Source organism: Micromonospora sp. NPDC050686, from assembly GCF_040654475.1.
In the GTDB taxonomy this organism is placed as follows: Bacteria; Actinomycetota; Actinomycetes; order Mycobacteriales; family Micromonosporaceae; genus Micromonospora.
On record NZ_JBFAID010000001.1, the window covers coordinates 114,513 to 171,291 of the forward strand.

The 56,779-nt window shown below is 74.3% G+C and carries 53 protein-coding genes (2 of these 53 only partly in view); 32 read left to right on the forward strand and 21 right to left on the reverse strand.

All coding sequences use genetic code 11. The annotated features are described in order from the left end of the window. Both AB0H57_RS00545 and AB0H57_RS00550 read left to right on the forward strand, forming a co-directional pair. Positions 1 to 461: the 3' portion of a GNAT family N-acetyltransferase gene (locus AB0H57_RS00545; protein WP_357501335.1), read on the forward strand. Its footprint begins 379 nt before the window's first position; 461 of the gene's 840 nt are visible here — the last part of the coding sequence; its start codon lies beyond the left edge, outside the window; it ends in the stop codon at positions 459 to 461. A gap of 233 nt (positions 462 to 694) precedes the next feature. Continuing rightward, a complete protein-coding gene (locus tag AB0H57_RS00550) occupies positions 695 to 4,222 on the forward strand; it encodes an ABC transporter ATP-binding protein (RefSeq protein WP_357501336.1) in 3,528 nt (1,175 codons plus the stop codon). Positions 4,223 to 4,316: 94 nt separating this feature from the next. Here the strand turns inward: AB0H57_RS00550 and AB0H57_RS00555 are convergent, their stop codons facing one another. The 8 genes from AB0H57_RS00555 to AB0H57_RS00590 all read right to left on the reverse strand — a co-directional run bounded on the left by AB0H57_RS00555 (position 4,317) and on the right by AB0H57_RS00590 (position 14,168). After that, entirely contained in the window at positions 4,317 to 5,384 is a 1,068-nt protein-coding gene (locus AB0H57_RS00555; RefSeq protein WP_357501337.1) for an NADH:flavin oxidoreductase/NADH oxidase, read from the reverse strand. A gap of 88 nt (positions 5,385 to 5,472) precedes the next feature. Then, a complete protein-coding gene (locus AB0H57_RS00560; protein ID WP_357501678.1) occupies positions 5,473 to 6,768 on the reverse strand; it encodes a dicarboxylate/amino acid:cation symporter in 1,296 nt (431 codons plus the stop codon). 287 nt (positions 6,769 to 7,055) lie between these two features. After that, the gene (locus AB0H57_RS00565; protein WP_357501338.1) at positions 7,056 to 7,982 is read right to left on the reverse strand and encodes an AEC family transporter; all 927 of its coding nucleotides are present in this window, start codon (positions 7,980 to 7,982) and stop codon (positions 7,056 to 7,058) included. Positions 7,983 to 8,117: 135 nt separating this feature from the next. Continuing rightward, positions 8,118 to 9,632: an aldehyde dehydrogenase (NADP(+)) gene (locus AB0H57_RS00570; protein WP_357501339.1), complete on the reverse strand. Its 1,515-nt coding sequence runs from the start codon at positions 9,630 to 9,632 to the stop codon at positions 8,118 to 8,120. Between the two features lie 29 nt (positions 9,633 to 9,661). After that, a complete protein-coding gene (locus AB0H57_RS00575; RefSeq protein WP_357501340.1) occupies positions 9,662 to 10,813 on the reverse strand; it encodes a mandelate racemase/muconate lactonizing enzyme family protein in 1,152 nt (383 codons plus the stop codon). Between the two features lie 32 nt (positions 10,814 to 10,845). Further along, a complete protein-coding gene (locus tag AB0H57_RS00580) occupies positions 10,846 to 12,177 on the reverse strand; it encodes an enolase C-terminal domain-like protein (protein WP_357501341.1) in 1,332 nt (443 codons plus the stop codon). 47 nt (positions 12,178 to 12,224) lie between these two features. Then, positions 12,225 to 13,139: a 5-dehydro-4-deoxyglucarate dehydratase gene (gene kdgD, locus AB0H57_RS00585; RefSeq protein WP_357501342.1), complete on the reverse strand. Its 915-nt coding sequence runs from the start codon at positions 13,137 to 13,139 to the stop codon at positions 12,225 to 12,227. 135 nt (positions 13,140 to 13,274) lie between these two features. Beyond that, positions 13,275 to 14,168 carry a LysR family transcriptional regulator gene (locus AB0H57_RS00590; RefSeq protein WP_357501343.1) on the reverse strand — a complete coding sequence of 298 codons (894 nt, stop codon included), beginning with the start codon at positions 14,166 to 14,168 and terminating at the stop codon, positions 13,275 to 13,277. A 140-nt stretch (positions 14,169 to 14,308) separates the two neighbouring features. Between AB0H57_RS00590 and AB0H57_RS00595 the strand changes: the two genes are divergently transcribed. From AB0H57_RS00595 to AB0H57_RS00610, 4 genes are read left to right on the forward strand one after another with little or no spacing between them, the layout of a single operon-like run. Then, positions 14,309 to 15,316 carry a tripartite tricarboxylate transporter substrate binding protein gene (locus AB0H57_RS00595; protein WP_357501344.1) on the forward strand — a complete coding sequence of 336 codons (1,008 nt, stop codon included), beginning with the start codon at positions 14,309 to 14,311 and terminating at the stop codon, positions 15,314 to 15,316. Beyond that, positions 15,313 to 15,936 carry a tripartite tricarboxylate transporter TctB family protein gene (locus AB0H57_RS00600; RefSeq protein WP_357501345.1) on the forward strand — a complete coding sequence of 208 codons (624 nt, stop codon included), beginning with the start codon at positions 15,313 to 15,315 and terminating at the stop codon, positions 15,934 to 15,936. Before AB0H57_RS00595 ends, AB0H57_RS00600 begins: the two co-directional genes overlap by 4 nt. Before the next feature lie 9 nt (positions 15,937 to 15,945). Next, complete coding sequence (locus AB0H57_RS00605; RefSeq protein ID WP_357501346.1) at positions 15,946 to 17,475, forward strand: tripartite tricarboxylate transporter permease; 1,530 nt, start codon at positions 15,946 to 15,948, stop codon at positions 17,473 to 17,475. Continuing rightward, a complete protein-coding gene (locus AB0H57_RS00610) occupies positions 17,472 to 17,861 on the forward strand; it encodes a universal stress protein (protein ID WP_357501347.1) in 390 nt (129 codons plus the stop codon). Before AB0H57_RS00605 ends, AB0H57_RS00610 begins: the two co-directional genes overlap by 4 nt. Before the next feature lie 24 nt (positions 17,862 to 17,885). Here AB0H57_RS00610 and AB0H57_RS00615 read toward each other — a convergent pair whose 3' ends face one another. Both AB0H57_RS00615 and AB0H57_RS00620 read right to left on the reverse strand, forming a co-directional pair. Then, complete coding sequence (locus AB0H57_RS00615) at positions 17,886 to 18,503, reverse strand: DUF998 domain-containing protein (RefSeq protein ID WP_357501348.1); 618 nt, start codon at positions 18,501 to 18,503, stop codon at positions 17,886 to 17,888. Continuing rightward, positions 18,496 to 19,461, reverse strand: a complete 966-nt coding sequence (locus AB0H57_RS00620; protein WP_357501349.1) for a glutathione S-transferase C-terminal domain-containing protein — start codon at positions 19,459 to 19,461, stop codon at positions 18,496 to 18,498. Before AB0H57_RS00620 ends, AB0H57_RS00615 begins: the two co-directional genes overlap by 8 nt. Positions 19,462 to 19,570: 109 nt before the next feature. On the opposite strand from AB0H57_RS00620, the gene pcaF reads away from it, so the two are divergent. From pcaF to AB0H57_RS00655, 7 genes are all read left to right on the forward strand, one after another. Beyond that, positions 19,571 to 20,773, forward strand: coding sequence for a 3-oxoadipyl-CoA thiolase (gene pcaF / locus AB0H57_RS00625; RefSeq protein ID WP_357501350.1), 1,203 nt, complete (start codon positions 19,571 to 19,573; stop codon positions 20,771 to 20,773). A 218-nt stretch (positions 20,774 to 20,991) separates the two neighbouring features. Continuing rightward, the gene (locus tag AB0H57_RS00630; RefSeq protein WP_357501351.1) at positions 20,992 to 21,810 is read left to right on the forward strand and encodes an SAM-dependent methyltransferase; all 819 of its coding nucleotides are present in this window, start codon (positions 20,992 to 20,994) and stop codon (positions 21,808 to 21,810) included. A 7-nt stretch (positions 21,811 to 21,817) separates the two neighbouring features. After that, positions 21,818 to 23,977, forward strand: coding sequence for an EAL domain-containing protein (locus AB0H57_RS00635; RefSeq protein WP_357501352.1), 2,160 nt, complete (start codon positions 21,818 to 21,820; stop codon positions 23,975 to 23,977). A 16-nt stretch (positions 23,978 to 23,993) separates the two neighbouring features. Then, the gene (locus AB0H57_RS00640; protein ID WP_357501353.1) at positions 23,994 to 24,494 is read left to right on the forward strand and encodes a DUF456 domain-containing protein; all 501 of its coding nucleotides are present in this window, start codon (positions 23,994 to 23,996) and stop codon (positions 24,492 to 24,494) included. 50 nt (positions 24,495 to 24,544) lie between these two features. Next, positions 24,545 to 25,291 (forward strand): MBL fold metallo-hydrolase, encoded by a 747-nt coding sequence (locus tag AB0H57_RS00645; protein WP_357501354.1) that lies wholly within the window; start codon positions 24,545 to 24,547, stop codon positions 25,289 to 25,291. A gap of 115 nt (positions 25,292 to 25,406) precedes the next feature. Then, positions 25,407 to 26,321 carry a UbiA family prenyltransferase gene (locus tag AB0H57_RS00650; RefSeq protein WP_357501355.1) on the forward strand — a complete coding sequence of 305 codons (915 nt, stop codon included), beginning with the start codon at positions 25,407 to 25,409 and terminating at the stop codon, positions 26,319 to 26,321. A gap of 283 nt (positions 26,322 to 26,604) precedes the next feature. Beyond that, the gene (locus AB0H57_RS00655; RefSeq protein WP_357501356.1) at positions 26,605 to 28,179 is read left to right on the forward strand and encodes an amino acid permease; all 1,575 of its coding nucleotides are present in this window, start codon (positions 26,605 to 26,607) and stop codon (positions 28,177 to 28,179) included. Here AB0H57_RS00655 and AB0H57_RS00660 read toward each other — a convergent pair. Further along, positions 28,145 to 28,642, reverse strand: a complete 498-nt coding sequence (locus tag AB0H57_RS00660; RefSeq protein ID WP_357501357.1) for a YcxB family protein — start codon at positions 28,640 to 28,642, stop codon at positions 28,145 to 28,147. The genes AB0H57_RS00655 and AB0H57_RS00660 overlap by 35 nt on opposite strands. 48 nt (positions 28,643 to 28,690) lie before the next feature. On the opposite strand from AB0H57_RS00660, the gene AB0H57_RS00665 reads away from it, so the two are divergent. Then, positions 28,691 to 29,278, forward strand: coding sequence for a DinB family protein (locus AB0H57_RS00665; RefSeq protein WP_357501358.1), 588 nt, complete (start codon positions 28,691 to 28,693; stop codon positions 29,276 to 29,278). A gap of 88 nt (positions 29,279 to 29,366) precedes the next feature. Here the strand turns inward: AB0H57_RS00665 and AB0H57_RS00670 are convergent, their stop codons facing one another. Continuing rightward, entirely contained in the window at positions 29,367 to 29,567 is a 201-nt protein-coding gene (locus tag AB0H57_RS00670; RefSeq protein WP_357501359.1) for a DUF397 domain-containing protein, read from the reverse strand. Between the two features lie 205 nt (positions 29,568 to 29,772). Here AB0H57_RS00670 and AB0H57_RS00675 point away from each other — a divergent pair, with 205 nt between their 5' ends. From AB0H57_RS00675 to AB0H57_RS00695, 5 genes are all read left to right on the forward strand, one after another. After that, on the forward strand, positions 29,773 to 31,137 hold the full coding sequence (locus tag AB0H57_RS00675; protein WP_357501360.1) for a glutamine synthetase family protein: 1,365 nt from the start codon (positions 29,773 to 29,775) through the stop codon (positions 31,135 to 31,137). A gap of 113 nt (positions 31,138 to 31,250) precedes the next feature. Beyond that, positions 31,251 to 32,606 (forward strand): aldehyde dehydrogenase family protein, encoded by a 1,356-nt coding sequence (locus AB0H57_RS00680; protein WP_357501361.1) that lies wholly within the window; start codon positions 31,251 to 31,253, stop codon positions 32,604 to 32,606. A gap of 5 nt (positions 32,607 to 32,611) precedes the next feature. Continuing rightward, complete coding sequence (locus tag AB0H57_RS00685; protein WP_357501362.1) at positions 32,612 to 33,379, forward strand: 3-oxoacyl-ACP reductase; 768 nt, start codon at positions 32,612 to 32,614, stop codon at positions 33,377 to 33,379. Continuing rightward, positions 33,379 to 34,149, forward strand: coding sequence for a gamma-glutamyl-gamma-aminobutyrate hydrolase family protein (locus AB0H57_RS00690; RefSeq protein ID WP_357501363.1), 771 nt, complete (start codon positions 33,379 to 33,381; stop codon positions 34,147 to 34,149). The genes AB0H57_RS00685 and AB0H57_RS00690 overlap by 1 nt, the downstream gene beginning before the upstream one ends. A 114-nt stretch (positions 34,150 to 34,263) precedes the next feature. Further along, positions 34,264 to 36,585, forward strand: coding sequence for a SpoIIE family protein phosphatase (locus AB0H57_RS00695; RefSeq protein ID WP_357501364.1), 2,322 nt, complete (start codon positions 34,264 to 34,266; stop codon positions 36,583 to 36,585). Between the two features lie 12 nt (positions 36,586 to 36,597). On the opposite strand, the gene AB0H57_RS00700 is transcribed toward AB0H57_RS00695, so the two are convergent. Next, complete coding sequence (locus AB0H57_RS00700; protein WP_357501680.1) at positions 36,598 to 36,948, reverse strand: STAS domain-containing protein; 351 nt, start codon at positions 36,946 to 36,948, stop codon at positions 36,598 to 36,600. A gap of 60 nt (positions 36,949 to 37,008) precedes the next feature. Here AB0H57_RS00700 and map point away from each other — a divergent pair, with 60 nt between their 5' ends. After that, entirely contained in the window at positions 37,009 to 37,866 is an 858-nt protein-coding gene (gene map, locus AB0H57_RS00705; RefSeq protein ID WP_357501365.1) for a type I methionyl aminopeptidase, read from the forward strand. Further along, positions 37,863 to 38,579 (forward strand): VIT1/CCC1 transporter family protein, encoded by a 717-nt coding sequence (locus tag AB0H57_RS00710; RefSeq protein ID WP_357501366.1) that lies wholly within the window; start codon positions 37,863 to 37,865, stop codon positions 38,577 to 38,579. Before map ends, AB0H57_RS00710 begins: the two co-directional genes overlap by 4 nt. A 16-nt stretch (positions 38,580 to 38,595) precedes the next feature. Here the strand turns inward: AB0H57_RS00710 and AB0H57_RS00715 are convergent, their stop codons facing one another. From AB0H57_RS00715 to AB0H57_RS00745, 7 genes are all read right to left on the reverse strand, one after another. Next, positions 38,596 to 39,333 (reverse strand): nucleotidyltransferase domain-containing protein, encoded by a 738-nt coding sequence (locus AB0H57_RS00715; RefSeq protein ID WP_357501367.1) that lies wholly within the window; start codon positions 39,331 to 39,333, stop codon positions 38,596 to 38,598. A 110-nt stretch (positions 39,334 to 39,443) separates the two neighbouring features. Beyond that, positions 39,444 to 39,926, reverse strand: a complete 483-nt coding sequence (locus tag AB0H57_RS00720) for a nitroreductase family deazaflavin-dependent oxidoreductase (protein WP_357501368.1) — start codon at positions 39,924 to 39,926, stop codon at positions 39,444 to 39,446. Positions 39,927 to 39,995: 69 nt separating this feature from the next. Further along, positions 39,996 to 42,704, reverse strand: coding sequence for an FtsX-like permease family protein (locus tag AB0H57_RS00725; protein ID WP_357501369.1), 2,709 nt, complete (start codon positions 42,702 to 42,704; stop codon positions 39,996 to 39,998). Beyond that, positions 42,701 to 43,435: an ABC transporter ATP-binding protein gene (locus AB0H57_RS00730; RefSeq protein WP_357501370.1), complete on the reverse strand. Its 735-nt coding sequence runs from the start codon at positions 43,433 to 43,435 to the stop codon at positions 42,701 to 42,703. The genes AB0H57_RS00725 and AB0H57_RS00730 overlap by 4 nt, the downstream gene beginning before the upstream one ends. After that, a complete protein-coding gene (locus AB0H57_RS00735; RefSeq protein WP_357501371.1) occupies positions 43,432 to 44,016 on the reverse strand; it encodes a PadR family transcriptional regulator in 585 nt (194 codons plus the stop codon). Before AB0H57_RS00735 ends, AB0H57_RS00730 begins: the two co-directional genes overlap by 4 nt. A gap of 79 nt (positions 44,017 to 44,095) precedes the next feature. Next, a complete protein-coding gene (locus AB0H57_RS00740; protein ID WP_357501372.1) occupies positions 44,096 to 44,539 on the reverse strand; it encodes a ferritin-like domain-containing protein in 444 nt (147 codons plus the stop codon). Continuing rightward, a complete protein-coding gene (locus AB0H57_RS00745; RefSeq protein ID WP_357501682.1) occupies positions 44,536 to 44,961 on the reverse strand; it encodes a hypothetical protein in 426 nt (141 codons plus the stop codon). The genes AB0H57_RS00740 and AB0H57_RS00745 overlap by 4 nt, the downstream gene beginning before the upstream one ends. A 245-nt stretch (positions 44,962 to 45,206) precedes the next feature. Between AB0H57_RS00745 and rimP the strand changes: the two genes are divergently transcribed. From rimP to AB0H57_RS00795, 10 genes are all read left to right on the forward strand, one after another. Continuing rightward, the gene (gene rimP, locus AB0H57_RS00750; RefSeq protein WP_357501373.1) at positions 45,207 to 45,881 is read left to right on the forward strand and encodes a ribosome maturation factor RimP; all 675 of its coding nucleotides are present in this window, start codon (positions 45,207 to 45,209) and stop codon (positions 45,879 to 45,881) included. Next, entirely contained in the window at positions 45,878 to 46,921 is a 1,044-nt protein-coding gene (nusA, locus tag AB0H57_RS00755; protein ID WP_357501374.1) for a transcription termination factor NusA, read from the forward strand. The genes rimP and nusA overlap by 4 nt, the downstream gene beginning before the upstream one ends. A 16-nt stretch (positions 46,922 to 46,937) precedes the next feature. Then, the gene (locus AB0H57_RS00760; protein ID WP_357501375.1) at positions 46,938 to 47,273 is read left to right on the forward strand and encodes a YlxR family protein; all 336 of its coding nucleotides are present in this window, start codon (positions 46,938 to 46,940) and stop codon (positions 47,271 to 47,273) included. A gap of 93 nt (positions 47,274 to 47,366) precedes the next feature. Continuing rightward, positions 47,367 to 50,369: a translation initiation factor IF-2 gene (gene infB / locus AB0H57_RS00765; protein WP_357501376.1), complete on the forward strand. Its 3,003-nt coding sequence runs from the start codon at positions 47,367 to 47,369 to the stop codon at positions 50,367 to 50,369. Between the two features lie 82 nt (positions 50,370 to 50,451). Continuing rightward, positions 50,452 to 51,501 (forward strand): SAM-dependent methyltransferase, encoded by a 1,050-nt coding sequence (locus AB0H57_RS00770; protein WP_357501377.1) that lies wholly within the window; start codon positions 50,452 to 50,454, stop codon positions 51,499 to 51,501. Positions 51,502 to 51,591: 90 nt separating this feature from the next. Next, the gene (locus tag AB0H57_RS00775; RefSeq protein WP_357501378.1) at positions 51,592 to 51,885 is read left to right on the forward strand and encodes a DUF503 domain-containing protein; all 294 of its coding nucleotides are present in this window, start codon (positions 51,592 to 51,594) and stop codon (positions 51,883 to 51,885) included. A gap of 164 nt (positions 51,886 to 52,049) precedes the next feature. Next, entirely contained in the window at positions 52,050 to 52,532 is a 483-nt protein-coding gene (rbfA, locus tag AB0H57_RS00780) for a 30S ribosome-binding factor RbfA (RefSeq protein ID WP_357501379.1), read from the forward strand. Between the two features lie 29 nt (positions 52,533 to 52,561). Next, complete coding sequence (locus tag AB0H57_RS00785) at positions 52,562 to 53,593, forward strand: bifunctional oligoribonuclease/PAP phosphatase NrnA (protein WP_357501683.1); 1,032 nt, start codon at positions 52,562 to 52,564, stop codon at positions 53,591 to 53,593. Between the two features lie 84 nt (positions 53,594 to 53,677). After that, entirely contained in the window at positions 53,678 to 54,085 is a 408-nt protein-coding gene (locus AB0H57_RS00790; protein ID WP_357501380.1) for a hypothetical protein, read from the forward strand. Continuing rightward, a complete protein-coding gene (locus tag AB0H57_RS00795; RefSeq protein ID WP_357501685.1) occupies positions 54,085 to 54,294 on the forward strand; it encodes a DUF6186 family protein in 210 nt (69 codons plus the stop codon). The genes AB0H57_RS00790 and AB0H57_RS00795 overlap by 1 nt, the downstream gene beginning before the upstream one ends. 531 nt (positions 54,295 to 54,825) lie before the next feature. On the opposite strand, the gene AB0H57_RS00800 is transcribed toward AB0H57_RS00795, so the two are convergent. After that, positions 54,826 to 55,572 (reverse strand): aquaporin, encoded by a 747-nt coding sequence (locus tag AB0H57_RS00800; RefSeq protein ID WP_357501381.1) that lies wholly within the window; start codon positions 55,570 to 55,572, stop codon positions 54,826 to 54,828. Between the two features lie 136 nt (positions 55,573 to 55,708). Here AB0H57_RS00800 and AB0H57_RS00805 point away from each other — a divergent pair, with 136 nt between their 5' ends. Beyond that, positions 55,709 to 56,779 carry the 5' portion of an MATE family efflux transporter gene (locus tag AB0H57_RS00805; protein ID WP_357501382.1) on the forward strand. Its footprint extends 258 nt past the window's final position, so 1,071 of the gene's 1,329 nt are visible here — the first part of the coding sequence; it begins with the start codon at positions 55,709 to 55,711; its stop codon lies beyond the right edge, outside the window.

Sequence of the window (56,779 nt, forward strand, 5' to 3'; positions counted from 1 at the left end):
CCGCCGACGCGCTGCCCGACGTGCCGCCCGATTCGCAGGTACGGCGGGTCCGCCCCGGCGAGGTGGACCTCCTCTTCCCGGCCGCGGTCGCCATGTACACCGAGGAGGTCGGCGTCTCGCCGCTGGCCGAGGACGGCGGGCGCGGCTACCGGCGGCGGGTCACCGACCTGGTCCGGGCCGGCCGGGCGTACGCCCGGTTCGTCGACGGCCGGGTGGTCTTCAAGGCGGAGCTGGCGGTGGTGACCCGGCGTACCGCCCAGATCCAGGGGGTCTGGGTGGCGCCCGAGTGGCGTGGGCGGGGCATCGCCACGGCGGCGATGGCCGCGGTGGTGCGGGACGCGCTGGTCCGGGTCGCCCCGACGGTCAGCCTCTACGTCAACGACTTCAACCTGCCGGCCCGCCGGGTCTACGCCCGGTGCGGCTTCCGCCCCGTCGGCACCCTCGCCACCGTCCTCTTCTGAGGTGTTAGGAAGGGGCTCCGGTTAACGCTTTCGATATAGGCGGGGCCCCCGGCTAACACCTGCCCCGAACGCGCGCCGGGCGAGGCGATCGAGGTGATCGCAGAGATCGTGCGAGCGCCGGGTGGCGCAGACGTGCGGCGTATGCCGGCGGCGTAAATGCGTTGATCGGTCGTGGCCGGACGGGCCAGGCTGGGGTCACCGCCCCCACCGACCCGAGTCCGGGAGGACCGCTCATGCGCCTGTTCCGCGATCTCTGGGCCACCGCGCCACGCCGGATGGCGGTGGTCGGGCTGCTGGTCGTCCTCGGCGCCGCCGGCCAGGCCGCCGCCTCCGCGCTGGCCGGGCCGGTGCTGGTGCACCGCTCCGCCGGCTGGTTCGCCGGGCTGGCCGTGGCGCTGGTCGCCGCGGTCGTCACCGACCTGCTGATCGGCCTGCTGATGGCCGGCCTCACCGCCGACTGGTCCGCCGACGTGCGCCGCCGGCTCTGCCGGGTGGCGCTCGGGCAGGACCTGCCCACCCTGGAGACCACCCCGGTCGGCGAGCTGCTCGACCGGATCGACAACGACGTCTACCAGGTCGCCGCGGAGCTGCGGAACACCGGCGTCCGGCTGATCCAGGGCCTGGCGCTCTGCCTGCTCGCCACGGCCAGCGCGCTGGTGGTCTGGTGGCCGGCGGGCGTCGGCATGATCGTGCTGACCGTGCTGCTGGGCGTGGTGCTGCGCCGCCCCACCGCCCGGATCGCCCCGGCCCGGATGGCCGAGGAGGAGGCCTGGTCGGACCTCGCCGCGGTGATGGAGGAGGCGGTGCACGGCCAGGACGACGTACGGACCAGTCTCGCCCGGCCGTACGTGCTGCGCCTCTACGCCCGGCGGGCCGCCGAGGTGATCAGCCGGGGTGGCCGGGTGTTCCGGATGTCCGCCCAGGTCACCGCGTTCTCCACCGGCGCGATCCGGGTCGGCATCGCCGCGGTGGTCATCGCCGGCGCGTGGGCGCTGTCCACCGGCCGGATCGACGGCGCCCGGCTGACCGCCGTCTGGCTGCTCGCCATCGCGTTCGGCGCGACCGTCGAACACATCGCCCGTTGGGTGCCGCACCTGCAGTACGCCCTCGGCGCCTGGGCCCGGGTGCAGCTGCTCCAGGACTCCCGGCAGGAACCGGCTGGCGGGGCCACCCCGGTCGACGGCGACCTGACCGTGCGCGGGCTCACCTTCCGCTACCCCGCCACCGGCGAGGAGCGGGAGCCGGCGCTGCGCGACATCCACCTGACCTTCGCCCGTGGCCGCTCGTACGCCCTGCTCGGGCGGACCGGTTCCGGCAAGTCCACCCTGACCAAGGTGCTCACCCGGGCGGTGGACGTGCCCCACGGCACCGTCTTCCTCGGCGACACCGACCTGGTGGACCTGGACGTCGAGGCGCTGCGCCGGTGGATCGCCGTGGTGCCGCAGCGCACCGAGATCCTGGCCGGCACGCTGGCCGAGAACGTCGCCCTGTTCGACCCCGAGCTGCTCGACGACGCCACCCGTGCGCTGGCGGAGCTGGGGCTCGCCGGCTGGATCGCGGAGCTGCCAGACGGCGTAGGCACCCGGCTCGGCGAGGGCGGGCACGTCCTCTCCGCCGGGCAGGAGCAACTGGTGGCGTTCGCCCGGATTCTGGTGCGCGACCCGCGCGTGGTGATCCTCGACGAGGCCACCGCCCGGCTGGACCCGGTCACCGAGACCCGGGTACGCCAGGCCACCGAACGGCTGCTCGCCGACCGGATCGGCATCGTCATCGCGCACCGGCTCAGCTCGGTGCGCCAGTGCGACGAGGTGGTGATGATGGCCGACGGCGCGGTGCTGGAGGCCGGCCCGCTGCGCGAGTCGGCGCGCTTCGCCGAGCTGCTGGCCACCAGCCACGCCGCCGCGTACGTCGGGGCGGGCGCCGGCAGCGGCGGTGGGGTGGACCTGCTGCCCGGACCCCGCGCGCACTGGCCGGAGGCGATGCCCGCCGCCACCGGCGGCCCCGACCCGGAACCGGCCCCGCCGGAGCCGGCCAGGCCGGCCCCGGCGGCCGTACCCAGGGCCGACCCGCCACCGCTGCCCGCCGCGCCGCCCGCGCGGACCCTGCGGGAGATCCTGCGGCTGGGCACCAACGACCCACGGTACGGCCTGGTGTCGGTCGCCCTGTTCGTGGTGATGACGCTGCTCGGCCTGGACGGCGCGGTGCTGCCGTGGCTCTGGGCCGGGCTGGTCGACGGGGGCAGCCCGTGGCTGCCCGCGCTCGGCATCGTGGCCGCGCTGCTGGTCGTCCTGCCGCTGCCCTACCTGACCAACCTGTGGTTCCCGCAGTGGTGGATCCGGCAGATGCTGCGGATCAGCCTGCGCCTGGTGCACGGGCAGACCGGTCCGCGCCGGGTCAGCGGCCACACCCCGGCCGAGGTGGTCGCCCAGGGCGGCGACACCGAGCGGGTGGTGCAGCTCGCCGACAACCTGATGGACCAGTTCATCTCGCTGGCCATCGTGGCCACCATGACCGCGGTCACCGGCAGCGTCGTACCGGGGCTGTTCTTCCTCGGCACGATGCTGGTCTCCGGCCTGGCGGCGACCCTGTTCGGGCCGCGGCTGGAGCGCACCGCCGGCGGCACCGTCAAGGCCCGGGCGGCCTTCGCCACCGCGCTGGTCTCGTCGCTCTCCGCCGCCCGCACGGTCAAGCTGGCCGGTGCCACCCGCCCGGTGCTCGACCATCTGGCCAGGCTGGACACCGTGCGCAGCGACCGGCAGCGCCGGGAAATCGCCATGCAGGTCTGGGCGCGGTCGACCCCGTCGGTGGTCAGCGGGCTGCTGCCGGTCGGCGCGTGGGCGCTCTACCTGGCCGGCAGTCTCTCCGCCGGCGCCACCCTGGTGGCCGTGTCCACCCTCGGCGCGGCCCGCTGGTTCGCCTGGACCACCGCCGCGCTGGTGTCGCACTACCCGTCGGCGCGGGTGTGGACCCGCCGGACCGTGGCGATGGCCGGGGTGGGCCGGTACTCCGCGTCGGTGCCGGGCGTGGACCTGGCCGCCGGGACGGCGCCCGCGCCGCAGCCACCGCCCCGGCGCCCGCTGCACCGGCTGGAACTGGTCGGCTTCGGCGCGCTGCACACCGACGGGACGCTCGCCGTCCGGGACGTCGACCTGACCGTCGAGCGGGGACAACTGGTGCTGATGGTCGGGCCGGTCGGCTCCGGCAAGTCGTCGCTGCTGCGGGCCCTGGCCGGGATCGTGCACCACACCGGCACCCTGCGCTGGAACGGCGAGCCGGTCACCGAGCCGGAGCTGTTCCTCCGCCCCAGCCAGGTCGGGTACGTGGGACAGCTGCCCCGGGTGCTCTCCGGGACCGTCGCCGACAACATCGCCCTCGGGCACGAGGTGGACGCCGCCCGTGCGGTGTCGACCGCCCAACTGGAGCACGACCTGGCCGCCGCCGGTGGCGGGCTGGGGCTGCTGATCGGGCACAAGGGCACCCGGCTCTCCGGCGGGCAGCTCCAGCGGCTGGCGCTGGCCCGGGCGCTCGCGCCGCGTACCGAGCTGCTGGTCGCCGACGACGTGTCGTCCGCGCTGGACGTCACCACCGAGCTGGCGCTCTGGGCGGCGCTGCGCGAGCACGGGGTGACGGTGGTCGGGTCGACCGCCAAGCGGGCGGCGCTGGTCCGGGCCGACCACGTCGTGGTGCTGGTGGACGGCGCGGTGGTGGCCCAGGGCCCCTGGCGGGAGCTGGAGGGCCGCTGGTCCCACCTGGCCGGCTGACGCCCATCGCCGGCACTGGCGCCCATTGGGCGGCGCGGGGCCCGAGACTTCGGCCCCCGCGCCGCCGCCGGGCGGCGGGATGGGTGCGGGTGGGTCAGGTGGCGCGGGTGTACTGGGCGGGCCAGGCGGGCGTGGCGCCGAGTTTGGCGGCGGCGCGGCGCGGCCAGTACGGGTCACGCAACAGCTCGCGGCCGAGCAGCACCAGGTCGGCCTCGCCGGCGGCGACGATCTGCTCGGCCTGCTCCGGCTCGACGATCAGCCCGACCGCCCCGGTGCGCACGCCCGCGTCGCGGCGGATCCGGGCGGCCAGCGGGACCTGGTAGCCGGGGCCGACCGGGATGCTGGCCCCGACCGCCGCGCCGCCGGAGGAGGTGTCGACCAGGTCGACGCCGGCCGCGGCGAGCTCGCCGGCCAGCACCACGCTGTCCTCGACGGTCCAGCCGCCGGCCACCCAGTCGGTGGCGGAGATCCGGGTCAGCACCGGTACGTCCTCGCCGACGGTCGCGCGGACCGCGCGGGCCACCTCCAGGGTGAGCCGCATCCGCCCGACCCGGTCGCCGCCGTAGCCGTCGGCCCGGTGGTTGGTCAGCGGGGAGAGGAACTCATGCAGCAGGTAGCCGTGCGCGGCGTGGATCTCCACGGCGGCGAACCCGGCGTCCAGCGCCCGGCCGGCGGCGGCGGCGAACGCGGCCACCACCTCGGCGATCCCCTGCTCGTCCAGCGCGGTCGGGCGCCGGTACTCCGGCACGAAGGGCTCGGGGCCCGGGCCCACCGGGGTCCAGCCGCCCGCGGCGTCCGGCACCCCGCCCCGGTGCTCCGCCCACGGCCGGTACGTGGACGCCTTGAACCCGGCGTGGGCCAGTTGCACGGCGGGCACCGCCCCCTGCGCGGCGAGGAACCCGGTGATGGGGCGCCAGGCGTCGACGTGCGCGCCGGACCAGAGCCCGGTGTCCTGCGGGCTGATCCGGCCCTCGGGCAGTACGGCGGTGGCCTCGGTGACGATCAGGCCCGCGCCGCCGACGGCCCGGGCGCCGAGGTGAACGTGGTGCCAGTCGGTGGGCAGGCCGTCGGGGCCGGCACTGTACTGGCACATGGGGGCCATGGCGACCCGGTTGGGCAGGGTGACCGCGCGCAGGGCCAGCGGCGTGAACAGGGCACTCATGGGGGTGATCCTCCACAGCGGCGAGCGGACGGTTGGTTCGGGTGCGTCTGTCGTCGCGGGACCGACCACAGACGCACCCGAACCGAGGTCAGGCGGGCACCGGGGCGAGCCGGTCCGTGGTGGGCTGCTCGGCCTCGTCGGCGTCGGTCAGGTCCCGCCGGCCGGCGCTTTCGTACGCGGTGCGGTCCAGGGTGCCCTCGCGGGCGGCGACGATGGTCGGCACGAGCGCCTGCCCGGCCACGTTGGTGGCGGTACGGATCATGTCGAGGATCGGGTCGATCGCCAGCAGCAGGCCGGCGCCGGCCAGCGGCAGGCCGAGCGTGCTCAGGGTCAGGGTGAGCATCACGATCGCGCCGGTCAGGCCGGCGGTCGCGGCCGAGCCGACCACGGAGACGAAGGCGATCAGCAGGTAGTCGGTGACGCCGAGCTGGACGCCGAAGACCTGCGCCACGAAGATCGCGGCCAGCGCCGGGTAGATCGCCGCGCAGCCGTCCATCTTGGTGGTGGCACCGAACGGCACGGCGAACGAGGCGTACTCGCGGGGGACGCCGAGACGCTCGACGGAACGCTGGGTCACCGGCATGGTGCCCACCGAGGAGCGGGAGACGAAGGCCAGCTCGATCGCCGGCCAGGCGCCGGCGAAGAAGCGCAGCGGGTTGAGCCGGCCGGCGGCCACCAGCAGCACCGGATAGACCACGAACAGCACGATGGCGCAGCCGACGTAGACGGCCGTGGTGAACTTGGCGAGCGGCGCGAGCAGGTCCCAGCCGTACGAGGCGATGGCGTTGCCGATCAGGCCGAGCGTGCCGATCGGGGCGAGCCGGATGACCCACCACAGCGCCTTCTGCACGATGGCCAGCACCGAGCGGTTGAGGCTCACGAACGGCTCGGCGGCCTCGCCGATCAGCAGCGCGGCGGCGCCGACCACCAGGGCGAGGAAGACGATCTGGAGCACGTTGTTGTCGACGAACGCGCCGACCGGGTTGGTCGGGACGATGCCGGTGAGGAAGTCGGTCCAGGAGCCGGTCCTACTCGGCGCCTCGGCGCCGGTGACGTCCAGCGTCACCCCCCGTCCGGGGTCGGTGAGCAGGCCGAGGCCGATGCCGATGGTCACCGCGATCAGCGCGGTGACGCCGAACCAGAGCAGGGTCTTGAGCGCCAGCCGGGCGGCGTTGGCGACGCCCCGCAGGCTGACCACGCTGACCACGATGGCGGTGAAGACCAGCGGCGGGACGGCCAGCTTGAGCAGCTGGACGAAGAGGCCGCCGACGGTGTCGAGGGTGGTCGCCAGCCAGCTCAGGTCGGCGGCGCGGGCGAGGAAGCCGAGCGCCACGCCGAGCACCAGGCCGGCCAGGATCTGTACGGAGAAGGGAATCTTGCGCAGGGCGGAAGCCATGGGACGTCCAAGGGTCTGGTGGAGGTGAACGGGGCAGCGTCAGGAGAGCGGCTGCGCCGGACAGATGCCGCTGGCCTGCCGTCGGAGGTCGACGTACAGGCGCACGGTCAGGTGCCAGACATTGGTCATCGCCCGCCGAGGATACTCCCAGCCGATCCACAGCTGGAAGGAGCGATGGTGGTGACGCTCCTTACAGCTGCGGCTCACTCCGGCAGCACCTTCCCGGGATTCATCAGCCCGCGCGGATCGAACAGCCGCATGAGGTTCCCTTCCAGTCAGCCGAGCAGTACGGCGATCCCGATCAGCACCGGCCCGGACAGGACGGTGGTGAGCAGCACGACGTCCCGCGCCAGCAGCGTGCCCCGGTCGTAGGACGACGCGTAGACGAACACGTTCTGCGCGGTCGGCAGGGCCGAGGTGACGGTGACCGCCAGCAACGCCACCCCGGACAGGCCGGCGGCCCAGCGGCCGAGGGCGTAGGCGAGGGCCGGCTGGACGACGATCTTGAGCCCCACGGCCAGCCACACCGGGGCGGCGCCGTCGCCGGACGCGGGCCGGGGTGCGCCGTGCAGGCTCATGCCGTACGCCAGCAGCGCCGCCGGAACCGCGAGCGCGGCGGTGAGCTCGACCGGCTTCAGCACCAGCGCGGGCAGATCCACGCCGGTGGCCGCGACGAGCACCCCCAGGCCACAGCCCACCACCACCGGCGTGCGCAGGGGCTGGATGAGCAGCCGCCACCGGGCCGGGGCGTCGCCCGCCGGGTGGGAGCCGGCCAGCACGGCCAGCCCGACCGGCGCCATGACCAGCACCTGGAACAGCAGCACCGGGGCCACGAACGACGCGTCGTCGAGGACGTACACCGCGATGGGGATGCCCAGGTTGCCCGCGTTGACGTAGGACGAGGCGAGCCCGCCGACGGCCAGCTGGGCCGGCGGCGACCGCCAGCGCCACCGGGCCAGCGCCGCGTACGCCAGCCCGCTGAGCACCGCGCTGCCGGCGGTCGCCACCAGGGCGGCCGACAGCAGCGCCGCGGGATCGGCCCCGGCGAGGGTGAGCAGCAGCAGGGCGGGCGTCGCCACGAAGTACGACAACCGGGACAGCACCGGGCCGGCGCCAACGCCCAGCGTGCCGGTCCGGCCGAGGACCCAGCCGACGGCGATCACCGCGACCAGGGCGGTGAACCCGCCGATGACGCCGTTCATCCGGCCGGGCCGCTCACCCGGTCGGCGGGTGACCGGCCGTCGCGCACCGGCCGCCGGCCGGGCCGGCTCCTCACCCCTGCGGGGCGGCGGTAACGTGCGGCGCCGCAGGCCCGCCCGACCGCGCGAGCGGCCCGGTCACCGGGGCACCTCCAGGACGCCGTCGACCCGCCGCGGGATGCCCCGGTAGTCGTCGGTGAGCTCGGGCGGGAGCAGGTCGGCCGGCGCACCCTGCCAGGTGACCGGGCGCAGGAAGCGGCGGATCGCGGAGGTGCCGACGGAGGTGTGCTGCGAGTTGGTCGACGGCCACGGCCCGCCGTGGTGCTGCGCCCAGGAGACGGCCACGCCGGTGGGGTAGGCGTCGTAGACCAGCCGGCCGGCCCGCGGGCGCAGCCGCTCGGAGACCTCCTGCGGCAGTTCCGTCTCGCCCCCGCCGCGCAGCACCGTCGCGGTCAACGACGACGGGATCTCCGCCAGCGCCCCGAAGAGCTCGGCCTCGCCGTCGTATCGGGCGACCACCGACACCGGGCCGAAGCACTCCTCGGTGACCTGCTGCGGCAGGTCGCTCGCCGACGTCCCGAGCAGCATCGGCGCGGCCTGGAACCCGTCCCCCTGCGGCTGCGCTCCCCGGGCCAGCACCTCGACGCCCGGCGCCTTGACGAGACTGCCGGCGATGCTGCCGTACGCGGCGGCGATGCCCCCGTTGAGCAGCACCGGGGCGGCGCTGCCCCGGACCGCGTCGGCCATCGCGCCGACCACCGCGTCGCCGTCGGCGCCGACCGGCACGAACACCAGGCCGGGCTTGGTGCAGAACTGGCCGCCGCCGAGGGTGAAGGAGCCGACCAGTTCGGCGCCGATCGTCGGGCCCCGCTCGGCGGCGGCCCGTGGCGTCACGACCACCGGGTTGAGGCTGCTGAGCTCGCCGAAGAAGGGCACCGGGTCGGGGCGCTGCTCGATGATCCGCAGCAGCGCGCGCCCGCCGGTGGCCGAGCCGGTGAAGCCCACGGCCCGGACCGCCGGGTGGGCGACGAGGGCCGCGCCAGCCGGCACGCCGTGGACCAGGCCGAGGGTGCCGGCCGGGGCGCCCGCCTTCTCCGCCGCCGCGGCGAGGATGTCGAACACCAGCTGCGACGTCGCGGGGTGGGACCCGTGCGCCTTGACGATGACCGGGCAGCCGGCCGCGAGCGCCGAGGCGGTGTCGCCACCGGGTACGGAGAAGGCCAGCGGGAAGTTGCTGGCGCCGAAGACCGCGACCGGGCCGATCGGGACGAGCATCCGGCGCAGGTCGGGGCGGGGACCCATCGGGGTGTCCCCGGCGTGGTCGATGGCCGCCTCGAGGTAGCTGCCCTCGTCCAGCACCTCGGCGAAGATCCGCAGCTGGTAACAGGTGCGGGTCAGTTCACCGTTCAGCCGGACCGGGCCGAGCGCCGTCTCCCGGTCGGCGACGGCGACGACGTCCTCCCGCCGGTCCTCCAGGGCGTCCGCGAGGCCACGCAGCAGTGCCGCCCGCCCGGCGCGACCCAGCGCCTCCAGCCCGGGAGCTGCGGCGAGGGCGGCAGCGCAGAGCCGGTCCACCTGCGCGGTGGTGGTCTCCTGCGCCACCTCCTCGACCGGCTGCCCGGTCCGGGGGTCGATGCTGACGACTGCGGCCATGGGTTCCTCCAATGCTGCGGTGGGATGGGTCAGCGGGACGCGTCGACGTGCACGCGGTCCACCGTCCAGGCGCGGGCCTGCTCGCTGAGGGTGATGCCGAGTCCGGGACGGTCCGAGAGGTGCATCCGCCCGCCGTGCGTCTCCAGCCGCTCGTTGAACAGCGGGTACAGCCAGTCGAAGTGCTCCACCCACGGCTCGTGCGGGTAGGCGGCCGCCAGGTGTACGTGGATCTCCATCGCGAAGTGCGGCGCCAGTTGCAGGTTGCTGTGGTCGGCCAGGGTGGCGAGCTTGAGGAACTGGGTGATGCCACCGATCCGGGGGGCGTCCGGCTGGAGGATGTCCACCGCGCCGGCGCGGATCAGCTCGTAGTGCTCGGCGACGCTGGTCAGCATCTCGCCGGTCGCGATCGCGGTGTCCAGGGACCGGGCGAGCTGGGCGTGCCCCTCGGCGTCGTACGCGTCCAGCGGCTCCTCGATCCAGACCAGGCCGAACTCCTCCAGCGCCCGGCCGACCCGCATCGCGGTCGGCCGGTCCCACTGCTGGTTGGCGTCGACCATGAGCGGGACGCCGTCGCCGAGGTGCTCGCGGACCGCGCGGACCCGGCGCTGGTCCTCGGCGGAGTCGGGCTGACCGACCTTGATCTTGATGCCGCCGACGCCCGACTCGAGGGTGCGGGTGGCGTTCTCCAGCACCTGCTCGATCGACTCGTGCAGGAAGCCGCCGGAGGTGTTGTAGCAGCGCACCGAGTCGCGGTGCGCCCCCAGCAGCTTGGCCAGCGGCAGCCCGGCCCGCTTCGCCTTGAGGTCCCAGAGCGCCACGTCGATCGCGGCGAGCGCCTGGGTTGCCGCGCCGCTGCGCCCGACCGACGCGCCGGACCAGACGAGCTTCGTCCAGAGCCGGCCGATGTCGCTGGGGTCCTCGCCGATCAGGTCGGGGGCGACCTCCCGGGCGTGGGCGAACTGCGCGGGCCCGCCGGCCCGCTTGGAGTAGCTGAAGCCGACGCCTTCGTGCCCCGCCTCGGTCCGGATCTCGGCGAAGAGGAAGGCCACCTCGCTCATCGGCCGCTGCCGCCCGGTGAGCACCTTCGCGTCGCTGATCCCGGTGGGCAGCGGGAGGGTGACCGACGAGAGGATCACGGACTCGATCCGGTCGAGGACGGCGGGGGCGTTGCGGGTGGTCATGTCTCTCCTCGGGTGGGACGCGGCGGTGGCGTTCAGCGGACCAGGCAGGGACGCTTCGGGTCGAACGACCAGCCGGGCACGACGTACTGCATCGCGGCGGCGTCGTCGCGGGCGCCGAGGCCGTGCTCCAGGTACAACTCGTGCGCCGCGGCCAGGGCGTCGCGGTCGAGCTCGACCCCCAGCCCCGGGGCGGTGGGGACCTGGATCCGCCCGCTGCGGATCCGCAGCGGCGAGCGGGTGAGGGCCTGTCCGTCCTGCCAGATCCAGTGTGTGTCGAGGGCGGTGATCTGGCCCGGGGCGGCGGCGCCCACGTGGGTGAACATCGCCAGCGAGATGTCGAAGTGGTTGTTCGAGTGCGAGCCCCAGGTGAGGCCGAAGTCGTGGCAGAGCTGGGCCACCCGGACGGAACCGCGCATCGTCCAGAAGTGCGGATCGGCGAGGGGGATGTCGACCGCGTTCGACCGGACCGCGTGGGCGAGCTGCCGCCAGTCGGTGGCGATCATGTTGGTGGCGGTCGGCAGCCCGGTGATCCGCCGGAACTCCGCCATCACCTCGCGCCCGGAGAAGCCACCCTCGGCGCCGACCGGGTCCTCGGCGTACGCGAGCACCCCGTGCAGGTCGCGGCAGAGCTCGACCGCCTCGGCCAGCCGCCAGCCGCCGTTGGGGTCGAGGGTGACCCGGGCGTCCGGGAACCGCTCGGCGAGGGCGCGGACCGCGGCGACCTCCTGCTCGCCGGCCAGCACGCCGCCCTTGAGCTTGAAGTCGGTGAACCCGTAGCGGGCCCGGGCCGCCTCGGCGAGCGCCACCACCGCCTCGGGGGTGAGCGCCGGTTCCCGGCGCAGCCGCTCCCAGTCGTCGGCCGGCGCGGGCTCGGCGAGGTAGGGCAGGTCGGTGCGCCGGCGGTCACCGATGTAGAAGAGGTAGCCGAGCATCGGCACACTGTCGCGCTGCTGCCCGTCGCCGAGCAGTTCCGCCACCGGCACGCCGAGGTGCTGGCCCAGCAGGTCCAGCAGCGCCGACTCCAGCGCGGTCACCGCGTGGACCGTGGTGCGCAGGTCGAAGGTCTGCAGCCCGCGCCCGCCGGCGTCGCGGTCGGCGAAGGTGTCGGCCACCGTACGCAGCAGCCGGCCGAACCGCGCCACGGGCTGCCCGACCAGCAGGGAACCGGCGTCCTCGATCGTCCGCCGGATCGACTCGCCGCCGGGCACCTCGCCGACGCCGACCCGGCCCGCGCTGTCGGTCACGATGGCGACGTTGCGGGTGAAGAAGGGGCCGTGCGCTCCGCTGAGGTTGAGCAGCATGCTGTCGTGCCCGGCGACGGGCACCGCCTCGACACGGGCCACGGTCGGGGTGCGGCCGGTCATCGTCATCCTTTCGGTCTGAGTGCGCTGGGGTCGGTCGGCGGGCCGGGTCAGGAGACCTTCTGCACCAGGGTGGTCAGTTCCGCGCGCTCGGCCTCGGTCAGGTCGGCGAGCGGGGGCCGGACCCGGCCGCCGTCGCGTCCGACCGCGGTCAGGCCGGCCTTGATGATGGAGACCGCGTACCCCCGGGACCGGTCCCGGATGTCCAGGTAGGGGATCACGAAGTCGCTGAGCATCTGGTAGACCGCCGGGCGGTCCTGGGCGCGGACGGCCGCGTAGAACCGGAGCGCGAACTCGGGCAGGAAGTTGTACAGCGCCGAGGAGTAGGTGCTCACCCCGAGTTGGAGCAGCGGCAGCGCGTACGTCTCGGCGGTCGGCAGCCCGCCCACGTAGATCAGCCGGTCACCGACCCGGGCGTAGGTGCGGGTCATCCGCTCGATGTCGCCGATGCCGTCCTTGAGCCCGATCAGGTTGGGATTGCGGTCGGCGATCTCGGCGACGGTGGCGTCGGTGAGCACCGCGTTCGCCCGGCTGTAGACGATGACCCCGAGGTCGGTGGCCCGGCACACCGCCCCGATGTGCTCGATGAGGCCCTGCTGGCTGGCCTCGGTGAGGTACGGCGGAAACAGCAGCAGGCCGTCGGCGCCGGCGACCTGGGCGGCCCGCGCCTGGGCGACGGAGACGGCGGTGCCGCCGGTGGCCGGGGCGATGACGGGAACCCTTCCGGCCACCTCGTCGACGGCGACCCGCACGACGCGGTCCAGCTCGGTCGAGGTCAGCGAGAAGCCCTCACCGGTGCCGCCCGCGGCGAACAGTCCGGCGACGTCGAAGCTCGCCTGCCAGGCCAGGTGCTCGCGGTACCGGGCCTCGTCGAACTCCAGATCGGCGTCGAAGTGGGTGACCGGGAAGGAGAGCAGGCCCGACTTCAGCCGGTCGGCGAGAACATCCGGGGGCAGCAGCGTCACGGTGATCGTGTCCTTGGGTCCGGCGGGTCCGCGCCGGAAATCAGCCGGTGGCGCGGACGTGGTCGCGGTCACCGTAGAAAGCACCGACGATGCATGTCCAAGAGCGATTCCGCATCGAGCGATGCTGGTCGGGTATCAGGAAGCCCCGGATCGCGGCTCCAGCGCCGCGAGCGCGCGCCACAGCGCCGGGTTCTTCGAACTCCTCGCCCACAGCAGGTGCAGCTCGACCGGCTCGGGTGCCGGCGTCTCCAGCCGGACGAATCCCACCCCCTCGATGGGCAGCCGGGCGGCGGACGCGGGGACGAACGCTACTCCGCGACCCGCCGCCACCAGCCACAGCATGGTCAGCACCTGGCTCACCGTGTACACGGTGTTCTCGGCGGCGATCGGCACGACGCCGGCCACCAGGTCGTAGAAGTACTTCGCCTTGGTCGGCGAGTGCATGACCACCGGCTCGCCCGCCAGGTCGCCGGCCGTCGCCGGCCGGCCCAGTTCCAGCAGCCGGTGCCCGGCGGGCGCGGCGACCAGCAGCGCCTCCCGGTGCAGCAGTCGCGAGCCGAAGGTCTCCTCGTCGAAGGGCGGCCGGGCCAGGCCCAGGTCGATCTCCTCCTTGAGTAGGCCGGCGACCTGCTCCCGGGTCACCATCTCGGCCAGTTCCACGTGCACGTCGGGCAGTTCCCGGGACACCGCGTGCAGCAGTTCGCCGAGCACCCCGTACGCCGAGGCGGCGGTGAAGCCGAGCCGGACCACGCCGCTGGCGCCGGAGGAGAACCGGCGGGCGAGCTCCGGGGCGGACTCGGCGAGGATCAGCAGGCGGCGGGCCTCGACCAGGAACGCCGCGCCCGCCGTGGTGAGGCTGACCCGGCGGTTGTCCCGTTCCAGCAGTTGGGCGCCCACCACCCGTTCCAACTTCTGGATCTGGCGGCTCAGCGGCGGCTGGGTCATCTGCAGCCGCGCGGCCGCGCGGCCGAAATGCAGCTCGTCCGCTACGGCGACGAAACCCCGAAGTTGCTCCAACGTGAACGCCATGTCAAGAAGGTATCAATTGATGCTCCATTGGATTTGGACAGGCATGAGGCGAGGTTCCTAGGCTCCCGTCACCAGGCGTCCGTGACCCGACTCACAGCCGCCCACCGCGGAAACATGGATCTGCTATTGAGGAGAACGACATGACGATCAAGCGCGTGCGCCGGTGGGCGACGGCGGGAGCCGGGTTCGCCCTGGCCCTCTCGCTCGCCGCCTGCGGCGGCAACGTCGGCGGCGGGTCTGGCGACGATGCGGAGTTCCCGGGCAAGTCCCCGATCACGATCCTCGTCGGCCAGGACCCCGGCGGCAGCACCGACCTCATCGCCCGAGCGCTGGCCGAGCAGCTCTCCGACGACCTCGGCGTGCCGGTCACCGTGGAGAACAAGCCGGGCGCGAACGGTGCGCTGGCGGCGAAGGAACTGGCCGGCAAGAAGGCCGACGGGCACACGCTGATGGTCTACAACGGCAGCCTGGCCTACATCACGCCGCTGGCCGTCGCCGAGGGGCAGGCCCCCGACATCGCCGACTACGAGATCGTCACCGGCATCAGCCAGGACGACTACGTGCTCGTGACGGCGCCGAAGTCCGGCTTCAAGACCGTCGACGACCTGGCCGGGGCCGGCCGGCCGATCACCTTCGGCACGACCGGCGTCGGCACCGGCAGCCAGCTCTCCCAGGAACTGCTGTTCGCCCAGTCCGGCATCGCCGCCAAGGCCGTGCCGTTCGACGGCGGCTCGCCCACCCTCACCGCCGTGCTCGGCGGCCAGGTCGACGTCGGCTCGATCCAGCTCGGCGAGGCGGCCGAGCAGATCAGGTCCGGCAAGCTCACCCCGATCGTGACCTTCGCGGAGAAGCGGCCGACGTACCTGCCGGACACCCCGACCGCCGTGGAGGCCGGCCACGATGTGCCGGTCCAGCAGTCGCGGGCGGTCTTCGCCCCCAAGAGCACCCCGAAGGCCGTCCTCGACGCCCTGCGCGCGTCCTTCCAGAAGGCGTTCCAGGCCGAGGCGTACCAGAAGTTCAACGAGGAGAACCTGCTCACCCCGAACGAGGTCGACGGCGAGGAACTGCGCAAGCAGTGGACCGGCAACCTGGACAAGTACCGGAGCGTGGTCGAGCAGCACAAGATCAGCCTCGGTGGAGCCAAGTGACCCCTGGCCACGGCGGTGCTTCCGCACCGGTCAGCCCCGGCGGCCACCCGGCCGCCGGGGCCGGCCCGGGCAGCGGTGAGCTGTTCCGGGACACCGTCGGTCAGGAACCTCCCGTCGAGGAACTCAGCCTCGGCGAGGCGATCCACCAGGTCGAGGAGGTCGAGCACGAGGGCCGGCCCCCGGCGGCCGGGACGCTGAGCAGCGTCCTCACCGCCGCCGCGGTCGTCGCGCTCGGCGTGGCCACGCTGGTCGGCTCCGCCCGCCTCGGCCTCGGCTCCGCCCGCGGCCCCGAGTCGGGCACCTGGCCGCTGCTGGTCAGCGCCGTGCTGGTGGTGCTGGGCCTTGGCCTGCTCGCCACCGCCAAGAAGACCACGGACGCCGAACGCTTCTCCCCGGCGAGCTGGCTGGTCGCCGCCGGACTGGCCACCATGGTGGTGTTCGTCGCGGTCATCCAGACCATCGGCTTCGAGATCCCCGCCACGCTGCTCGCCTTCGTCTGGCTGCGGTTCCTCGGCCGGGAAGGCTGGCGTACCTCGATCGTCACCAGCCTCGCCGTGGTGGTCGCGTTCTACCTCGTCTTCGTGGCGGCCCTCTCCGTCCCCATCCCGCACCTCTTCTAGGAGGGCTCCGTGGACTTCGCCCCTGTCCTCGACGGATTCGGCGTCGTACTGGAACCGACGAACCTGCTGTACTGCCTGATCGGTGTCGTCATCGGCATGCTCGTGGGTGTCCTGCCCGGTCTCGGCCCCGCGGCGACCATCGCGATCCTGCTCCCGATCACCTTCGGCATCGAGCCGGTCACTGCGATCATCATGCTCGCCGGAATCTTCTACGGCGCCCAGTACGGCGGCACCATCACCTCGGTGCTGCTGCGGCTGCCCGGCGAGGCCTCCTCGGTGGTGACCGTCTTCGACGGGCACGCGATGGCCCGCCAGGGCCGAGCCGGCACCGCCCTGGGCATCGCCGCCATCGGCTCCTTCATCGGCGGCACGGTATCGATCATCGCCCTCACGCTGGTCGCCCCCCTGGTGGCGGGCTTCGCGCTGGACTTCGGCCCACCCGAGTACACGGCCCTGGCCCTGCTCGGCATCCTGCTGGTCGCCACGGTCAGCGGCGGCGGGCGGCTCAAGGCGGTGATCGCCGCCTGCGTGGGCCTGCTGCTGGCCACCGTCGGCCGGGACAGCTTCACCGGCGCCGAGCGGTTCACCTTCGACAACCTGTCGCTCGCCGACGGCCTGGACTTCGTCCCGATCGCCATGGGGCTGTTCGGCCTCGGCGAGATCCTCTACAGCCTCGAGGAGCGCCACCGCGCGGTCCAGGCGCCCACTACCGTGGCGAACGTCTGGCCGTCCCGCGCCGACCTGCGCCAGTCCTCCGGCGCCATCGGCCGCGGCTCCCTGGTGGGCTTCGTCCTGGGCATCCTCCCCGGCGGCGGCGCCACGCTCTCCTCGCTGGCCGCGTACGCCCTGGAGAAGCGGCGGGCCCGCAACCCGGAACGGTTCGGCCGGGGCGCCATCGAGGGTGTCGCCGCGCCGGAGACGGCGAACAACGCCGCCGCCACCTCGTCCTTCATCCCGCTGCTGACGCTCGGCATCCCGGCCAACGCCACCATGGCGGTCATCTTCGGCGCGCTGCTGATCCAGGGCGTGAGCCCAGGCCCGCAACTGGTCAGCCAGGAGCCCGAGCTGTTCTGGGGCGTGGTCAACTCGATGTACCTCGGCAACATCCTGCTGCTGATCATGAGCATTCCGCTGGTCGGCCTCTTCGTGCGGATCCTGCGGGTCCGGCCCACCGTCCTCGCGCCGATCACCGTGCTGATCACCCTGGTCGGCGTCTACACGGTGAACAACGACGTCTTCGACATCGTGCTGGTGATCGTCTTCGGCGCCCTCGGGTACCTGATGAAGAAGCTCGGCTTCGACCCCGGCCCGCTGGTGCTGGCCTTCGTGCTCGGCTCGCTGCTGGAGGACTCGCTGCGCCGCTCGCTGCTGATCTTCGACGGCGACCCGACCGGCTTCCTCACCCGCTCGATCTCCGGGACCCTGTTCGTCGTGTTCCTGCTCGTGGCCCTGCTCCCGCCGCTTCGGGCGGCGCTGCGTCGGCGGCCGGCGACCACCCCTTCCGACCCCGCACCTCAGGAAAGCAAGGAGCTGGTGTGACCGTTCTCGTCGCCTACATTCCCACCCCGGAAGGGAACGCCGCCTTCACCGCCGGCGTCGAGGAGGCCGGCCGCCGCCGGGAGCGCCTGCTGGTGCTCAACACACCGCGCGAGGGGGCGCTGGTCAGCGCGGACGTCGCCAGCGAGGCGGCGGTTGCGGCGCTCGTCGAACGGGCCGAGGCGGCCGGCGTCGACGTCGAGATCCGCCAGGACGCGCACGCCGGCGACCTCGCCGAGGAGGTCGTCCGCGTCGCCGAGGCCGTCGACGCGTCGGTGATCGTGATCGGCCTGCGCCGCCGTTCACCGGTCGGCAAGCTGATCATGGGCAGCTCGGCCCAGCGCATCCTGCTCGACGCCGACCGGCCCGTGCTCGCCGTCAAGCCCTGACCGACCGCCCGGCCTGGTCCGTCGTCACGGGCGGGTCAGGCCGATGGCGGTGGCCAGGCCCCACCCGGCGGTCGCCCCGAGCAGCAGCCGCTCCAGGCCGCCCACCAGGCCGCCCCGGCCCACCGTCAGCATCGCCAGCGCGACCGAGCCGGCCAGCGGCAGGGCCACCGCCGCGCCGAGCCGGGCCACCCGGCGCAGCCCTGGCCCCGCCGCCGGCGAGACCGCGATCGCCAGCATGGCCAGCACGGTCGCCGCCACGGCGGCGATGCTCGCCCCGCCATGCACCAGGTCCGCCACGGTCGGCGTCTCGAACGGCGGCAACGGGCAACCCGCGCTGCAGGTCACCGCGCCGGAGAGGGCGGCGAAAAGCGCGCCGGCGCCGAGCAGCCCGGCCGCGACCCGCAACGCCGGGGGCAGCGCCACGGCGAGCAGCAGCAGCGCCGCGGCCAGGGCGAAGATCCCGACCCGGTACGTCGGGGCCCAGCCGCTGGCCGCGATGCCGGCCTCGCTGACGTACGCGGTCAGCCCCGGACCAGGACCGGCGACCACCGCGACCGTCACCGCCGCCGTGCCGGCGAGCACGCAGCCGGCGGCGGCCGACGCGGCGACCGCCCGGGCCCCGGCGACCAGGCGCTCAGCCACGCCCGTGCGGCGTCAGCCAGCCGGCGGTGTCCGGGCCGAGCGGCACGATCCGGGTTGGGTTGATCGCCTCGTGGGTGGCGTAGTAGTGCCGCTTGATGTGGTCGAAGTCGACCGTCTCCCCGAAACCCGGGGTCTGGAACAGGTCCCGGGCGTACGCCCAGAGCACCGGCATCTCGGTCAGTTTCTGCCGGTTGCACTTGAAGTGCCCGTGGTACGCCACGTCGAAGCGGACCAGCGTGGTGAACAGCCGCACGTCCGCCTCGGTGATCGTCTCGCCCATCAGGTAGCGGCGTCCGGACAGCCGCTGCGACAGCCCGTCCAGCCGGGCGAAGAGCGCGGTGTACGCCTCGTCGTACGCCGCCTGGGAGGTAGCGAAGCCGCACCGGTAGACGCCGTTGTTGACGTCCCGGTGGATCTCCGCCATCAGCGCGTCCAGCTCCGGGCGCAGCTCGACCGGGTACAGGTCCGGCGCGTCCGGGGCGTGGAACCGCCGCCACTCGGTCGAGAGGTCCAGGGTGAGCCGCGGATAGTCGTTGGTGACCACCCGGCCGGTGACGGTGTCGACCAGCGCCGGCACGGTCACCCGGCCGGTGTAGTCCGGGTCGGTGGCCAGGTACGCCTCGGAGAGGAAGCCGATGCCGAGCACCGGGTCGAAGCCGTCCGGGTCGAGGGCGAACCGCCAGCCCCGCTCGTCCCGGATCGGGTCGACCGTGCCCAGCGAGATCACGTCCTGCAGGCCGAGCAGGTTGCGCACGATCCGGGCCCGGTGCGCCCACGGGCAGGCCCGGCACCAGATCAGCCGGTACCGGCCCGCCTCCAGCGGCCAGCGCCCCTGCTCGTCCGGCCCGCCGCCTTCGGGCGCGGTGGAGTGCGGGGTGACCCGGCCGGTGAACCGGTTGGGCTGGCGGACGAACGCGCCACCGCCGCTGGTCTCTGCGCTGAACTGGGCCTCGGCCATGCCGTCAACCTATCCGGTCCGGCGGCTGGATATCCTGGCCCGGACGTCCCCCCGCGACCCGGGCGACGTCGCCGTCCGAACCCTTCCACCCCCCGAAGGACGTGCGTCGATGACCGTGGCATACCTGGTGGCCGGAGTCCGTACCCCGATCGGCCGGTACGCCGGCGCCCTCGCCGGGGTACGCCCCGACGACCTGGCCGCCCACGTGATCCGGGAACTGGTCGCCCGCCACCCGTCGGTGGACTGGGCCCGCACCGACGACGTGATCCTCGGCTGCGCCAACCAGGCCGGCGAGGACAACCGCAACGTGGCCCGGATGGCGGCGCTGCTCGCCGGCCTGCCGGAGGAGGTGCCGGGCAGCACCGTCAACCGGCTCTGCGGCTCCGGCCTGGACGCGCTGGCCACCGCCGCCCGCTCCATCGTGGCCGGCGAGGCCGACCTGGTGGTGGCCGGCGGTGTGGAGAGTATGAGCCGGGCGCCGTTCGTCATGCCGAAGGCGACCACCCCGTTCTCCCGCGCCGCCGAGGTGTACGACACCACCATCGGCTGGCGGCTGGTGAACCCGCTGATGAAGCGCGGCTGGGGCATCGACTCGATGCCGGAGACGGCGGAGAACGTGGCCGCCGAGTTCGGCGTCTCCCGCGCCAGCCAGGACGAGTTCGCGTACCGCTCGCAGCAGCGGGCCGCCAAGGCGCAGGCCGACGGCCGGCTGGCCGAGGAGATCGTGCCGATCAGCGTGCCCGCCGGGCGGCGGGAGACGAAGCTGGTCGAGGTCGACGAGCACCCGCGGGAGACCGCGCTGGAGAAGCTCGCCGCCCTGCCCACCCCGTTCCGCGAGGGCGGCACCGTCACCGCCGGCAACTCCTCCGGGGTCAACGACGGCGCGGTGGCCCTGCTGGTCGCCTCCGAGGCCGCCGTCGCCCGGTACGGCCTGACCCCGCTCGCCCGGGTCTCCGGCGCGGCGGCGGCCGGCGTACCGCCGCGGATCATGGGGATCGGGCCGGTGCCGGCCACCCGCAAGCTGCTCGGCCGGCACGGGATCGCGCTCACCGACGTGGACGTGGTCGAGCTGAACGAGGCGTTCGCCGCGCAGGGCGTCGCGGTGCTGCGCGAGCTGGGGCTGCCCGAGGACGCCGAGCACGTCAACCCGAACGGCGGGGCGATCGCGCTCGGCCACCCGCTCGGCGCCAGCGGCGCCCGGCTGGCGCTGACCGCCGCGCTGGAGCTGCGCCGCCGGGACGCCCGGCGGGCGCTGGCCACCATGTGCATCGGCGTCGGCCAGGGCATCGCCCTCCTCCTGGACCGGGTGTAAGGAGGGGCCCCGCTTAACGCTTTCCGCATAGGCGGGGGGCCTGCTCAACACCCTGGGCGGAGGGCCGACCCGACGGTCCAAAAGTGGATCTCCCACGGCTGGCCGTGCGGGCCTAGAGTGGTCAGCACCACACGATCCGCGGGTCGGCCGGTCTCGTGCGCGTACGCGCCCGGCAACCGGTGCCCTCCCGCGCCGCGGCGACGAACTGGGGCGAAGCGATGCAGAGGCCGGACGACATCACCGCCGAGATCGACCTGACCCGGCCGAGCGCCGCCCGCGTCTACGACTACTTCCTCGGCGGCGCGCACAACTTCGAGATCGACCGGCAGCTCGCCGAGCAGATCGCCGCCATGACGCCGAACCTGGCCGCCACCATGCGGGCCGGTCGGGAGTTCCTCCGCCGGGCCGTCCGGGCCCTGCTCGACGCCGGCATCGACCAGTTCCTCGACATCGGCTCCGGCATCCCCACCGTGGGCAACGTGCACGAGGTCGCCCAGGCCGCCAACCCGGACGCCCGGATCGTCTACGTCGACATCGACCCGGTGGCCGTGGCGCACAGCCGGGAGTTGCTCGCCGGCAACGAGCGGGCGACCGCGATCCGGGCCGACCTGCGCGAGCCCAAGCTGATCGTGGACCAGGCCAGGGCCAGCGGGCTGATCGACTTCGACCGGCCGGTAGGCCTCCTGCTCGCCGGCGTGGTGCACTTCATCCCGGACGCCGACCGGCCGGCCGACGTGCTGGCCACCCTGCGCGCCGCCGCGGCCCCCGGCAGCCACCTGGTGATCTCCCACTCCACGTACGAGGACCAGCCGCGGGAGATGCTCGACGCGCAGCGGCTGTCGGCGCGTACCGCCACCGAGATCACGCTGCGCTCCCGGGCGGAGATCACCGGCTACTTCGGCGACTGGACGATCCTGGAACCGGGCGTGGTGCACATGCCGCTGTGGCGCCCCGACTCCCCGTCCGACTCGGACGAGCACCCCGAGCGGTTCGGCGCGTTCGGCGGCGTCGCCCGGCACGACCGCCTGGGCGACTAGGCCCGACGTGGCCGGCGGCGCGGAGGACTTCAGCGGGCCGGGCGCCCAGGAGTACGCCGCCACCTGGGCCCGGGCCGTACGCCGGCTCGGGTTCGTGCCGATGAGCGCGGCCGAGACCGAGCGCCTGCTGCTGGCGCACACCGTACGGCTGGTGGGGGCGCTGCTCGCCGAGCCGTTCTCGGTCCGGCCGGCGGAGGCGGTGGGGCGGGCGCTGGTGGAGGCGCACCTGACCGAGCCGGGCGTACTCGACTGGTCGGTGCGTGCGCTCGGCGAGCGGTTCGTGTCGCTGGTGTTGCCGGACCGGGCCGGTCCGGGCGGGGTGGCCGGGCGGACCGACGCCCTCCAGGCGGCCCTGGCCGCTGGCTTCGCCCGCGCCCTGCGCGACCGGACCTTCAGCCAGCAGGAACGCATCGCCCGGTCGGCCTGGCAGGCCCGGGACGCGGTCGAGCAGGCGCTGCGCGACAGTGAGGCCCGGTTCCGGGCGGTCTTCACCGGCGCGGCCATCGGCATCGGCATCGCCGACACCGACGGCCGGATCATCGACGTGAACCAGTCGTTCGCGGAGATGCTCGGCTACTCGATCGCCGAACTGCGGCAGATCAACGTGGCGTCGCTGTTCCACGCCGACGACGCGGCCGGGATGTGGGAGCTCTACCAGGAACTGACCGCCGGCAAGCACGACTCGGCCCGGGTGGAGAAGCGCTACCAGCGCAAGGACGGCAGCGTCGTCTGGACCGACCTGGCGGTCTCCCTGATCCGGCACGACGACGGCCGCCCCCGGTTCACCGTGGCGATGATCGAGGACATCACCGAGCGGTACGAGCTCCAGCAGCGGTTGCGCTTCCAGGCGCTGCACGACCCGCTCACCGGCCTGCCGAACCGTACGCTGTTCTTCGAGACCCTCGGCCAGGTCCTGCGGGCCGCGGCCCCGCGGCACCGGGTGGGGGTCTGCTTCCTCGACCTGGACGGCTTCAAGGCGGTCAACGACAGCCTCGGCCACGACCTGGGGGACCGGCTGCTGGTGGTGATCGCCCGGCGGCTCGCGGACTGCGTGGCGGAGCGCGGCCACCTGGTCGCCCGGATGGGCGGGGACGAGTTCGTCATCCTGGTCGACGGCGACGGCGGGCTGACCCAGGCGGTCGCGGTGGCGGAGTCCGCGCTGGCCGCGGTGGCCGCCCCGGTGATCATCGGGGATCAGCAGCTGGCCGTGTCGGCCAGCATCGGCATCGTGAACTGCCCGGCGGAGGAGACCGACGCCTCCGAGCTGATGAAGGCCGCCGACACCACCCTCTACTGGGCCAAGGCCGAGGGCCGGGGCCGGTGGGCGGTGTACGACCCGGAGCGCGGCGCCCGGGACATCGCCCGTTCGGCGCTGGCCGCCGGGCTGCCCGCCGCCCTGGACCGCGGCGAGTTCGTGGTGCACTACCAGCCGATCGTGTCCCTGCTGGACGGTTCGATGCGGGCGGTGGAGGCGCTGGTGCGCTGGCAGCACCCCGAACTGGGGCTGCTCGGCCCGGACCGGTTCATCGGGCTGGCTGAGGAGACCGGGCTGATCGTCCGGCTGGGCGCCTGGGTGCTCGACCGGGCCTGCCGGGACGCGGAGGCGTGGCGGCGCCGGTTCCCGGACGCCGGGCTGGTGGTCAGCGTCAACCTGGCCGCCCGGCAGGTGGAGGCGCCGGCCATCGTGGAGACCGTGGCGACGGCGCTGGCCGCCAGCGGGCTGCCGGCCGAGCTGCTCCAGCTGGAGCTGACCGAGAGCGCGGTGATGGGCACCGCGGGGGAGCCGCTGCGCGCGCTGCACCGGCTCGCCGCGCTCGGCGTACGGATGGCGATCGACGACTTCGGCACCGGCTACTCGAACCTGGCGTACCTGCGGCGGTTGCCGATCCACTGCCTGAAGCTGGCCGGACCGTTCGTCGAGGGAATCCGGGCCGACCAACCCGCCGCCACCGCCGACCATCGGGACGAGCGGATCGTGGACGCCCTGGTCCGGCTGGCGCACGCGCTCGAACTGGGCGTCACCGCCGAGGCGGTGGAGACCAGCGCGCAGGCGGAGCGGCTGCGGGCGCTGCGCTGCGACACCGGGCAGGGCCGGTGGTTCGGCGCACCCGTGCCGGCCGAGGCGATCACCGCGCGCCTCGCGGGTAAGGCAGGATCGGCGGCGTGAGCGGACGGGAGCGGGCATGGGACTGACCGACGGGGAGGCGGTGGCCTCGCTGGTGGCCGGGTTGGCCATCCTCGCCGGGCTGGCCGGGGTGGTGGTGCCGGGGCTGCCGGCGCTGCCGCTGTGCTGGGCCGGGGTGCTGGTCTGGGCGCTGCTCAGCGACGCCGGGCCGGCCCGCTGGGCGGTGCTGGCCGCCGTCACGGTGGTCGCCGTGGGGGCCACCGTCATCAAGTACGCCTGGCCGGGCCGCAACCTGCGTAACGCCGGGGTGCCCACGTCCTCCCTGCTGGCCGGCGCCCTGCTGGGGCTGGTCGGCTTCTTCGTGATCCCGGTGATCGGCCTGGTGATCGGGTTCGTCGGCGGCGTGTGGGGCGCCGAGCGGCTGCGGCTGGGCAGCAACCAGCTCGCCTGGCCGGCCACGAAGCAGGCCGTCGGCGCGGCCGGGCTGTCCATCCTGGTCGAGTTCACCGCCGGCGTGGTGATCGGCACCATCTGGGTCTTCGGTCTGCTGTTCGCCTGACCGGGTCGAACGCCGGTGACACCGGCCGGCGCGGTGCGTACGGTCGACCGGTGCGCATCTCCGTTCTCGGTGGTCTCGGTGCCTGGCCCACGGCACAGCAGGGCTGCTCCGGGTTCCTGATCGAGCAGGGCAACTTCCGCCTGGTGGTCGACCCCGGTTACGCGACCGTGCAGCCGTTGCTGTCCCGGGTGCCCGCGGCGGCGGTCGACGCGGTGTACGTCAGCCACGGCCACCCCGACCACTGTGCCGACCTGCAACCGCTGCTCCGGGCGCGGGTGCTCGCCGACCGCGACGGCCCGGCCCTACCGGTGCACGCCCCGGCCGGCAGCCTCGACGCGTTGCTCGCCGTGGACGAGCCGGGCCTGGTCGACGGGGCGTACCGGCTGGACGCGTTCACGCCGGGGGAGGGCTTCGACGTCGGCCCGTTCGCGGTGCGCACGTGGGCGCTGCCGCACTGGGTGAGCAACGCCGGGGCGCGGTTCACCGGGCCGGACGGGGTGGTCGCCTACACCGGCGACACCGGCCCGGGCCCGGAGCTGGTCGAGCTGGCCCGGGGCGCCGACCTGCTGATCGCGGAGGCCACCTACGTCGACACGGTTCCCGACCGGCACGCCGGCAACCTGTCCAGCGCCGTCGAGGTCGGCCGGTACGCCGCCGCGGCCGGGGCGCGCCGGGTGCTGCTCACCCACCTCTGGCCGGGCACCCCGCCGGAGGCGGCGGTCGCGGCGGCGCGGCGGGCGTACGCCGGGCCGGTGGAGGTCGCCGCGCCGGGTCTGGTGTGCGTCGTACCGTCGTGACGCCCGCCGGGGCGGGTGAGCGGCACCCGTCTGCGCGCCGGGTCCCTCCACTGCGGGAGGTGGCTGGCCCGGCGGTGGGAGGCCGGCCGCCCCGCGACTTCCTAGCGTCGACGGCATGGTCCTGCTCGCTCCGCCGGCCGTCCGGCGACCCTCCCGTGCCTGGGCGCTCGTCCGGCTGACCCGGCCCTGGTTCTGGCCGCTCGGCTGGGGCGCCGCCTACCTCGGCGCGGTCCTGGCGACCCGGAACTGGCTGCCCCCGGCGGACGCGGCCCTGCGCTGGGTCGTCGCGCTGGTCGTGCTGGGGCCGCTGGTCTGGGGCGCGGTCCTCGCCGTCAACGACCGGTACGACCTGCCCGGCGACCGGCACAACCCGCGCAAGGCGACCGCCCCGCTGGTCACCGGCGTGCTGACCGAGGCCGACCTGGTCCGCTGGCAGCATCGGTACGAGGTGGCCGCCGTGGTGGTGGCGCTGGTGATCGGTCCGGTCTTCGCGGCGGGCACCGCCGCCGTGCTGGTGCTCGGCCGGCTCTACAGTGTCCCGCCGGTCCGGCTCAAGGCCCGGCCGGGGGCGGACGTCGCCGTCAACGCCGTCGTGGTCGGCGTACTCGCGCCGGTCGCCGGCTGGGCGCTGCACCGGCCCGTCGGGGACTACCCGTTGGTGCTGGCCGTGCTGGGCGTCCTGCTGGCGGCGGCGCTCTACCTGCCGACCACGGTGCTGGACGTGGCCGCCGACACGCTTGCCGGTGACACCACCTCGGCGGTTCGGTTGTCACCGCGGTGGTGTCGACGGCTCGGTCTCGGCCTCTGGACGGCGGCGACGGCCCTCTGGCTGGTCTGCTGCCACCTCGGCCTGCTGGTGCCGCGGGACTCGTGGGTCCTGCAGACGGCGATGGCGCCGGTGCTGGTGGTGGCGTACGCCGCCGCGGTGCGACGGCCGTCGATCGCCCGGATGGCGGCCGTCTGCCTGGTGTTCGCCGTGCCGGCGATCGACTTCCTGTGGGCCTGGGCCGCCGCCACCCCGCCGTCCTGAGCGCCCTGGGGGGCGGGGCACGGGTGGCGCGGGACGCCCGAGGGGTACGGCGTCACGCCGTACGGGTGAGAGAGAGGTGGGCGTCCCGCGCCGGGCCGGGCGGTGCCGAGCGCCCGGGGCGGCCCGTCGCGAGCGGGCCGGCCAACGGGTTCCAGGATGCCCGCGCGGGGACGTGCCGGCAACGCAATTTGCGATTTCGAAACGACCGACGGATTGACCATCGTCAGCGGCGGGAGAAGACTCGGGCGCACGCGTACCGGGGATCGCCTCCAGGAGGTGTGCAGTGGCCACCACGCCCGTGCCGACCGCCGAGCAGCCGATGGACGACGACGCCCGCCGGCTCGCCGAACTCGGGTACAAGCAGGAGTTGCACCGCAAGTGGAGCGGCTTCTCCAACTTCGCCATCTCGTTCTCGATCATCTCGATCCTGGCCGGCTGCTTCACCACCTTCGGTCAGGCGTGGAACAACGGTGGCCCGGTCGCCATCTCCTGGGGCTGGCCGCTGATCTCGCTGTTCATCCTGATCATCGGCTTCTGCCTGGCCGAGCTGGTGTCGGCGTACCCGACGGCCGGCGGGATCTACTGGTGGGCGGCGAAGATGGGCCGCCCGGTGCACGGCTGGTTCACCGGCTGGCTCAACCTGATCGGGCTGGTCGCGGTCACCGCCTCGGTCGACTACGGCTGCGCGACCTTCCTCAACCTGACCCTGTCGGCGCTCTTCGACGGCTGGGCGGGGACGCTGAGCCAGGCGTTCGTGCTCTTCGTGATCATCCTGGCCCTGCACGGGCTGATCAACATCTTCGGGCACCGGATCATCGACGTACTCCAGAACGTCTCGGTCTGGTGGCACGTGGCCGGCGCCGCCGCCGTGGTCGCCATCCTGCTGCTGGTCCCGGACGACCACCAGAGCTTCCGGTTCGTCTTCACCGAGCGGTTCAACAACTCCGGCTTTGCCGACGGGGACGCCGGCGGGCTCACCTTCTGGTTCTACGTGCTGCCGCTGGGCTTCCTGCTCACCCAGTACACGATCACCGGCTTCGACGCCTGCGCGCACGTGTCGGAGGAGACCCGGGACGCCTCGCAGTCCGCCGCGCGCGGACTCTGGCGGTCCATCTTCTACTCCGCGGTCGGCGGCTGGATCCTGCTGCTGGCGTTCCTGTTCGCCGCCACCGACGTGGACGCGATCAACTCCGCGGGTGGCTTCTCCGGGGCGATCTTCGAAACCGCGCTCACCCCGTTCTTCTTCAAGACGGTCATCATCATCTCCACCATCGGGCAGTTCTTCTGCGGGATGAGCTGCGTGACCTCGATGTCCCGGATGGCGTACGCGTTCAGCCGGGACCGGGCGGTGCCCGGCTGGCGGCTCTGGTCCCGGGTGGACCGCAACGGCACCCCGGTCAACGCCATCATCGGGGCGACTGCGGCCGGGCTGGTGCTCACCCTGCCGGCCCTCTACCAGTCCGGCGGCGTGCCGGTGGCCTTCTACGCGGTGGTCTCGGTCGCGGTGATCGGGCTCTACCTCTCCTTCCTCATCCCGATCTTCCTGCGGCTGCGGATGGGGGACCGGTTCGTCCCCGGTCCGTGGACCCTCGGCCCGAAGTACAAGCTGCTGGGCTGGATCGCGGTGGTCGAGATCGCGATCATCTCGGTCTACTTCGTGCTGCCGATCGTCCCCGCCGGGGTGCCCGGGCACGCCGACTTCACCTGGTCGGCGGTGAACTACGCGCCGCTCGCCGTCGGCGGGGTGCTGCTCGGGGTGGCGGTGTGGTGGTGGGCCTCGGCCCGGAAGTGGTTCACCGGCCCCCGCCGCACCGTCGACGACGTCACCGAGGCTGGAGCAGTCCGCGATCGGTCATGAAGGCGCGCAGCGTCTCGTCGTCCCGATCGGACATCAGCCGGCGGGGGATCACGGTCGCCGGCATCCGGCCGACGTACACGATCCAGAACTCCGGGGTGTCCCGCACCTGGGTGACCCCGTCCCAGGCGATGCCGCCGGACTCCGTGCCGCTGCGCATCATGATGTTGTCGTCGGTGATGTCGTAGCCGCCCTCGACGGCGTAGCCACTGGAACGGCGCCGGGCACGCCACCGCACCCACGGCGAATACAGCATCGACAGCACGCCGGCCACGACCAGCGTCGTGCACAGCGGGGTGACCCGCTCGCCCCACGTGAACCCCCGGGTGACGACGAAGCCGATCGCCCCGGCCGCCGCCAGCGCCGCGCCGATGTAGCCGAACCGGCGCAGCCGGACACTGCTCAGCGCGGCGGCCACCCGGCCGGGGTAGGCGGGATCGGCCGGGACGTCGAAACGGATGTGCACGCCGAAACGATAGTGCTCGGCCCCGGCCGATGGGGAAGACTGGCCGGCATGGCTGAGCTGGACGATCCCAAGGCGGCGCTGCACCACTATCTGCGGGCGAGCCGCGACGACCTCGTGTCGAAGCTCGACGGGCTGACCGAACGCGAGGTCAGACTGCCTCGCACCGCGACCGGCAACAACCTGCTCGGCATCGTGAAGCACTGTCTCAACGTCGAGGCCGGCTACTTCGGGCCGACCTTCGGGCGCCGGTTCCCGACACCCGAGGAACTGGTCACCGATGAGGCGTTCGACGAGGACCCGCAGGCGGACTGGTACGCGCGGGAGGACGAGACGAAGGACGGGCTGATCGACCTGTACCGCCGGGTCGGGGCGTTCGCGGACGAGACGATCGCGCAGCTGCCACTGGACGCGCCGGGGCAGGTGCCGTGGTGGCAGCCGGGCGGGCCGGTGACCCTGCACCGGATCATCATCCACGTCATCACCGACGTGGCCCGCCACGCCGGTCACGCCGACATCCTCCGCGAGCAGCACGACAACGCGGTCGGCTGGCAGGGCGACAACGGCAACATCCCCGACGGGTACGACTGGCCGGCGTACGTCGCCAAGCTGACGAAGCTCGCCGATCGCTTCGGATAGCGCACGGTCCCGTCGGTCATCCACGACGCGCGACACGAGAAGGTCCTCCCGCCTGACGGTGGGAGGACCTTCCGGGTTGCGGTCTGGGTCAGGCGACGGGGCCGATCTGCTTGGCCAGGTCGACGAACGACTGCCAGGACGAGGGGGTGAGGTGGAGGGTGCCGCCCTCGCGGTCCTTGGTGTCGCGCACCAGCACCACGCCGGGCAGGTTGTCGGCGACCTCGACGCAGGACCCGCCGTTGCCGCCGGACTTGGTCGACTTCCGCCACCGCGGGGTGGTTACGTCCATGACTTCGCCACTTCCTTGATCAGCTTGCAGCTCAACCCCGAGCACGCCCCGGACCTGCACCGCCGCTTCCTGGCCTGGGCGCGGGTTCGCGACTGAGCGGGCCGCCCGCGGGCCGCCGGACCGGGCGGTTGCGTTTGCCGGGGTGTCCGAAGCGGGCATTGACGGTGATCCGTCAAGCCGGTAGATCTTGTGATGGAGGCCGCCGATGAGGAAAGCTCCGCTCACGCTGGAACAGCTCCGCGTCGCCGTCTCCGACGGCGAGATCGACACGGTGGTGCTCGCCCTCACCGACATGCAGGGCCGGTTGCAGGGCAAACGGTTCCACGCGCCCTTCTTTCTCGACCAGGTGGTCGGGCACGGCAGCGAGGGCTGCAACTACCTGCTCGCGGTGGACGTGGACATGAACACCGTCGACGGGTACGCGATGTCGAGTTGGGAACGCGGCTACGGCGACTTCGCCATGCGGCCCGACCTGGCCACGCTGCGACGGATGCCCTGGCAGCCTGGCAGCGCGCTGCTCCTGGCCGACCTGGAGTGGCTGGACGGCTCCGGCCCGGTGGTCGCCTCGCCCCGGCAGATCCTGCGTCGGCAGCTCGACCGGCTGGCCGCCCACGGGCTGACCGCGTACGCCGGCACCGAGCTGGAGTTCGTGCTCTACCGCGACTCGTACGAGGACGCCTGGCGGCGCGGCTACCGCGACCTCACCCCGGCCAACCAGTACAACGTGGACTACTCGCTGCTCGGCACCGCCCGGGTGGAGCCGCTGCTGCGCCGCATCCGCACCGAGATGGCCGGCGCCGGGCTCACCCCGGAGTGCGCCAAGGGCGAGTGCAACCTCGGCCAGCACGAGATCGCCTTCCGCTACGACGAGGCGGTGGCCTGCGCCGACCACCACGTGATCTACAAGAACGGGGCCAAGGAGATCGCCGCCCAGGAGGGCGTGTCGATCACCTTCATGGCCAAGCCGAACGACCGCGAGGGCAACTCCTGCCACATCCACTTCTCGCTGCGCGACGCCGACGGCCGGTCGGCGATGCTCGGCGACGGGCCGGCGCACCTGTCGGCCACCGGGCAGCGGGTGCTGGCCGGGCTGCTGGCCACCATGCGCGAGTTCAGCGTGCTCTTCGCCCCCAACATCAACTCCTACAAGCGCTACCAGCCGGGCTCGTTCGCCCCGACCGCGCTGCGCTGGGGCACCGACAACCGCACCTGTGCGCTGCGTCTGGTCGGGCACGGGCAGGGGATGCGGGTGGAGAACCGGGTGCCCGGCGCGGACGTCAACCCGTACCTGGCGATCGCCGGGCTGGTCGCCGGCGCCGTGCACGGCATCGAGGCCGAGCTGGAGCTGGGTGACGAGTGCACCGGCAACGCGTACGACGATCGGGCCGCCGAGCGGGTCCCCGGCACCCTGCGCGACGCGCTCGCCCTCTGGCAGGACTCCGACCGGGCCCGGGCGGCCTTCGGCGACGAGGTCGTCGCCCACTACGCCAACAACGCGACGGTCGAGCTGGCCGCCTTCGACGCCGCCGTCACCGACTGGGAGCTGACCCGTGGCTTCGAACGCCTCTAACCCACCCCACCCGGATCTCGCCGTCGATCATGGACTTGTGGCGCCCGGTTCGCCCCGATGGCGGCGTATGTTCGGTGCCACGACTCCATGATCGGCGAGGGGGGGTGGGGCGCGTGAGTGAGGTGCGGAATCCGGCGACCGGGGAGGTCGTGGCGGAGGTGGTGGGGGCGTCCATCGAGGAGACGGACGGGGCGATCGGGCGGGCGGCGCGGGCGTACGAGTCGTGGCGGAGGGTGGCGCCGGGGGATCGGGGGCGGCTGCTGCGCCGGTTCGCCGCGGTGGTGGACGACCACCTGGAGGAGCTGGCCCGGCTGGAGGTACGCAACGCCGGGCACACCATCGGCAACGCCCGCTGGGAGGCGGGCAACGTCCGGGACGTCCTCGACTACTACGCGGGCGCGCCGGAACGGCTGACCGGACGCCAGATCCCGGTGCCGGGCGGCCTCGACGTCACCTTCCACGAGCCGCTCGGCGTGGTCGGGGTGATCGTCCCGTGGAACTTCCCGATGCCCATCGCCGGCTGGGGTTTCGCCCCGGCGCTCGCCGCCGGCAACACGGTGGTGCTGAAGCCGGCCGAGCTGACCCCGCTGACCGCGCTGCGCCTGGCCGAGCTGGCCCGCGAGGCGGGCCTGCCCGAGGACGTGTTCACCGTGCTGCCCGGGCAGGGGAGCGTGGTGGGCGAGCGGTTCGTCACCCACCCGGCGGTGCGCAAGGTCTGCTTCACCGGCTCCACCGAGGTCGGCACCCGGATCATGGCCGGCTGCGCCGCGCAGGTGAAGCGGGTCACCCTGGAGCTGGGCGGCAAGTCCGCCAACCTGGTCTTCGCCGACGCCGACCTGGCGAAGGCGGCGGCCAGCGCGCCGTCCGCGGTCTTCGACAACGCCGGCCAGGACTGCTGCGCCCGGTCCCGGATCCTGGTCCAGCGCCCGGTGTACGACCGCTTCCTGGAGCTGCTCGAACCGGCCGTACGGGCGTTCCGGGTCGAGGACCCGGCGGCCGAGACCGCCGAGATGGGCCCGCTGATCTCCGCCGGCCACCGGGACCGGGTCGCCGGCCACGTCGACGGCGCGCGGGTCGCCTTCACCGGCTCCCGTCCCGACGGGCCGGGCTTCTGGTACGCCCCGACCGTGCTGCTCGCCGACTCCCCGGCGGACCGGCACTGGCGGGCGGAGATCTTCGGCCCGGTGGTGTCGGTGCTCCCGTTCGACGACGAGGCGGACGCGATCCGGTTGGCCAACGACACCGAGTACGGCCTCTCCGGCTCGATCTGGACCCGGGACGTGGGCCGGGCGGTGCGGGTGGCCCGGGCGGTGGAGGCGGGCAACCTCAGCGTCAACTCGCACTCCTCGGTGCGCTACTGGACCCCGTTCGGCGGGATGAAGCGCTCCGGGCTCGGCCGCGAGTTGGGCCCGGACGCGCTGCACGCCTTCACCGATGTCAAGAACGTCTTCATCAGCACCGAGGAGTGAGCGCAGTGCAGGGTCGACTGACGGACCGGGTCGCCGTGGTGACCGGCGCGGGCAGCGGGATCGGGCTGGCGACCGTGCGGCGGTTCGCCGCCGAGGGGGCGCGGGTGGTCTGCGTGGACATCGACGCCGAGGCCGGCGAGCGGGCCGCCGCCGAGGTGGGCGGGGAGTTCGTCGCCGCCGACGTGGCCGACGAGCCGGCCGTGCGGGCCCTCTTCGACGGGGTGGTCGAGCGGCACGGGCGGGTGGACGTGGCGTTCAACAACGCCGGGATCTCCCCGCCCGACGACGACTCGATCCTGGAGACGGGGCTGGACGCCTGGGAGCGGGTGCTGCGGGTCAACACCACCAGCGTCTACCTCTGCTGCAAGCACGTCATCCCGCACATGCGCCGGCAGGGCAAGGGCTCGATCATCAACACCGCGTCGTTCGTGGCGCTGATGGGCGCGGCCACCTCGCAGATCGCGTACACCGCGAGCAAGGGCGGGGTGCTGGCGATGACCCGGGAGCTGGGCGTGCAGTTCGCCCGGGAGGGGATCCGGGTCAACGCGCTCTGCCCCGGCCCCGTCGCCACCCCGCTGCTGCTGGACCTCTTCGCCAAGGACCCGGAGCGGGCCGCCCGCCGGCTGGTGCACGTGCCGATGGGCCGGTTCGGCGACCCGGCGGAGATCGCCGCCGCGGTGGCCTTCCTGGCCAGCGACGACGCCTCCTTCATGACCGCCGCCCAGTTCGTCGTCGACGGCGGGATCACCGGCGCCTACGTCACCCCGCTCTGATGCCGCGGCGGCCGGTGATCGGGATCACCGCGTACGTCGAGCCGGCCGGCTGGGCGGTGTGGCGGGACGTGCCCGCGGTGCTGGTGCCGGAGGCGTACGTCCGGGCGGTGGCCGCGGCCGGCGGCCGGGCCGTGGTGCTGCCACCGGACGACACCGACGCCGACGTGCTGCGGGCGCTCGACGGGCTGCTCGTGGCCGGCGGCGCGGACGTCGGCCCGCAGCGGTACGGCCGGCCGGTCGATCCGCGCACCGAGTCCCGCCCGGATCGGGACGCCGGCGAGCTGGCGCTGCTCGCCGCCGCGCTCGACGCCGACCTGCCGGTGCTCGGCGTCTGTCGGGGGATGCAGCTGCTGGCGGTCGCTTGCGGCGGGACGCTGCACCAGCACCTGCCCGACCTGGTCGGTCACGACGGGCACCGGCCGGCGCCCGGGGTCTACGGCGGGCACCCGGTCCGGTTCGCCGCCGGCAGCCTCGCCGCCGCCGTGATGGGCCCGGCGGGCCGGGTCAACTCCTACCACCACCAGGGCGTCGACGACCCGGGCCGGCTGACGGTGAGCGGCTGGGCGGACGACGGGGTGGTCGAGGCGCTGGAGGATCCGGCCCGCCGGTTCGTGCTGGGCGTGCAGTGGCACCCGGAGGTGGGCGGTGATCCCCGGCCGGTGACCGCCCTGGTCCGCGCGGCGCGGGGCGAGCCGGTCGTCGCCGACGCCGCAAGCGACCTGTGGGAACCGCGCCCACCGGCCGGTGACACCCGGACGACAGGTAGGTAACCGGCGCCCTTCGGTCGAAATACGTTACGTTGCTGGCCCGTCCGGGTACATGGGCGGACGCGGCGAGAGGACCATCGTGGTCCGTCCGCCCACGAGGCCGGAGCGGGAGGCTGCATGAGCTCGGCTCTGGGGGGCGAGGACGGCGGAGGGCCGTCCCCGGCGAACGGCCGGCCGGCTTCCACCGTGCTCCCACCGCTGCTCGCCGCCACCTTCGCCGCGTCCGGTGAGATGGGCCGCCGGCTGGCCGAGTTCGACCGGTCCGCCACCCGGTTCGGCCACCCCGCCGACTGGTCCCCGGCGCTGCGGCACGCGATGAGCCTGATGCTCGGCTCCCGGGCGCAGATAGTGCTCTTCTGGGGCGACGAGTACCACGCCTTCTACAACGACGCGTACCTGCCGACGATCGGCAGCAAGCACCCCGACGCGCTGGGCCGGCCGGCCCGGGAGCACTGGGTGGAGACCTGGGACATCCTCGAACCGTTGCTGGACGGGGTCCGGGGCACCGGCGAGCCGTACCGCGGCCAGGACCACCCCTTCGTCCTCGACCGGTACGGCTTCCTGGAGGACGTCTACTTCGACATCTCCTACGACCCGGTCCGTGACGACGACGGTTCGATCACCGGCGTGTTCTGCTTCGTGAACGAGACCACCGGCCGGGTCCTCGGCGAGCGGCGGCTGCGCGCCCTCGCCGAGCTCGGCTCCGAGTTGGCGGACGTACGCACCGACCAGGAACTGGCCGAGGCCGTCGTCCGGGTGCTCGACGGGCACCGGGCCGACGTGCCGTTCGCGCTGCTCTACCTGCGCGACGCCGGCGGGCGGCTGACCCTCGCCGGCGCGAGCGGGGTGCCGGGGCGGCAGGTGGCCGGAGAGCCCCCGGCGATCGTGGCGCGGGTCGCGGCGGGGTCCGTCGAGGACGGCCGGGTCGGCGTCGAGGAACTGCTCGGCGGGGAGCCGCCGGACGCCGGCGCGGAGGCGCTGGTGCTGCCGCTGACCGCCATCAACGAGCCGGCCGGCGCGCTCGTCGTCGGGCCGTCCTGCCGGCAGCGGCTCACCGACGAGTACCGCGACTTCTTCGACCTGGTCGGCGCCCAGATTTCCCGGGCGGTCGGCAAGCAGCAGGCGTACGAGCAGGAGCGCGCCCGGGTGGCGGAACTGGCCGCGCTGGTCCGTGAGCTGGTCGACATGCACGGCGGGCGGGTCATCCGCCGGCTCCGGGGGCTGGCCGACGCGGCGGTCGCGGTGAACACCGCCCCGTCCACCGCCGACGTGGTGCGGGTGGCCGCCGAGCACGCGCTGAGCCTCGCCGAGGCGGCCCGGGTGACGATCAGCACCGCCACCGGCGCGCGGCACGAGGCCGAGCACCGCATCGCCACCACCCTGCAGCACAGCCTGCTGCCCCGGTCGCTGCCCCAGCTGCCCGGCGCGGTGATGGCCAGCCGGTACCTGCCGGGTAGCGCCGACGTCGAGGTCGGCGGCGACTGGTACGACGTGATCGGGCTGGACGACGACGAGCTGGTGCTGGTGATCGGCGACGTGGTCGGCAAGGGCGTGCGGGCTGCCGCGGCGATGGGCCAGCTGCGCAACACGCTGCGGGCGTACGTGCTGGAGGGTTTCGACCCCGGGCTGTCGCTGACCCGGCTCAACCGGCTGGTCGGCTCGACCGAGGGGCGGTCCTTCGCCACCATGGTCTGCCTGCACTTCAGTCCCCGTACCGGTCGGTTGCGGTACGCCAACGCCGGGCATCCGTCGCCCCTGCTCATCCGAGGAGATCACGTGGCGTTCCTGCATGACCGGGCGTTGGGCCCGCCGGTGGGGGCGATCCCGGACGCGGCGTACCGGACGGTGGAGGGGCGGTTGGCGCCGGGCAACCGGCTGCTGCTCTACACCGACGGCCTGTTCGAGGACCGGCGGATCGGCCTGGACGAGGCCCTCGACCAGTTGCGGGCGGACGCCAGCCGGCCCGGCGAGCACGTCAGCGACCTGGTCGACGCCGTGCTGGAACGGGTGGCCGGGCGGCCCCGGCACGACGACGTGGCGGTGCTCGCCCTGGAGGCGGCCGACCTGAACCGCTTCGCGCTGCGCCTGCCGGCGGATCCGAACCGGCTCACGGTGCTGCGCAGGCGGCTGGAGGACTTCCTGCTCGCGCACCGGGTGGGCGAGGCCGACCTGTTCGACCTGACGGTCGCCGTCTCCGAGGCGGCGGCCAACGCCATCGAGCACCCGGTCGCGCCAGCCGAGCCGACCATCGAGGTCGAGGTGACGATCGAGGACCGGACGGTGGTCGCCACGGTGCGCGACAGCGGCCGGTGGCGGGAGTCGACCGGCTCGGGGTTCCGGGGGCGGGGGCTCGCGCTGATCCGGGCGCTGGCCGAGGTGTCGATGGCGCGGACCGAGCACGGCACCGAGGTGACGCTGCGCCGGGAACTGCGGGACTGACCGGCCGCCGGGTCAGGCCGAGCGCAGCCAGCACTGGTCGCCCAGGCCGGAGATCTCCAGCACCCGGCCGACCTGCCGGGAGGGCAGCACGTTCAGCCGGTCGGGCAGCCGCTGCGCGAGTTGCAGCACCGCGTAGATCGCCGCCGAGTCGAAGAAGGTGACCGCCCGCAGGTCGAGCAGGACCTGCCCGGCGGGCTCGCGCAGGGCGCTCTGGAACATCGTGTCGGCGGTCGCCATGTCGACCTCGCCGGTCACCACCACCCGGAGCTGATCGCCGTCGAACTCCGTGCTCACGGAGAAGACGGGAGGCTCACCCCCTTGATCCACGCAGTCACAATGGCACAGGGCCCGGCGGGGCGGCAACAACTCCGCCGAGCCGGCGGTGGCGGGGGTCACGTCGCGCCCGGCGATAGGCTTGCGGCCATGAACGTCCGTGCGCCGCTCACCCCCGGCACGCTCTCCCCGTGGCGGCCGGTGCCCGCCCACATCCCCCGCCCGGAGTACGTGGGCAAGAAGCGCCCCCGGCCGTGGCAGGGGTCGCACGTGCAGACCCCCGAGACGATCGAGAAGATGCGGGTGGCCGGCCGCCTCGCCGCCCAGGCCACTCAGCTCGCGGGGGAGCACTGCAAGCCGGGGGTGACCACCGACGAGATCGACAAGGTGGTGCACGAGTTCCTCTGCGACCACGGGGCTTACCCGTCGACGCTGGGCTACCGGGGCTTCCCGAAGTCCTGCTGCACCAGCCTCAACGAGGTGATCTGTCACGGCATCCCAGACTCCACGGTGCTGGCCGACGGCGACATCATCAACGTTGACGTGACGGCGTACCTGAACGGCGTGCACGGCGACACCGACGCCACCTTCTGCGTGGGCGCGGTGAGCGAGGAGGCCCGGCTGCTGGTCGAGCGGACCCACGAGGCGATGATGCGCGGGATCAAGGCGGTCCGGCCCGGCCGCCAGATCAACGTGATCGGCCGGGTGATCGAGTCGTACGCCAAACGGTTCGGCTACGGGGTGGTCCGCGACTTCACCGGCCACGGCATCGGTGAGGCCTTCCACAGCGGGCTCTACGTGCCGCACTACGACAGCCCGCGACCGACCGACGTGATGGAGCCGGGGATGACCTTCACCATCGAGCCGATGATCACGATGGGCACCTACCAGTACGACATGTGGGACGACGGCTGGACGGTGGTGACCAAGGACCGGCGGTGGACGGCCCAGTTCGAGCACACCATCGTCGTCACCGACGACGGCTACGAGATCCTGACCCTGCCGTGACCGAGACCCCGGCGGCGCTGCGCGAGGCGCACCACGCGGACGTGTCCGGCGGCTGGCTGCGGCCGGCCGTGTTCGGCGCGATGGACGGCCTGGTCACCAACATCGCCCTGATCGCGGGCGTGGGCGGCGGCGGGGTGTCGCCGCGCAGCATCGTGCTGACCGGCACGGCCGGCCTGGTGGCCGGCGCGATCTCGATGGGGCTGGGCGAGTACACCAGCGTCCGGTCGGCCAACGAGCAGGTGGCGGCCGAGGTGGCCAAGGAGCGCCGGGAGCTGGAACGGCACCCGGAGGCGGAGGCCCGCGAGCTGGCCGACGCGTGGGTGGCCCGGGGGCTGCCGCGTGACCTGGCCATGCAGGTCGCCGTCGCGGTCGGCCGCAACCCGGAGGAGGCGCTGCGGATGCACGTCCGGGAGGAGTTGGGCGTCGACCCGGACGATCAGCCCAGCCCGTGGGCGGCGGCGATCTCGTCGTTCATCTGCTTCTCGGTGGGCGCGCTGGTGCCGCTGTTGACCTACCTGCTCGGCTTCACCAGCCTCTGGCTGGCGCTCGGCGTCGGCGGGGTGGGACTCTTCGTGGCCGGCGCGATCGTCGCCCGGTTCACCTACCGCCCGTGGTGGACCAGCGGACTGCGCCAGCTGCTGCTCGGCGCGCTGGCGGCCGGCGCCACGTACCTGGTCGGCACCCTGATCGGTATCCAGGGCGGCCTGGGCTGACGGGCCGCGCGGCGGGTCAGCCGTCGAGCAGGTCGTCGACGGTGCCGTCGACCGGGCGGCCCCGCGCGGCCAGCTCCTCGGCCTGCCGGCGCAGCACCGCGCCCACCTCGGTCATGTCCGCCCCGGCCAGCCCGGTGCGCCGCACCGCGTCGCCCGGGTCCCGGAAGTAGGTGCGGCTCATCAGCCCGGCGACGGTCGCCGCCGCCAGCCGGGCCTCGCCGAGCATCAGCAGCGCCTGGTCCGTCTCGTACCACTCGGCGAGGCGGGCGGCCCGGGCGTGCGCGGCGCTACCCCGGTACCAGGCCTGCCGGGCGGCGGTGCTGAACTCGGCCGGTCGGGCCCGGGCCAGCCGGGCGAGGTGCTCGTCGCGCAGGGTGCGCAGCCAGCCGGTGGGGTCGCGCAGCGCCCGGGTGGCCACGTACCGGTCGGCGGTGAGCGGCCAGAGCGGGCCGATCGTCCGGGCCTGCCGCAGGTAGTCCTCCGCGCCGGTGACGGTCAGGTCGACCAGCACCCCGTCCACCCGTCGGGTCGCCGGCGCGGGACCGGTGCCCGGCCGGTACGTCACCAGCAGCAGCCCCACCTCGCCGTCGCCGCCCCCGTCGTCGTCGCCGTGGGCGAGCGGGCCGTGCACCGCGACGGCGAGCAGGTCGGCCGGGAACCGGCGCAGCGCCGCGCCGGCCACCCGCTCCGCCACGGTCCAGCGCGGATCGTCCAGATCCGGCCCGGTGCCGAGCCCGGTGCTGATCCCGTCCATCCGCATCCTCCCGAGGCCGGCGCGGCCGGCGCCACCACCCTAACCGCGCGACGCCGCCCCGCCCCGGACCGACGCGCACCGCTCGGCCGGTCCGGCCCGGGGCCGCCCGATCAGTCGCCCGGGCCGGTGGGCTCGCCGGTCGGGACCAGGCGGAAGATGCGGATCTCGCGACCGCCGGCCCGCTCGACGTACGTCCGGTAGGCCGGCCACTCGGTGACCAGCAGCCGCCAGAGCCGCTCCCGTTCCGCCCCGTCGGCCAGCTCGGCGCGGACCGGCACCCGGCGGCCCTTGACGGCCACCTCGGCGGCCGGCTGGGCGAGCAGGTTCGACGCCCAGCCGGGCTGGTGCTGCTGCCCCCAGTTCGACCCGATCACCACGTACGCGGCACCGTCGGGCACGTACAGCAGCGGGTTGCTGCGCGGCTTGCCGGAGCGGCGGCCGGTGGTGGTGATGACCAGGGACGGGATCAGCCCGAGCGCGACCACCCGGCCCCGGGTGAGCCGGCCGACCAGCCGGTCGGCGGGCACGAGCAGACGGGCGGCGGCGCCGAACCAGCGGTGGTGACCGACGCGGCGGGTCAGGGCTCCCAGCACCCGTCCAGTCTGCCGGCTCCGGGCCGGCCGCGACACCCTCGCCGGCCGGCCGGCGAGGATCGAGTCCGATCAGTCGAGTCGGCGCTCGACGGCCAGCCGGGAGCGGGTGAACAGGCCGGCGCCGAGCATCGCCACCAGCGGCACCACGACCAGCACGGTGAGGATCGAACCGGGCACCACCAGCCGGTACGGCTCCTGCACCGGCCAGCTCTCGGCGTACCGGCGGTTCGCCGCGGTGAGGATGATCACCGCCGAGCCGAGTCCGGCCAGGATGCCGAGCGCCGAGCCGGTCCCGGCGATCACCCCGGCCTGGCAGAGCGACAACAGCCGGCGTACCCGAGGGCTGGCGCCCACCGCGGCCAGGGTGGACAGGTCGGCCCGGCCCTCCGCGGCGGCGAGCCCGGTGGCGATGGCCGCCGCGCCGCAGGTGACCACCGCGGCGGCCAGGGCCAGCAGGAGTAGCTGCGGTGACTGGTCCGCCTGGTACGCGCCGCGCTCCACCGCGACGTCCACCGGCAGGTACGCCCGCAGCGCCGCCGTCAACCGGGCCTGCTGGCCCTGGTCCGGCACCGCGTCGGTACCGATCACCCAGCCGAACTGCTGCCCGGTCAGCCCGAGCCGCCCGGCGGCCGCCGGGGACAGCACCAACCGGTCGGCGGACATGGCTCCGGTGAGGGCGTAGCCCGCCACGGAGATGGTCCTGGTCTCCAGCGGCTCCGGATCGTCCCCGGTCCGGGTGGCGACCACGGTGATCCGCCCGTCGGCGACCCGCCTCGGGTCGCCGACCACCACCCCGCCGGCGCGCAGCACCGCGGTCGCCGCGGCGATCGACGCCGGGTCGGCGTCGGCGAGCGCGGGCAGCGCCCGGCCGTCGTCGACGACCGCGCTCGGGTACGTCGAGTAGAAGCTGTCGGTGGCGTCGCCGCACCGGGGATCGGCACGGGCGGCCCGTTGCTCGGCGCGGCTCAGCGGCTGCCCGGGGAGGTACGGGCAGGCCCGCTCCGGCGGCAGCAGCGCGGTCACGTCGCAGTATCCGGGGTCGGTCGCGCAGACCGGGTAGGTCAGCGGGGCGGCCGATCCGCCCGGCAGGTGGGTCCGGGCCAGCTCGTCGACCACGGGCAGCGGTGGCAGCGCCGGGGCGGTGTCGTCGGCGCGGCTCGCGGTGACCAGGACGTGGCCCGGCGGCACCGACGGTCGGTACCGCGCCACCTCCCGGTCCCCCTCGCTGGCCAGGTAGACGCCGAGGGCGACGCTGCCGGCGACGGCCGCCATCACCGCGGAGATGGCCGGCGCGGCGGAGGAGCGGTTGCGGCTGGCGTCGCGCAGCGCGATGCGGGGCGCCAGCGGGAGCAGCCGGCCGAACCGGGCCAGCCCGCCGAGCATGGCGGGGGTGGCGAAGACCAGCCCCAGCTCACCGAGGACCAGCCCGAGCAGGATGCCGGTGGGTTGGCTGCGGGCCGCGCCGAACGCGGCCACCGCGCTCCCGGCGGCGGTGAGCGCCACCCCGAGGACCAGCCAGCGGCGCCGGTGCGGCGGTGCGCTGCGCCGCCCGGCCAGCCCGGCCACCACGTCCTGCCGGGCGGCCGTCCAGGCCGGGGCGAGCGCGGCGAGCACCCCGGCGGTGACCGCCACCAGCGCGATCGCGGCCAGCGCCGCCGGGAAGACCCGGTAGCCGCCGGAGCGGGCCATCAGCAGGTACTCCTCGAGCAGCGGCCGGCCGGCGAAGGCCGCCGCCACGCCCAGCGCCACCCCGATGGCCGCCCCGAGGCAGCCCAGCACGACGCCGTCGGCGAGGACCACCCGGCGCAGCTGGGCGGCGTCCCCGCCGGCGACCGCCACCAGTGCCAGCTCCCGCCGCCGGCGCCGTACGCCGACCGCGAAGGCGGGCCCGACCAGCAGCACCACCTCCAGCAGCCCCAACCCGCCGATCAGCAGGCCGTTGCCCAGCTCGTCGGCGGCCAGTCCGGGGGCCTGGTCGAGCCGGACCGCGCCGGGCGCCGCGCTGCGGGCGGTGATCAGGACCCCGTTGTCGTTGAGCCGGCGGACCAGGGCGGCGTCCGGCGGGCCGGGCAGGTCGACCATCCAGCCGAACTCGCCGGTCTGGTCGGCGCGGCTCACCGCCGCCGGGTGCAGGGCGATCACGTCGCCCAGGTCGTCCGGGAACTCCACGATGCCGACCACGGTGTAGCTGCGGGAACCGTCGGCGACTGTGACCCACCCGCCGAGGCGGGTGCCGAGGCGGGAGAGGGCGCGCTCGCTGACCGCGATCTCGGTCGGCCCGGCCGGGGCGCGTCCGGTCAGGAGTCGTGCCCGGCCCCGGGCGAGCGGGTCGGCGAGGTCCAGGGCGCGGGCGTTGAGCGACACGTCCCGGCCGTCGCGGCGGACCTCGAACGGCACCCAGTGGGCCACCGGCACAATCCGGCTGCCCGGCGGCAGCAACGCCGCCACCTCCTCCGGCCGGGCCGGGCGGCGTAGCGGCTGGTCGTCGGCCTGGCGGTAGCCGTCGCCCCAGGCGTCCTGCCGGATCCGGCCGTCCATCACGGGCCGCAGCGCGGCGTCGGCCTCCCCGAGCCGGCGGTCCAGTTGTTCGGCGCGGGTCAGCTCGGCCATGTCGTAGCTGACCGCGACGAAGGTCAGCGCCAGCACGGGCAAGGCGATCATCGCCAGCACCAGCGCGGTCCGCCCGCGCGCCCGGCGGGCCTCCCGGCGGGCGATGCGCAGCGCGGCGCGCCACGATCCGGCCAGCGCGGCGAACCGTCCGGCGCCGCGCCGGCTCACCGCGGGCTGCCGGTCAGCAACTGCTCGACGCCGGGCAGCGGGGCGGTGGAGTCGACCAGCATCCCGTCCCGCAGGAAGACCACCCGGTCGGCCCAGCCGGCGTGCCGGGCCTCGTGGGTGACCAGCACCCCGGCGGCGCCGGCATCGACCCGGGTACGCAGCAGGTGCAGCACCGCCTCCCCGGTCTGCGAGTCCAGTGCGCCGGTCGGCTCGTCGGCGAGCACCAGGCGACGCTCCCCGACCAGTGCGCGGGCGATGGCGACCCGCTGCTGCTGGCCGCCGGAGAGCTGGTCCGGGAACCGGTCGCCCAGCCCGCCCATCGCCACCTCGTCGAGCGCCGCGAGGGCCTGCCGCCGCGCCACCCGTACGCCCACCCCGTCGAGTTCGAGGGGGAGCGCCACGTTCTCGGCGGCGGTGAGGCTGCCCAGCAGGTTCAAGTCCTGGAAGATGTAGCCGATCCGGCGCCGCCGGACCTGGGCCAGCCGCCGGCGGTCCAGCTCGCCCAGCGACTGGCCCTCCACCCGCACCTCACCGGCGGTCGGGCTGTCCAGCCCGCCGGCGAGCGCCAGCAGGGTGGACTTGCCGGAGCCGGAGGGCCCCATCACGGCGACCAGTTCTCCCGGCCGCACGGTGAGGCTCACCCCGCGCAGCGCGTGCACGGTGGCCGCGCCGGCGCCGTGCGTACGGTGCACGTCGCGGACGTCGAGCACCGGTTCTGTCGTCGGACTCACCGCCGGACCTCCTGGTCGGACCGGTCCACCGCCTCGTCGGCCGCCGGAGCCGGGCGGCCGGGCGCCGGACTGTACCGGACCAGGCTCGTCTCGCAGTGGTCCAGCCAGCGGATCTCGGCCTCCGCCTGGAACACCATCGAGTCCAGCACCAGCCGCCAGGGCAGGTCCTCGGGCCGGTCGCTGGCGAACTTCAACCGGGTCAACTCCTGCAGGGTGCGCATGGTGGCGGTCCGCTGGCCCTGCACCACCGACCGGACGTCGACGCCCGGCGTGGTCAGGGCCAGGGCCAGCTTGATCGCCAGTTCGTCGCGCGGGCGGTCGGTGCGGCTGATCGGGGTGGCGAACCACAACGCCAGGTCGGCCCGGCCGGCGTCGGTGATCTCGTACGGCCGCTGGCCGCCCTCGCTCTCGGGCAGCGGGCGGACCAGCCCGTCGCGTTCCAGCCGGGACAGGGTGGTGTAGACCTGCCCGATGTTCAGTGGCCAGGTCGACCCGGTCGACTCCTCGAAGGCGGCCCGGAGTTGGTAGCCGTACATCTGGCCGCGTTCGAGGAGGGCGAGCAGCCCGTGACGGATGGACACGCAACGGAGTATGCATACCTGGTATACGGCCCGCAACCGGGACGCCGACAGCCGACTCTTCCGCCGGCCCGCGCCCGCGTCAGGCCGGGCGGCCCGGGAAGGGGACGGTGAGCGGCGTCACCCCGGCGGCCCGCCGCCAGCGGGTGGCCCGCAGCGCGCAGTCGGTGAGCGCGGCGAGCGCCCGGTTGCGGTCGGCCCCCTCGGTGTGCGCCAGGGCGGCCCGCCAGAACCCGGCGGTGCGTTCCTCGATCCCGACCGCCAGCCGCAGCGCGCTCGGCCCGTCGGAGACCGGGAAGGGGAGCGCGTACCCGGCCCGGTCGGCCGGCACCTCGCCGTCGGCGCTGAGCTGGAGGACCAGCGCGTCGCGCCGGTTGCGGTGCGCCGCCTCGGCGGCCCGGGCGGCGGACCGGTTCGCCCCGGTCAGGTGCACCCCGATCGGACCGTACGCGTAGACGGCGGCGTACTCCGCGCTCAGCGCGGCGCGCAGCGCCTCGGTGGCCCCGGCGGGCGCGCGGCGGGTCATGCCAGCACCTCGACGTGGGTGGCCCGGGCGGCGGTGATCGAGCCGAGCAGCGCCGCCCGCTCGGCGGGGGCGGCGGCGCACGCCTGCGCGGCGACCTGCCGTCCCTGCTGCTCCGCCCGGCGCAGCGCGGCGAGCGGCTCGGAGCCGGCGGGTGCGCTCGCGCTCGCGGCCGGCGATGCCGTCGGCGGCGTCCGGCCGATCACCCGGCGCAGCTCGGCGGCGTGCGCCTCGTGGGCCTCGGCGATCGGGGTGAGCCGGTCGGCGAGGCCGGGGTCCGCGGCGATCGCCGCGCGGTGCCGGCCCGCCAGATCGAGGGCCCCGGCGACGAGCGGCTCGAGTGGATCGGGCGCGGGGGGTGGGTCGTCGCCCCGGTCGAAAAGATCACAACCGGCGAGCGGCGCGGTCGCCCCACCCAGCACCAGCAGGGTGCCGGCCCGCAGCACGTTCCGCCGGGAATGCCCGATCGTCTCGTCGCGCTCTGTCGTTGCCACCGGACAAGTCAACACCATCCGTGCCGGCAGGTGGCCCACCGGCGTCGGTGCGCCGCCGGGTACGTCACCCGGCAGGCGCGTTACGCTCTGCGCAGCCACCGGACGCGTCTCGCCCCGGTGGCGTGCCGGCATGGCGGCCCGACCGGGCCGCCGTCGATCTCGGAAGGGTGCGCCAGATGACGCAGCGTGGCCGTGCCACCAGGTCGACCGGACCGTCGGGTCGTCCCCGGCGTGCCGACGGCCCCCGGGGCGGGGACCGGGCCGGCGCGCCGCGCGGTGACCTGGGTGCCCGGCGAACCCGGCTGCGCGAGGTGATCGAGCCGGTGGTCGCCGAGGCCGGCTACGACCTCGAGGACCTCTCCGTCTCCCGGGCCGGCCGGCGGCACGTGGTCCGGGTGATCGTGGACGCCGACGGCGGGATCAACCTGGACGCCGTGGCGGACGTCTCCCGGGCCGTCTCCGCCGCGCTGGACGCGGCCGAGGAGGCCGGCGGCGACCTGGTCGCCGGGGAGTACCAGCTGGAGGTCAGCTCGCCGGGGGTGGACCGGCCGCTCACCCTGCCCCGGCACTGGCGGCGCAACGTCGGCCGGCTGGTGAAGGTGACCGTGCGCGGCGCGGCGGGCCTGCCCGAGCAGCGCGCCGCCGGGGACCGGCAGCTCACCGGCCGGGTGGTCGAGGCCGACGACGAGCGCGTGGTGCTGGAGACCGACTCCGGCCGCGCCGGGCATCCGTACGCCGCGCTCGGCCCCGGCCGGGTGCAGGTGGAGTTCAGCCGCCTCGACGAGATCGACGAGGCCGACGACATTGACGACATCGACGACGAAGATGATGTGGAGGACGAGGAGAGGTGAACATCGACCTCGCGGCGCTGCGCGCACTCGAGCGCGAGCGGGAGATCCCGTTCGACACGATCCTCGCGGCGATCGAGACCGCGCTGCTGACCGCCTACCGGCACACCGAAGGCTCGGAGCCGCACGCCCGGGTGGAGATCGACCGCAAGACCGGCGCCGCCCTGGTATATGCCCAGGAGTTGGACGACGAGGGCACCGTGGTGCGGGAGTGGGACGACACTCCGCACGACTTCGGCCGGATCGCCGCCATGACCGCTAAGCAGGTGATCCTCCAGCGGCTGCGGGAGGCCACCGACGAGGTGCACTTCGGCGAGTACGTCGGCCGCGACGGTGACCTGGTCACCGGCGTGGTGCAGGCGCACGAGGCGCGGGCCGAGAAGGGCATCATCAGCGTCGACCTGGGCAAGCTGGAGGGGGTCCTGCCCCAGTCCGAGCAGGTGCCCGGCGAGCAGCCCAAGCACGGTGAGCGGATCCGCTGCGTGGTGGTGCACGTGGCGAAGGGAATGCGCGGGCCGCAGATCACGTTGTCCCGCTCGCACCCGGCGCTGGTGAAGAAGCTCTTCGCGCTGGAGGTGCCGGAGATCGCCGACGGCACCGTCGAGATCGCCGCCATCGCCCGCGAGGCCGGGCACCGCACCAAGATCGCCGTACGTTCCACCGCCTCGGGCGTCAACCCCAAGGGGGCCTGCATCGGCCCGATGGGGCAGCGGGTGCGCGCGGTGATGAGCGAGCTGCACGGCGAGAAGATCGACATCATCGACTGGTCGGACGACCCGGCCACCTTCGTCGGCAACGCGCTGTCGCCGGCCAAGGCGCTGCGGGTCGAGGTGGTCGACCTGGCCAGCCGGACGGCCCGGGTGACGGTGCCGGATTTCCAGCTCTCGCTGGCCATCGGGCGCGAAGGGCAGAATGCCCGGCTTGCCGCCCGGTTGACCGGTTGGCGGATCGACATCCGGTCGGACGCGGAGCAGTCCGCACCCGCCGGCCGGGGCGAAGCTGATCACGTCCGGGAGCCGGGCGGCGCGATCTCCGGCAGCTAGGGGTAGACTTTCGCCGGTGGTACGACGCGCGCTGCCGGAGCGCACCTGTGTGGGTTGCCGGCGACGAGCGCCGGCCGACGAACTGCTGCGGATCGTCGCGCTCGGCGACGAGGCTGGTGGTTACAGCCTCCGACCTGATCCGGCCCGCAGGATGCCGGGTCGGGGAGCGAACATGCACCCTGATCCGGCCTGCTTCGCGCAGGCGGTGCGACGCCGCGCCTTCGGGCGTGCGTTGCGGATCACCGCGATCATCGATCACGGTGAGCTGGCGGAGCACGTTCACGCGCCAAGCCCGACGTCCGGTCAACCCGACCGGGCGAGGGTCGCTAGCAAGGTAGGACGACCGACATGAGCACACGATGAAGTCCCTGAAATGACCAGGCTTCAAGTGCACGAGTGAGGTCGCTGCGGGTGCTGCCCGCACGACCTCGGAGTGAGGAGTGCAGTGGCAGGTAAGGCCCGCGTACACGAGCTTGCTAAGGAGCTCGGGGTCGAAAGCAAGACCGTGCTCGCCAAGTTGAAGGAAATGGGCGAGTTCGTCAAGTCCGCGTCGAGCACCGTCGAGGCGCCCGTCGCCCGACGGCTGCGCAACGCGTTCGTCGCCTCCGCCGGGTCTCCGGCACCGGCGGCAGCTCCCGCGGCGGCGCCGACCCCGACGCCGACCCCGACCCCGGGCGCCCCCCGGGTCTCGGCCAAGCCGATGCCGCCTCGGCGGCCGGCCGGACCGACCCCGGGCCCGAAGCCCAAGCCGCCGGTTCCCGGCCCGCCGTCCCCGGCGGCGCCGGTCGCGAAGCCGGCGAGCGCGCACGACATCGAGGTGGCGGCCGCCGAGGCGCGTGCCGCCGCGCTGAAGGCTGAGCAGGAGGCCGCGGTCAAGGCCGCCCAGGCCGCCCGCCAGCAGCAGCGCGAGAACGTCCGCCGGGAGCCTCCGGCCGAGGGCGGTCCCCGTCCGGGGCCGCGTCCCGGCCCGAGCGCCGTGCCGCCGCGGCCCGGTTCGCCGGCCGCCGGTGGCCGACCCGGCGGGCCCGCCCCGGGCCCCGGTGGCCGTCCCGGCGGTCGCCCGCCCGCGCGCGGCGCCGGTAACAACCCGTTCGGCATCTCCGGTGGCCAGCAGCGGCCGCCGGCGGCCGGCGCGGGCGGCCCGCGGCCCAACCCGGCGGGCATGCCGCCGCGGCCGAGCCCGGCGTCGATGCCGCCGCGGCCCAGCCCGGCGTCCATGCCGAGTCAGCGTCCCGGTCGCCCGGGTGGTCCCGGCGCCGGTCGCCCCGGTGGCGGCGCCGGTCGTCCCGGTGGCGGCGCTGGTGGCGGTGGCGGTGGCTACCGCGGCGGTCCCGGTGGTGGCGCCGGCGGTGGCGGTGGCGGTGGCTACCGCGGCGGTCCCGGTGGTGGCGCCGGCGGTGGCGGTGGCTACCGAGGTGGCCCCGGCGGCGGTGGCGGTGCTCCCGGCGGTGGTTTCCGTCCGGGTGGTCCGGCCGGTGGCGGCGGTCGTCCCGGTGGCGGCGGTCGTGGCCGTGGCGGCGGTGCCGCGGGTGCCTTCGGGCGTCCGGGTGGCCGGCCGACCCGCGGTCGCAAGTCCAAGAAGCAGCGCAGACAGGAGTTCGACAACCTGTCGGCCCCGACCATGTCCTCGGGTGCTCCCCGGGGCCAGGGTCAGGTCGTCCGGTTGTCCCGTGGCGCCTCGCTGTCGGACTTCGCCGACAAGATCAACGCCAACCCGGGTTCCCTGGTCCAGGAGATGTTCAACCTGGGCGAGATGGTGACCGCGACCCAGTCCTGCTCGGACGAGACCCTGCAGCTGCTGGGTGAGCACCTCGGCTTCGACGTGCAGATCGTCAGCCCGGAGGACGAGGACCGCGAGCTGCTCGCGCAGTTCAACATCGACCTCGACGCCGAGGTGGCGGAGGACCGCCTGGTCAGCCGGGCGCCGGTGGTGACCGTCATGGGTCACGTCGACCACGGTAAGACCAAGCTGCTCGACGCCATCCGTAAGGCGAACGTGGTGGCCGGTGAGGCGGGTGGCATCACCCAGCACATCGGCGCGTACCAGGTCCACGTCCCGCACGAGGGCGAGGACCGCGCGGTCACCTTCATCGACACCCCGGGTCACGAGGCGTTCACCGCCATGCGTGCCCGTGGTGCCCAGGTCACCGACATCGTGATCCTGGTGGTCGCAGCTGACGACGGCGTCATGCCGCAGACCATCGAGGCGTTGAACCACGCCAAGGCGGCCGACGTGCCGATCGTGGTCGCGGTCAACAAGGTCGACAAGCCGGACGCCAACCCGGACAAGGTCCGCCAGCAGCTGACCGAGTACGGCCTGGTCGCCGAGGAGTACGGCGGCGAGACCATGTTCGTCAACGTGGCCGCGAAGCCCGGCATCGGCATCGACGACCTCCTGGAGGCCGTCCTGCTGACCGCCGACGCGTCGCTGGAGCTGACCGCTCCGATCGACGGGCCGGCGCAGGGTGTGGCCATCGAGGCGCACCTGGACAAGGGCCGCGGTGCGGTGGCGACGGTGCTGGTGCAGAAGGGCACCCTGCGGGCGGGCGACTCGATCGTCGCCGGTGGGGCGCACGGCCGGGTTCGGGCCATGCTCGACGAGAACGGCAACCAGGTCGAGGAGGCCGGGCCGGCGCGTCCGGTCATGGTGCTCGGCCTCACCGCGCCGCCGAGCGCGGGCGACACCTTCCTGGCGGCGGCGGACGACCGTACGGTGCGGCAGATCGCCGAGCAGCGCCAGGCGCGGCGGCGGGCGGCGGCCTTCGCCAACTCCCGCGGTCGGGCCACCCTCGAGACGCTCATGGAGCAGCTCAAGGAGGGCGAGAAGACGTCGCTCAACCTCATCCTCAAGGGCGATGTCTCCGGTTCGGTGGAGGCGTTGGAGGACGCGCTGTTCAACCTCGACATCCCCGAGGAGGTCCAGCTCAAGGTCCTCGACCGGGGCGTCGGCGCGATCACCGAGAGCAACGTGATGCTCGCGAGCGCGTCGTCCGAGCCGGTCACGATCATCGGCTTCAACGTGCGGGCCGCCAACAAGGTCCGTGAGATGGCCGACCGCGAGGGCGTGGAGATCCGGTACTACACGGTCATCTACCAGGCCATCGAGGAGATCGAGGCGGCGCTCAAGGGCCTGCTCAAGCCGGAGTACGAGGAGGTCGAGCTGGGCACCGCGGAGATCCGCGACGTGTTCCGTTCGTCCAAGATCGGCAACATCTCCGGTTGTATCGTCCGGTCCGGCATCATCCGCCGCAACGCCAAGGCGCGGCTGCTGCGGGACGGGGCGGTCGTGGCGGACAATCTCACCATCAGCTCGCTGAAGCGGTTCAAGGACGACGCGACGGAGGTCCGCGAGGGCTTCGAGTGCGGTCTGACCCTGGCTGGTTACAACAACGTCCAGGTCGGCGACGTCATCGAAACCTTCGAGATGCGGGAGAAGCCGCGCGCCTGAGCGGTGTGCACGACCGGTCGACGGCCGGGACCCTGGTGGGTCCCGGCCGTCGCCGTCTCTCCGGGCTGCGACAATTCCCGGCGTGCTCAGGTACGCGCTGCTGCTCGCCCCGTCCGCCAATCGGGTCTACGCCGACGCCGCCGGCCGGCTGGCCCGCGCCGAGCTGGAGATCTTCGCCGGTTCCGGGGTGCTCGGCGCCGCGCCGGTCGACGCCGCCACCGAGCGGATCGGCGGGGTGGACTACCTGACCTTCGCCGTCCCGGAGCCCGGGCTCGGCGGCCGGGACCTGGCCTACCTGGCGAACCTGTCGGCCGCGTACGCGCTGTTCGAGCGGGTCGGGGACGAGCTGCTGCGGCCGGTGCCGCTGCACCCTCTGGCGCGCTACGACGCCGACCTGATCACCATTCCCAAGTACGCCGGCAAGACCAACGAGCAGTTCACCCGGCTGCTGCTCAACGCCACCCTGCTCGCCTCCGCCTCGGCCGCGGTGATGCTCGACCGCCAGCTGGTGGTGCTGGACCCGCTCTGCGGGCGGGGGACCACCCTCAACCAGGCGCTGATGTACGGCTACGACGGCATCGGCGTGGAACTCGACGGCAAGGACGTCGACGCGTACGTGGCGTTCCTGCGCACCTGGCTGCGCCGCAAGCGGCTCAAGCACACGGCCGAGATCGTGCCGGTGCGGCGGGACCGCAAGCTGCTCGCGCGCCGGTTCGAGGCGGTGCTCGCCCCCTCCCGAGAGGACCACCGGTCCGGGGCCACCCAGCGGGTGACCGTGCTGCACACCGACACCACCGGGGCCCGCGAGGTGCTCCGGGCCGGCTGCGCCGACGTGATCGTCACCGACGCCCCGTACGGGGTGGCGCACGGCGCGCGGACCGCGGACCGGGGCCTGTCCCGCAGCCCGCTGAACCTGCTGGCCGCCGCCGTGCCGGTCTGGCGCCAGCTGCTGCGCCCCGGCGGCGCGCTGGGGCTGTCCTGGAACACGCAGGTCACGCCGCGGCCGGCGGCCGAGGAGGTGCTGGCCGGGGCGGGACTGCGGGTGGTCGACGGCCCCGGCTGGCGGGACCTCGCGCACCGGGTGGACCAGGCCATCGACCGGGACGTGCTGGTGGCGGTCGCCCTGAGCTGAGGCAGGTGGTCCGGTGGCCGCCGTGATCGTTGCCGCCGGGGGCGGAAATCCGGTGATCGTGCCGGTGGCGGTGGCGTACCGTTTCCCGCCGTGTATACCGGAACCGCGCTGTTCGACCTGTTGCTGCCCGGGGACTCCCGCTCCCTGAAGGCGAAGCGCTCCTACGTCCGTCCGATCGTCGCCGCGCTGCGCCGCTTCGAGGTGTCGGTGGCCGAGACCGGCGCCCTGGATCTCACCGGCCGGGCCGAGATCGGGGTGGCGGTGGTGGCCGCCGAGGCGGCACACGTGCGGGAGGTGCTCGACTCGTGCGAGCGCCTGGTCGCCGCCCGGCCCGAGGCGGAGCTGTTGTCGGTCCGCCGCCGCCTCTACGGCGCGGAGGACTGAGCCTGCGGGCACGCCCACCCGAGGTGTTGGAAGGGGCCCCTGCGCTACCGAAAGCGTTAGCAGGGGCGCCTCCTTGCGGGGGTGGCGGGGGTGCGCGGGGGGCGGGGCGGCGCGGGTAGGGTTCGAGGTGTCGGGCGAGGCAGCACGCGCTGGAGGTGGGGGAGATGACGGATCCGGCCAAGGTACGCCGGCACGCGGAGCGCATCCGTGAACTGGTCGCGTCGGTGGTGCGGAGCCAGATCAAGGACCCCCGGCTCGGCATGATCACCATCACCGACGCCCGGATCACGGCCGACCTGCGCGACGCCACGGTCTTCTACACCGTGCTCGGCGACGCGGCCGCCCAGGCCAGCACCGCCGCCGCGCTGGAGAGCGCCAAGGGCATGCTGCGCAGCACGGTGGGCAAGGCCCTCGGGCTGCGCCACTCGCCGACCCTGACCTTCGTCCTGGACGACGTGCAGGACCAGGTCAAGCACATCGACGACCTGCTCGCCGCGGCCCGTACGGCCGACGCCGAGGTGCAGCGGCTGGCCGCGCAGTCCAGCTATGCCGGCGAGGCCCAGCCGTACCGGGTCGACGAGGACGAGGACGAGGACGCCGAGGACGCGGACGAGAGCGACGCCCCGTCCGCCACGGACCGGCGGTGACCGACTCCCCGGACCGGCCGGCGGATCGGGTGCCCCGGCAGTCGCCGCCCGCCGGTCCGGGCGAGCCGGACTGGGCGGCCGCCGTCGCGGCGGTACGCGGCCTCGGCCCCGAGTCCCGGGTGCTGCTGATCTGCCACGTCAACCCGGACGGCGACGCGCTGGGCAGCATGCTCGGCTTCGGGTTGGGCCTGCGCCGGCTGGGCGTACGGCAGCTCCAGGCCACGTTCCCCGGCCCGCCGGAGGTTCCGGAGCCGTTCCGCTGGCTGCCTGGGCTGGAGCTGCTGGTGCCGGCGACGGGGGCGTACCGGGACCCGGACCTGGTGGTCTGCTTCGACGCGGCCAGCGAGTCGCGCCTCGGCGAGCTGGCCGGCCGGCTGGCGGTGCCGGGGCCGGTGCTGGTGCTCGACCACCACGCCTCCAACACCGGGTTCGGTGACGTCCAGCTGGTGGATCCGGCCGCGGCGGCCACCTCGGTGGTCGCCGAGGAGCTGCTGGCCCGGCTGGACGTGCCGCTGGACGCGGAGATCGCCGCCTGCCTCTACGTCGCGCTGACCACGGACACCGGCTCGTTCCGCTTCGACGCGACCACCCCGGCCGTGCACCAGCTGGCCGCCCGCCTGCTGGCCACCGGCATCCGCCCCGGCGACATCTCCCGGGAGGTCTTCGACACCCGCCCGTTCGGGGCGGTCCGCCTCTTCGGCGAGGTGCTCGGCCGGGCCCGCCTGGAGCCGCCGGCCGCCGCCGGCAACGGCCTGGTGTGGACGTACGCCACCCAGGACGACCTGGCCCGGCACGGCCAGCGGCCGTACGTGCTGGAGGCGCTGATCGACTCGGTCCGGTGCACCGCGGAGGCCGACGTGGCGTGCGTGCTGAAGCAGGTCGGCCCGGGTGAGTGGGCGGTCTCCCTGCGCAGCAAGGGCGCGGTCGACGTGAGCCGGGTGGCGACGGCGCTCGGCGGGGGCGGGCACCGGTTCGCGGCCGGTTTCACCGGCCGCGGCGACGCCGACGCGGTGGTCGACCGGATCCGGGCGGAGCTGGACTCGGCGCTGGTCACCTCCTGAGCCCGGCCCCCGGGCCCGGAGATCAGGGTCACCTCCGGGGGTGTCGGTCTTCCAGCCCCGCGTGACGGCGGGGAGAATCGGGGGATGGAGCAGCCCCGCGAGCTCGTCGTCGAGGCACCCCGGGCGTGGGACAGGCCGGTGGTCACCGTGCCGGTGCTGGTCTGCATCTCGGTGGTGGGCGGTCAGTTCCCCTCCTTCTCCGCGGCGGCGAACATCTGGACGCTGGGCACCGGTGGCGCCCTGATCTGGCTCGGTCTGGGCAACCGGGTACCGCGCCGGCCGGCCCCCCGCCGGGTGGGCCGGGCGGCGGGATGGTGGCTGCTGCCGGTCACCGTCTTCGGCGTCTTCGAGGGCGCCACGTTCGTGATGTCGGTGGGTGACGAGTTCCCGACCTTCTCCCGGCTGGCGGACCCGCTGCTGGAGGACCCGATGGTCCGGTCGGCGGCCTGGTTCGCCTGGCTGGCCGCGTTCTGGGGGCTGGCCCGCCGATGATGCGCATGCTGGCCATCGGCGGTTTCCTGGTCGCCCTGGCGCTGTTCGCGCTGCTGGAGGTGCTCTCCCGGCGGGAGGGTTCGCGCATCCCGTCGCTCGGGGTGGTCTGCGCGTACGTGATGCGCTACGAGGTCGGCCCGGTGCCGGTGGGCCGGATCGGACTTTTCGGCTTCTGGTGGTGGCTCGGCTGGCACTTCCTCGCCCGCTGACCCGTCCTTTCCACGCCCTCCGCCGCCCGCCCCGTCACCCCGCCGCCCGCCGGTACGAGCGGGCTCTGCCGCCTCGCGGCGGTCGGCCCGCGCCCGTTGACCTGCCGGTTCGTCATCCCTGTCCAGATGACGGGAAGCCTGGACAACATGTGGAAAGTAAACGTTAACTTGGGAACGGACCGGCGTCCGGACGGACGCGGGTCGCGGGGCGGTGGCGCCACACCCGGCGTCGCCTCCTTCCAGGGTCAGACCGACCCGGGCTCACGCTGCCAGGCGAGCCGCTCCGGTGATCCCGGACCGCCCGCCCGGCGCTCAGCAGGACCGCCCGTAGGGGGCCGCCGGTGTCGGTGGCCCGACCCGCCCTGGAAGGGAACTCCCATGGCCAGCAAGCCCAAGCCCGAGAACACCGACGAGGCCCGCGAGCAGATGCGGCGCGCGCTGCAGACGTCGATGGACACCCGCCAGTGACCCAGCCGGACCCGGCGGTGGCGCCGGCCGCCTGAGCCCCCCCGGGCCGTGCCGGGCCGGGGCTCAGTGCCGGGCGGTGCCCTGGGCGGTACGTCGGCTGATCCGGCTGCCGCCCGGCCCGCGCAGCACCGCGGCGACCGCCACCGCCACCGGCACCGCCAGCAGCGGGCCGAGCAGGTACGCCCACCAGGCCCGGGGCTGGCCGTACACCAGGGCGGGGCCGAGCGAGCGGAACACGTTCATCGACGCCCCGGTCAGGGGCGAGGCCCAGAGGCCGGCCAGGGCGAGGTAGCCGCCGACGGCGACGGCGGCCAGCCCGCCGACGTTCTGCGCGCCGGAGGCGGTGCCGAGGATGGTGCTGAGCAGCCCGACGGTGAGGATCAGCTCCCAGAGCAGGGCGAGCCGGGCGTCCACCCCCGCGCCGGGCAGGGTGAGCCCGGCGGTGCCATGCCCGCCGAGCGACCCGGCGAGTAGCCCGGCCGCGGAGACCGCCCCGGCGAACTGGGCGGCGAGGTAGCCCGGCACCCGCCGCCACGGGAAGTCCCGGCGCAGGGCGAAGGCGAGCGTCACGGACGGGTTGAGGTGGGCGCCGGAGACCGTCCCCATGAACAGGATGATCGAGGCCAGCATCAGGCCGGGGCTGACGACCGCGGCGGTGCGGCTGACCGCCTCCGCGCCGACCCGCTGGTTGACCACCCCGGGCCCGACGGAGGCCAGCACCAGCAGGAAGGTGCCGAGGTACTCACCGAAGAACCGCCGCCACCAGAGCGGGTCCTCGCCGTCGACGATCGCCTCGCCGCCCGCCGCCATGGCCTCACCGTACGACGGGATGGGGGCGCCGGGACGCGGGTCGGCGAGGCCGGTACCCGACGGCGGGCCCAGGTGGGTGCTGTAAGCAATGAAGAGGCTTGCGTCCCTTACCGACGGCGTGCCAGGATCGGCGTCGATGAGCCAGCCTGCCCCCGCCACCGCCCCCGTCGACGCCACCGCGCGCCGGGTCGCCGCCCTCGCCCTGCCCGCCCTGGTGGTGCTCGCCGCCGAGCCGCTCTACGTGCTGGTCGACACGGCCGTGGTGGGGCACCTCGGCCGGGTGCCGCTGGCCGCGCTCGCCGTCGCCGGCACGGTGATGACCCTGGTCGCCTGGCTCGGCACCGTCGTCGCGTACGGCACGACCGGGCGGTCGGCCCGCCGGTTCGGGGCCGGCGACCGGGCCGCCGCGGTGGCCGAGGGGGTGCAGGCCTCGTGGCTCGCCCTCGGGGTGGGGCTGCTGGTCGCGGCCGGCATGCAGGTCGGCGGCGGTGCGCTGGCGCGTACCCTCGTCGGCGAGCCCGGGGCGGTGGCCGACGCCGCCGGGCACTGGCTGCGGATCGCGGCCCTGGGCGCCCCCGGCCTGCTGCTCGCCGCCGCCGGAAACGGCTGGCTGCGCGGCATCCAGGACACCCGGCGGCCGCTGTGGTTCGTGCTCGGCCCCAACCTGCTCTCCGCCCTGCTCTGCCCGCTGCTGGTCTATCCGGCCGGGCTGGGCCTGGTCGGCTCGGCGGTGGCCAACGCACTGGCGCAGACCCTCTCCGGGGTCCTCTTCGCCGCCGCGCTGGTCCGCGAGCGGGTCCCGCTGCGCCCCCGGCCCCGGCTGATCCGGCAGCAACTGGGACTCAGCCGCGACCTGCTCGTCCGCGGCGTGGCCTTCCAGGCCAGCTTCCTGGCCGCCACGGCGGTCGCCGCCCGGTTCGGCGCCGCCGCCGTCGGCGCCCACCAGATCGCCCTGCAACTATGGTTCTTCACCGCGCTGGTGCTGGACGCGCTCGCCATCGCCGCCCAGTCGCTGATCGGCGCCGCGCTCGGCGCCGGCGACGCGCCCGGCGCCCGCGCGCTGGCCCGCCGCCTCGCGCTGTTCGGCGGGGCCTGCGGCGTGGGGTTCGCGGTGCTCATCGCCGCCGGCGCCGGCGTGGTCCCGGCGCTGTTCAGCGCCGACCCCGAGGTACGCGAGCAGGCCATGGTGGCCTGGCCCTGGTTCGTG

What these genes read in the sequence shown, in the direction of transcription:
- rbfA (WP_357501379.1), top strand. Translation starts at nt 52,050, where the DNA reads ATGACGGATCCGGCCAAGGTACGCCGGCACGCGGAGCGCATCCGTGAA.
- rimP (WP_357501373.1), top strand. Translation starts at nt 45,207, where the DNA reads ATGACGCAGCGTGGCCGTGCCACCAGGTCGACCGGACCGTCGGGTCGT.
- AB0H57_RS00580 (WP_357501341.1), bottom strand. Translation starts at nt 12,177, where the DNA reads ATGACCGGCCGCACCCCGACCGTGGCCCGTGTCGAGGCGGTGCCCGTC.
- AB0H57_RS00640 (WP_357501353.1), top strand. Translation starts at nt 23,994, where the DNA reads ATGGGACTGACCGACGGGGAGGCGGTGGCCTCGCTGGTGGCCGGGTTG.
- AB0H57_RS00690 (WP_357501363.1), top strand. Translation starts at nt 33,379, where the DNA reads ATGCCGCGGCGGCCGGTGATCGGGATCACCGCGTACGTCGAGCCGGCC.
- AB0H57_RS00675 (WP_357501360.1), top strand. Translation starts at nt 29,773, where the DNA reads ATGAGGAAAGCTCCGCTCACGCTGGAACAGCTCCGCGTCGCCGTCTCC.
- AB0H57_RS00790 (WP_357501380.1), top strand. Translation starts at nt 53,678, where the DNA reads ATGGAGCAGCCCCGCGAGCTCGTCGTCGAGGCACCCCGGGCGTGGGAC.
- AB0H57_RS00555 (WP_357501337.1), bottom strand. Translation starts at nt 5,384, where the DNA reads ATGAGTGCCCTGTTCACGCCGCTGGCCCTGCGCGCGGTCACCCTGCCC.
- AB0H57_RS00595 (WP_357501344.1), top strand. Translation starts at nt 14,309, where the DNA reads ATGACGATCAAGCGCGTGCGCCGGTGGGCGACGGCGGGAGCCGGGTTC.
- AB0H57_RS00795 (WP_357501685.1), top strand. Translation starts at nt 54,085, where the DNA reads ATGCGCATGCTGGCCATCGGCGGTTTCCTGGTCGCCCTGGCGCTGTTC.
- AB0H57_RS00665 (WP_357501358.1), top strand. Translation starts at nt 28,691, where the DNA reads ATGGCTGAGCTGGACGATCCCAAGGCGGCGCTGCACCACTATCTGCGG.
- map (WP_357501365.1), top strand. Translation starts at nt 37,009, where the DNA reads ATGAACGTCCGTGCGCCGCTCACCCCCGGCACGCTCTCCCCGTGGCGG.
- AB0H57_RS00570 (WP_357501339.1), bottom strand. Translation starts at nt 9,632, where the DNA reads ATGGCCGCAGTCGTCAGCATCGACCCCCGGACCGGGCAGCCGGTCGAG.
- AB0H57_RS00650 (WP_357501355.1), top strand. Translation starts at nt 25,407, where the DNA reads ATGGTCCTGCTCGCTCCGCCGGCCGTCCGGCGACCCTCCCGTGCCTGG.
- AB0H57_RS00620 (WP_357501349.1), bottom strand. Translation starts at nt 19,461, where the DNA reads ATGGCCGAGGCCCAGTTCAGCGCAGAGACCAGCGGCGGTGGCGCGTTC.
- pcaF (WP_357501350.1), top strand. Translation starts at nt 19,571, where the DNA reads ATGACCGTGGCATACCTGGTGGCCGGAGTCCGTACCCCGATCGGCCGG.
- AB0H57_RS00695 (WP_357501364.1), top strand. Translation starts at nt 34,264, where the DNA reads ATGAGCTCGGCTCTGGGGGGCGAGGACGGCGGAGGGCCGTCCCCGGCG.
- AB0H57_RS00670 (WP_357501359.1), bottom strand. Translation starts at nt 29,567, where the DNA reads ATGGACGTAACCACCCCGCGGTGGCGGAAGTCGACCAAGTCCGGCGGC.
- AB0H57_RS00800 (WP_357501381.1), bottom strand. Translation starts at nt 55,572, where the DNA reads ATGGCGGCGGGCGGCGAGGCGATCGTCGACGGCGAGGACCCGCTCTGG.
- AB0H57_RS00715 (WP_357501367.1), bottom strand. Translation starts at nt 39,333, where the DNA reads ATGGACGGGATCAGCACCGGGCTCGGCACCGGGCCGGATCTGGACGAT.
- AB0H57_RS00590 (WP_357501343.1), bottom strand. Translation starts at nt 14,168, where the DNA reads ATGGCGTTCACGTTGGAGCAACTTCGGGGTTTCGTCGCCGTAGCGGAC.
- AB0H57_RS00740 (WP_357501372.1), bottom strand. Translation starts at nt 44,539, where the DNA reads ATGACCCGCCGCGCGCCCGCCGGGGCCACCGAGGCGCTGCGCGCCGCG.
- AB0H57_RS00550 (WP_357501336.1), top strand. Translation starts at nt 695, where the DNA reads ATGCGCCTGTTCCGCGATCTCTGGGCCACCGCGCCACGCCGGATGGCG.
- AB0H57_RS00630 (WP_357501351.1), top strand. Translation starts at nt 20,992, where the DNA reads ATGCAGAGGCCGGACGACATCACCGCCGAGATCGACCTGACCCGGCCG.
- AB0H57_RS00565 (WP_357501338.1), bottom strand. Translation starts at nt 7,982, where the DNA reads ATGAACGGCGTCATCGGCGGGTTCACCGCCCTGGTCGCGGTGATCGCC.
- AB0H57_RS00575 (WP_357501340.1), bottom strand. Translation starts at nt 10,813, where the DNA reads ATGACCACCCGCAACGCCCCCGCCGTCCTCGACCGGATCGAGTCCGTG.